This window comes from Arcicella aurantiaca (assembly GCF_003148625.1).
GTDB lineage: Bacteria > Bacteroidota > Bacteroidia > Cytophagales > Spirosomataceae > Arcicella > Arcicella aurantiaca.
In genome coordinates this window covers 1-57,671 of the sequence record NZ_QGGO01000034.1, presented here as the reverse complement: position 1 = coordinate 57,671, position 57,671 = coordinate 1, and the positions used below count along the sequence as shown (strand labels likewise).

45 protein-coding genes (1 of these 45 running past the window's edge) are annotated in these 57,671 nt (G+C 34.5%); 17 read left to right on the top strand and 28 right to left on the bottom strand.

Going from position 1 to position 57,671, the window contains the following annotated elements; all coding sequences use genetic code 11:
* The 7 genes from LV89_RS21575 to LV89_RS21545 form a co-directional block, all read left to right on the top strand.
* On the top strand, nucleotides 1-478 hold the final stretch of the coding sequence (locus tag LV89_RS21575; RefSeq protein ID WP_109745006.1) for a DUF11 domain-containing protein. Its footprint begins 1,214 nt before the window's first position; the window shows 478 of its 1,692 coding nt (coding positions 1,215-1,692); its start codon lies beyond the left edge, outside the window; its stop codon occupies nucleotides 476-478.
* A gap of 70 nt (nucleotides 479-548) precedes the next feature.
* Nucleotides 549-1,388, top strand: coding sequence for a T9SS type A sorting domain-containing protein (locus tag LV89_RS21570; protein ID WP_158279654.1), 840 nt, complete (start codon nucleotides 549-551; stop codon nucleotides 1,386-1,388).
* Nucleotides 1,389-1,428: 40 nt separating this feature from the next.
* Nucleotides 1,429-2,382, top strand: coding sequence for a DUF11 domain-containing protein (locus LV89_RS21565; protein WP_109745004.1), 954 nt, complete (start codon nucleotides 1,429-1,431; stop codon nucleotides 2,380-2,382).
* 27 nt (nucleotides 2,383-2,409) lie between these two features.
* Nucleotides 2,410-4,971: a beta strand repeat-containing protein gene (locus tag LV89_RS21560; protein ID WP_109745003.1), complete on the top strand. Its 2,562-nt coding sequence runs from the start codon at nucleotides 2,410-2,412 to the stop codon at nucleotides 4,969-4,971.
* Nucleotides 4,972-5,070: 99 nt separating this feature from the next.
* Entirely contained in the window at nucleotides 5,071-6,213 is a 1,143-nt protein-coding gene (locus tag LV89_RS21555; RefSeq protein WP_109745002.1) for a DUF11 domain-containing protein, read from the top strand.
* 173 nt (nucleotides 6,214-6,386) lie between these two features.
* The gene (locus tag LV89_RS21550) at nucleotides 6,387-6,941 is read left to right on the top strand and encodes a thioredoxin family protein (protein WP_109745001.1); all 555 of its coding nucleotides are present in this window, start codon (nucleotides 6,387-6,389) and stop codon (nucleotides 6,939-6,941) included.
* Between the two features lie 256 nt (nucleotides 6,942-7,197).
* The gene (locus LV89_RS21545) at nucleotides 7,198-8,052 is read left to right on the top strand and encodes a DUF6089 family protein (protein ID WP_158279653.1); all 855 of its coding nucleotides are present in this window, start codon (nucleotides 7,198-7,200) and stop codon (nucleotides 8,050-8,052) included.
* Between the two features lie 122 nt (nucleotides 8,053-8,174).
* On the opposite strand, the gene LV89_RS21540 is transcribed toward LV89_RS21545, so the two are convergent.
* The 21 genes from LV89_RS21540 to LV89_RS21440 form a co-directional block, all read right to left on the bottom strand.
* Nucleotides 8,175-8,810, bottom strand: a complete 636-nt coding sequence (locus tag LV89_RS21540) for a 4'-phosphopantetheinyl transferase family protein (protein ID WP_109744999.1) — start codon at nucleotides 8,808-8,810, stop codon at nucleotides 8,175-8,177.
* Complete coding sequence (locus LV89_RS21535) at nucleotides 8,807-9,331, bottom strand: DUF2867 domain-containing protein (protein ID WP_109744998.1); 525 nt, start codon at nucleotides 9,329-9,331, stop codon at nucleotides 8,807-8,809. The genes LV89_RS21540 and LV89_RS21535 overlap by 4 nt, the downstream gene beginning before the upstream one ends.
* The gene (locus tag LV89_RS21530) at nucleotides 9,331-10,575 is read right to left on the bottom strand and encodes a hypothetical protein (protein ID WP_109744997.1); all 1,245 of its coding nucleotides are present in this window, start codon (nucleotides 10,573-10,575) and stop codon (nucleotides 9,331-9,333) included. The genes LV89_RS21535 and LV89_RS21530 overlap by 1 nt, the downstream gene beginning before the upstream one ends.
* Nucleotides 10,576-10,620: 45 nt before the next feature.
* Nucleotides 10,621-11,397 (bottom strand): outer membrane lipoprotein-sorting protein, encoded by a 777-nt coding sequence (locus tag LV89_RS21525; RefSeq protein ID WP_158279652.1) that lies wholly within the window; start codon nucleotides 11,395-11,397, stop codon nucleotides 10,621-10,623.
* 25 nt (nucleotides 11,398-11,422) lie between these two features.
* Nucleotides 11,423-13,777: an efflux RND transporter permease subunit gene (locus LV89_RS21520; RefSeq protein WP_109744995.1), complete on the bottom strand. Its 2,355-nt coding sequence runs from the start codon at nucleotides 13,775-13,777 to the stop codon at nucleotides 11,423-11,425.
* Between the two features lie 83 nt (nucleotides 13,778-13,860).
* Complete coding sequence (locus tag LV89_RS21515; protein WP_109744994.1) at nucleotides 13,861-14,352, bottom strand: 3-hydroxyacyl-ACP dehydratase FabZ family protein; 492 nt, start codon at nucleotides 14,350-14,352, stop codon at nucleotides 13,861-13,863.
* Complete coding sequence (locus LV89_RS21510; RefSeq protein ID WP_146199223.1) at nucleotides 14,349-15,437, bottom strand: beta-ketoacyl synthase N-terminal-like domain-containing protein; 1,089 nt, start codon at nucleotides 15,435-15,437, stop codon at nucleotides 14,349-14,351. The genes LV89_RS21515 and LV89_RS21510 overlap by 4 nt, the downstream gene beginning before the upstream one ends.
* 4 nt (nucleotides 15,438-15,441) lie before the next feature.
* Complete coding sequence (locus tag LV89_RS21505) at nucleotides 15,442-16,686, bottom strand: beta-ketoacyl-[acyl-carrier-protein] synthase family protein (protein ID WP_109744992.1); 1,245 nt, start codon at nucleotides 16,684-16,686, stop codon at nucleotides 15,442-15,444.
* A gap of 26 nt (nucleotides 16,687-16,712) precedes the next feature.
* Nucleotides 16,713-17,453, bottom strand: a complete 741-nt coding sequence (fabG, locus tag LV89_RS21500) for a 3-oxoacyl-ACP reductase FabG (RefSeq protein WP_211321252.1) — start codon at nucleotides 17,451-17,453, stop codon at nucleotides 16,713-16,715.
* Between the two features lie 7 nt (nucleotides 17,454-17,460).
* Nucleotides 17,461-18,624: an FAD-dependent monooxygenase gene (locus LV89_RS21495; protein ID WP_109744990.1), complete on the bottom strand. Its 1,164-nt coding sequence runs from the start codon at nucleotides 18,622-18,624 to the stop codon at nucleotides 17,461-17,463.
* Entirely contained in the window at nucleotides 18,608-19,489 is an 882-nt protein-coding gene (locus tag LV89_RS21490) for an MBL fold metallo-hydrolase (protein WP_109744989.1), read from the bottom strand. Before LV89_RS21490 ends, LV89_RS21495 begins: the two co-directional genes overlap by 17 nt.
* A gap of 23 nt (nucleotides 19,490-19,512) precedes the next feature.
* A complete protein-coding gene (locus LV89_RS21485; RefSeq protein ID WP_109744988.1) occupies nucleotides 19,513-20,508 on the bottom strand; it encodes a beta-ketoacyl-ACP synthase 3 in 996 nt (331 codons plus the stop codon).
* Nucleotides 20,509-20,862, bottom strand: coding sequence for an SCP2 sterol-binding domain-containing protein (locus LV89_RS21480; protein ID WP_109744987.1), 354 nt, complete (start codon nucleotides 20,860-20,862; stop codon nucleotides 20,509-20,511).
* Entirely contained in the window at nucleotides 20,855-21,862 is a 1,008-nt protein-coding gene (locus LV89_RS21475; RefSeq protein ID WP_109744986.1) for a diiron oxygenase, read from the bottom strand. The genes LV89_RS21480 and LV89_RS21475 overlap by 8 nt, the downstream gene beginning before the upstream one ends.
* A 54-nt stretch (nucleotides 21,863-21,916) precedes the next feature.
* Nucleotides 21,917-23,410 carry a phytoene desaturase family protein gene (locus LV89_RS21470; protein ID WP_109744985.1) on the bottom strand — a complete coding sequence of 498 codons (1,494 nt, stop codon included), beginning with the start codon at nucleotides 23,408-23,410 and terminating at the stop codon, nucleotides 21,917-21,919.
* A 4-nt stretch (nucleotides 23,411-23,414) separates the two neighbouring features.
* Nucleotides 23,415-23,825 carry a hypothetical protein gene (locus tag LV89_RS21465; RefSeq protein ID WP_109744984.1) on the bottom strand — a complete coding sequence of 137 codons (411 nt, stop codon included), beginning with the start codon at nucleotides 23,823-23,825 and terminating at the stop codon, nucleotides 23,415-23,417.
* Nucleotide 23,826: 1 nt separating this feature from the next.
* Nucleotides 23,827-24,057, bottom strand: coding sequence for a hypothetical protein (locus LV89_RS21460; protein ID WP_109744983.1), 231 nt, complete (start codon nucleotides 24,055-24,057; stop codon nucleotides 23,827-23,829).
* Nucleotides 24,057-24,323 (bottom strand): acyl carrier protein, encoded by a 267-nt coding sequence (locus LV89_RS21455; protein WP_109744982.1) that lies wholly within the window; start codon nucleotides 24,321-24,323, stop codon nucleotides 24,057-24,059. The genes LV89_RS21460 and LV89_RS21455 overlap by 1 nt, the downstream gene beginning before the upstream one ends.
* A 390-nt stretch (nucleotides 24,324-24,713) precedes the next feature.
* Nucleotides 24,714-25,751, bottom strand: a complete 1,038-nt coding sequence (locus LV89_RS21450) for a 3-oxoacyl-ACP synthase III family protein (protein ID WP_109744981.1) — start codon at nucleotides 25,749-25,751, stop codon at nucleotides 24,714-24,716.
* Nucleotides 25,752-25,755: 4 nt separating this feature from the next.
* The gene (locus tag LV89_RS21445; protein WP_109744980.1) at nucleotides 25,756-26,724 is read right to left on the bottom strand and encodes a beta-ketoacyl-[acyl-carrier-protein] synthase family protein; all 969 of its coding nucleotides are present in this window, start codon (nucleotides 26,722-26,724) and stop codon (nucleotides 25,756-25,758) included.
* 20 nt (nucleotides 26,725-26,744) lie between these two features.
* Nucleotides 26,745-28,316: an AMP-binding protein gene (locus LV89_RS21440; RefSeq protein ID WP_109744979.1), complete on the bottom strand. Its 1,572-nt coding sequence runs from the start codon at nucleotides 28,314-28,316 to the stop codon at nucleotides 26,745-26,747.
* 387 nt (nucleotides 28,317-28,703) lie between these two features.
* On the opposite strand from LV89_RS21440, the gene LV89_RS21435 reads away from it, so the two are divergent.
* Nucleotides 28,704-29,297: a Crp/Fnr family transcriptional regulator gene (locus LV89_RS21435; RefSeq protein ID WP_109744978.1), complete on the top strand. Its 594-nt coding sequence runs from the start codon at nucleotides 28,704-28,706 to the stop codon at nucleotides 29,295-29,297.
* A 14-nt stretch (nucleotides 29,298-29,311) separates the two neighbouring features.
* Here LV89_RS21435 and LV89_RS21430 read toward each other — a convergent pair whose 3' ends face one another.
* The 4 genes from LV89_RS21430 to LV89_RS21415 form a co-directional block, all read right to left on the bottom strand.
* Nucleotides 29,312-29,953, bottom strand: coding sequence for a TetR/AcrR family transcriptional regulator (locus LV89_RS21430; RefSeq protein WP_109744977.1), 642 nt, complete (start codon nucleotides 29,951-29,953; stop codon nucleotides 29,312-29,314).
* An 85-nt stretch (nucleotides 29,954-30,038) separates the two neighbouring features.
* Nucleotides 30,039-30,446 (bottom strand): helix-turn-helix domain-containing protein, encoded by a 408-nt coding sequence (locus tag LV89_RS21425; RefSeq protein ID WP_109744976.1) that lies wholly within the window; start codon nucleotides 30,444-30,446, stop codon nucleotides 30,039-30,041.
* 186 nt (nucleotides 30,447-30,632) lie between these two features.
* Nucleotides 30,633-32,993, bottom strand: coding sequence for a TonB-dependent receptor (locus LV89_RS21420; protein WP_109744975.1), 2,361 nt, complete (start codon nucleotides 32,991-32,993; stop codon nucleotides 30,633-30,635).
* Nucleotides 32,994-33,170: 177 nt separating this feature from the next.
* Nucleotides 33,171-34,202: a replication initiation protein gene (locus LV89_RS21415; protein WP_109744974.1), complete on the bottom strand. Its 1,032-nt coding sequence runs from the start codon at nucleotides 34,200-34,202 to the stop codon at nucleotides 33,171-33,173.
* A gap of 619 nt (nucleotides 34,203-34,821) precedes the next feature.
* Between LV89_RS21415 and LV89_RS21410 the strand changes: the two genes are divergently transcribed.
* Nucleotides 34,822-35,796 carry a ParA family protein gene (locus LV89_RS21410; RefSeq protein ID WP_229201573.1) on the top strand — a complete coding sequence of 325 codons (975 nt, stop codon included), beginning with the start codon at nucleotides 34,822-34,824 and terminating at the stop codon, nucleotides 35,794-35,796.
* A gap of 11 nt (nucleotides 35,797-35,807) precedes the next feature.
* Nucleotides 35,808-36,728: a ParB N-terminal domain-containing protein gene (locus LV89_RS21405; RefSeq protein WP_109744973.1), complete on the top strand. Its 921-nt coding sequence runs from the start codon at nucleotides 35,808-35,810 to the stop codon at nucleotides 36,726-36,728.
* 317 nt (nucleotides 36,729-37,045) lie between these two features.
* On the opposite strand, the gene LV89_RS21400 is transcribed toward LV89_RS21405, so the two are convergent.
* On the bottom strand, nucleotides 37,046-38,857 hold the full coding sequence (locus tag LV89_RS21400) for a bifunctional sugar phosphate isomerase/epimerase/4-hydroxyphenylpyruvate dioxygenase family protein (protein ID WP_109744972.1): 1,812 nt from the start codon (nucleotides 38,855-38,857) through the stop codon (nucleotides 37,046-37,048).
* A complete protein-coding gene (locus tag LV89_RS21395) occupies nucleotides 38,854-39,867 on the bottom strand; it encodes a zinc-dependent alcohol dehydrogenase (RefSeq protein ID WP_109744971.1) in 1,014 nt (337 codons plus the stop codon). Before LV89_RS21395 ends, LV89_RS21400 begins: the two co-directional genes overlap by 4 nt.
* 498 nt (nucleotides 39,868-40,365) lie before the next feature.
* Here LV89_RS21395 and LV89_RS21390 point away from each other — a divergent pair, with 498 nt between their 5' ends.
* The 3 genes from LV89_RS21390 (at nucleotide 40,366) to LV89_RS21380 (ending at nucleotide 46,243) form a co-directional block, all read left to right on the top strand.
* The gene (locus LV89_RS21390; protein ID WP_109744970.1) at nucleotides 40,366-43,560 is read left to right on the top strand and encodes a TonB-dependent receptor; all 3,195 of its coding nucleotides are present in this window, start codon (nucleotides 40,366-40,368) and stop codon (nucleotides 43,558-43,560) included.
* A gap of 281 nt (nucleotides 43,561-43,841) precedes the next feature.
* On the top strand, nucleotides 43,842-44,879 hold the full coding sequence (locus tag LV89_RS21385; RefSeq protein WP_109744969.1) for an AraC family transcriptional regulator: 1,038 nt from the start codon (nucleotides 43,842-43,844) through the stop codon (nucleotides 44,877-44,879).
* Between the two features lie 47 nt (nucleotides 44,880-44,926).
* On the top strand, nucleotides 44,927-46,243 hold the full coding sequence (locus tag LV89_RS21380) for an MFS transporter (protein WP_109745008.1): 1,317 nt from the start codon (nucleotides 44,927-44,929) through the stop codon (nucleotides 46,241-46,243).
* Between the two features lie 547 nt (nucleotides 46,244-46,790).
* On the opposite strand, the gene LV89_RS21375 is transcribed toward LV89_RS21380, so the two are convergent.
* Complete coding sequence (locus LV89_RS21375) at nucleotides 46,791-47,972, bottom strand: ATP-binding protein (RefSeq protein WP_109744968.1); 1,182 nt, start codon at nucleotides 47,970-47,972, stop codon at nucleotides 46,791-46,793.
* A gap of 558 nt (nucleotides 47,973-48,530) precedes the next feature.
* Between LV89_RS21375 and LV89_RS21370 the strand changes: the two genes are divergently transcribed.
* From LV89_RS21370 to LV89_RS21355, 4 genes are all read left to right on the top strand, one after another.
* Nucleotides 48,531-49,253, top strand: a complete 723-nt coding sequence (locus LV89_RS21370; RefSeq protein WP_109744967.1) for a LytR/AlgR family response regulator transcription factor — start codon at nucleotides 48,531-48,533, stop codon at nucleotides 49,251-49,253.
* 699 nt (nucleotides 49,254-49,952) lie between these two features.
* A complete protein-coding gene (locus LV89_RS21365; RefSeq protein ID WP_109744966.1) occupies nucleotides 49,953-50,810 on the top strand; it encodes a helix-turn-helix transcriptional regulator in 858 nt (285 codons plus the stop codon).
* 596 nt (nucleotides 50,811-51,406) lie between these two features.
* Nucleotides 51,407-53,530 (top strand): ATP-binding protein, encoded by a 2,124-nt coding sequence (locus LV89_RS21360; protein WP_109744965.1) that lies wholly within the window; start codon nucleotides 51,407-51,409, stop codon nucleotides 53,528-53,530.
* An 866-nt stretch (nucleotides 53,531-54,396) separates the two neighbouring features.
* On the top strand, nucleotides 54,397-57,671 hold a 3,275-nt coding region (locus LV89_RS21355), incomplete at its 3' end, for a DUF8202 domain-containing protein (RefSeq protein ID WP_211321251.1).

The window sequence follows — 57,671 nt, the reverse complement described above, 5'->3', positions numbered from 1 at the left end:
TTTGGCGGGAGGTAATTATTATGTAGCAGTTCGTCATCGTAATCACTTAGGAGTTATGACAGGTACACCCGTTACCATTAACAGTACCCCAATCGTGGTAAATTTTACGACTAATTCAACCACAAATTACAATGTATCAAGCCCTTATGCTCAATATACTTTCACAAGTGGAGCAAGTACAGGCATAAAAACAATGTGGGCTGGCAATGCTTCGGGTGATGGTAATGTTATTTTTCAAGGGCCGGGTAGTGATATTGACTATGTGTTTAGTAATATCTACTTTGCCTCTGGTAATACCGCAGGAGATGCCAATTTTATACGTATCAATTATCTAAAAACGGACTTCAACATGGATGGAAATACCATCTATCAAGGCCCTGATAGTGATACCGACCTTGTGTTTTTTAATGTTTTGTACTATTTCTTAGGAAATTCCGTACAACTTCCCAATGCAATTATTACCCAGCAAATCCCATAAATTATGCGAACACTTCTTCCTAAATCAGGACGAAGTGTTCCTAAAACTTAATACCAAACAAGTAAGTCCCATGAAAAAAACATTTTCAGCTTTCATTGTTTTCTGTTTATGTACTGTTTTAACTTATGCACAAGTGAAATTCAAACTCACTCGCCAAGAAGACCGTCAAACATATATCGTAAGCATGGTTTCAGAAGAAACTTATGAAGGAAATCAAAATATAACAGGTACTGCTCAAGTAACCCTAAAAGTAGAAGGAGCAACAAATTTTCTTATCCGAGAAATAATGTCACTTCAACCAGAAACCAATTGGGTTAATAATGCCAATCTTACAAAACCCGCTTTAGCTCCAGATTATACTTATATTTCATTTGGTATGCAGACAATGGCACACAGCCAATTCAAATATAAAAAGGGAGAAGAAATAAGCCTATTTTCTTTCAAGAATATTGGCGATGTAAAAGCTAAGGTCAGTTTGATAAATAATGACCAAGACATTATGGCTTTATCCACTAATAAAACTCAATACAATCTTAAAAATTACATAAGTATTTTAGGGCATGGCCCCGGAAATGCCTATTTAAGTAATGTTGAACCACTACCAATGTCATCTGAAAATGCAGTAAAGACTTATCTTCAAATAAAGAACTTATATCCAAATCCTGCTTCTAATAAAGTCATAATTACTTGGAATAATCAATTGGATGATGCCGAAGCAATCAAAAAATTAGACATTCTTATTTTTGACAATACAGGTTTAGAAAAAATACGAAAGTCTGTTAATTCCAGTTATGGAGAACAATCTCAGGAGATAGAAGTATCATCTTTAAAATCGGGGGCTTATTTCTTTAAGTTGCAGCGAGATGATAAGTATGGGACAAATACACAGAAACTAATGATAATTCAATAGTCAAAACCCAAAGTATATTAACATTTTAAAAGCATTCCCAATGAAAAAGCTACCAATCATTTTTGGATTATTCTGTGCATTACTTCTTTTAAGTCAAGGAAGTTTTGCTCAAGTAACCTACCGAATTCAAAAATTAACCAATGGCTCTTATAAAGCCTCAATGAAATCAGCAACAGCCTATTCAGGTTCTGCGGCTCAAATATCTAACTCTTTTCAGTTTACCGTATTAATTCCAACGGGGTCTGGTACAATTCAAAACTTAACCAATATGATTCTTTCTGGGGGAAGCGGTGTTACTACTGCTCCTTCATTTGGGTTTAATCGTACCAATGCCCCCTCTGTTAATTCATCAAAAGACTATATCTTTTTTAAATTGAATAATACTCCCCAATTCGATATTGCAGTCAATACAGAAATTGATTTATTTACTTTTGAAATAGCTGGTTCATGTTTGGGTAATTTAGACTTATTTGTCAACGGAACGACACCCACTCCTGTCGGTCTAAACGCAGGCAATAATATCTCCATCGTTGGAGCTGGCCCCGGTAACCAATATACTACTAATTATGGAACTTCTGCTCCATGTGCTGTTGGTAATCCAGATATAACCATTGCTCTTTCAGCACCATCAACTGCCGTAGTTGGCACTAATTTTAATTACGTATATACAGTATCGAACGACGGAGCAATAAGTACAACTGGTACACCCATTACACTAACAAGCACTCTTCCAGCAGGGCTTAGTTTTGTAAGCGGCACAGGAACGGGTTGGGTTTGTAGTGCTACTGGACAAAATGTGACGTGTACAAGTTCAAATGTAATAGCTCCATCAGCTTCAAATACGGTGACTTTTACCGTAACCCCAACCGTTAATGGTACATTCAATACCCTTGGAAGTATTGTTGGTGGTGGCGATACTACCTCAATGAACTCCAATACCGTGAGTACAACTACTGGATGTACAATTAATGCAGGTTCTTTAACCCGTTTGTAATTATTTAATGTCATAAATAAAAAAGATATGAATCATATATATACCTTAGCATACGGGCAAGATATTGTTCCACGTATGGCTAAATCACTCATCTTATTTTTGGTAATGGTTTTGTTTTTCATCCCTACCAAATCTTTAAATGCACAAACGGGTACTTGTAATTTTAAAGCAGGCAATGTTACTTTAGTTCTTTCTGGACAGTCAACAGGCTCTAATATTACCAGTCAATTAGTATTGACTAATGCTACGGGAGTAATTCAATATGTCTCAGCAGCCAATAATACAACTTTAAACAATGTAACTGCTGGTAGTTATTTGGCTTATGGAATCACTTATGATGCTTCTACAAATCCCAATTTGGCAGTTGGAGGAAATGTAAATTCTGTTGGATTTTGTTACAAAACAACATCTATTCCTCTAAATGTATGTGATTGTAATAATGCAAGTGGAATACTGTCGGCTTCGGTGAGTGGTCAAACTTCAATAGCTGGTCAAGTAAATAAATATGTACTAACAGATGGTAAAGGGCAAATTTTAGCTATTGATAACGTTCCAACATTTACAGGTTATGGCAATGGCGTTTATAATATTTACGGAGTAAGTTATGACGGAAATGGAACTGTGAATGGATTGGCTGTCAACAATAATATTAGTGGCGTAAGTGGTTCATGTGTGAGTGTAACGACAGGTACGGGTTATATCGTGTGTTTGCCAGCATTAGTAGTATCAAAAGCTGGACCAACTACTGGTACAGTCGGGTCAAATTATAACTATACTTTAAGTGTAAGTAACAACGGGGTTGCTCCAACCTCTGGAGTTGTCACGGTAACAGATGTACTTCCTTCTGGACTTACATTTGTTTCAGGCTCTGGCAATGGCTGGTCTTGTGCGGCTAATGGTCAAACCGTAACTTGTACCACCAGTAGTTCAATATTACCAGCAAGTTCGGCATCAATAATCAATTTGACAGTTACCCCAACTCAAACAGGTAGCTTCAATAATACAGCTTCAGTTTCAGGAGGTGGAGATAATACTCCAAGTACATCAAACTCGGTAAATACAGTGGTCAGTAATCCAGCTACTCCTAATTTAGTAATTTCAAAGTCGGGTCCAGCGACTGGAACGGTTGGCGTAAATTTTGACTATTCACTCATCGTTAATAACACAGGAACAGCAGCGACTAATGGAGGTTTAGTTACTGTTACTGATATTATCCCAACAGGATTAACATTTGTGTCTGGTACAGGAACAGGCTGGACTTGTTCGGCATCAGGACAAACAGTTACTTGTATTACCAATAATGTGATTTCTGTCAATGGAGGAAGTAATATTACCTTAACCGTCAATCCAACAGCAACTGGAACAGTTAATAATACTGCTAACGTTGTAGGGGGTGGAGATAATACCTCATCCACATCTAACTTAGTGACAACAGTCATCAATGCGGCTCCAATGCCCAATTTAACCTTGATAAAAACTGGACCAAGTACCGCAACCGTAGGAACAAATTTTACCTATACATTAACGGTTAATAACACAGGAACAGCCCCCACTAATGGGCTTGTAAGTGTAACAGATGCTATTCCAGCGGGGCTTTCTTTTGTAAGTGCAACAGGTTCGGGCTGGGTATGTTCAGCAGTTGGTCAAAATATGACTTGTACTACCAATAATCCCATTTTGGTAAATGGTAGTAGTTCTATTGTATTAACGGTCAATCCTTTGAGTTCAGGAGCTGTGGTAAATAATGCTTCAGTAGTAGGTGGTGGCGATTCGACCCCGTCAATTTCCAATGATGTAAATACTACTATTAATGAAGCACCAACACCCAATTTGGTGATTTCAAAATCGGGTCCAGTAACAGGAACAGTTGGCACAAATTACAACTATACCTTAACCATAAATAATACAGGAACAGTAGCAACCACAGGAACTATTACTGTAACTGATGCTCTCCCTGCTGGATTAACTTTTGTGAGTGGCTCAGGAACAGGCTGGTCATGTTCTGGAGTAGGTCAAACCGTTACTTGTACAAGTACAACTGCGATTATTGTCAATGGAACATCAACCATTAATTTGATAGTAACACCTACCCAAACAGGTACTTATGTCAATGTGGCGTCAGTTACAGGTGGTGGAGATAAAACTTCTTCAACTTCAAACAGTGTGACTACACAAATTAATCCAGCCCCAACGCCCAATTTAGCAATGGTAAAGGCAGGGCCAACAACAGCAACAGTAGGTGTAAATTATAATTATACATTGACAGTATCAAATACTGGAACAAGTAATACAAATGGGCAAATTGTGGTATCTGACGTGCTACCAACAGGTTTGAATTTTGTGTCTGGTAATGGTAGTGGTTGGTCATGTTCAGCAGTTGGACAAACCGTAACTTGTATTACGAACAATGCCATTGCAGTAGGTGCAAATAGTGTGATAACGTTGGTCGTAAATCCTGTATTATCAGGAAATTACAATAATACAGCTTCTGTAAATGGTGGTGGTACAACAGGTAATACAAACTCAAATACCGTCAATACCAATGTAGGTTGCCCAACCAATATCAATCCGGGAGTCTTAAAATATTAAACATTTATTTTATAGCCTAACACTCAATTTGTTAGGCTATAAAATTCAGATAGTGTTTAAATACGATGCTTCATGACAAATAAAGCCCCATAAAATACAATGAAAACCATCACAGAAAAAATAAAACCATCGAGGATAAAGCATGACATTGGTTACCTATTTTGGTCTATCATGATGGGGTTTGTTTTAACGATTAGTTCCCCAACTTTTAGCCAAAATCGCTTAGAATGCAACTATAAAGCAGGAACTTTTAATATGACACTCACAGGGCATACTACGGGTATAGGGTTTAGCAGTCGTTTGGTATTGACCGATAACAATGGTACAATTAAGTATGTAACACCTGTAAATAGTACAACCTTTCAAAATGTGTTAGCAGGTAATTATTTAGCTTATGGAATAACTTACGAGAATGCCCTTTATGTTCCTAATTTGGATGTTGGGAAAAATATAAATTTAGTTTCAGCTTGTTATAAAACAGTGGTAGTGCCAACTAATATATGTGATTGTAACAATTCAACAGGGAATTTTACTTCTTTGGCAATAAACATTGCAATAGGAAAGACAGTAAGTTATGCCTTGACTGACGGCAAAGGGAAAATATTATTAATAAAAATGAACCCTACTTTTGAAGGAAATCCAGATGGCGTCTATAACATTATTCCAATAACCTATCAAGAGGGTACATATCCTCTCAATTTTGAAATTGGGAAGGATATTAGCCTCATAACAGGTATTAATATGACGATAGAGAAAGCCACAGGTTTTGTAGCGTGTTTACCTCAAAAGCCGATACTTGACATCACGAAAAATGCACCCAATGCAGCAGTCGTGGAAAATGCTTTTAACTATACTTTAACTATAAAAAATATTGGTAATACAGCTACCCAAGATATAATAACAGTAACAGACACTTTGCAACAAGGACTAACTTTTCAGAAAACAGTGTCATCTGATAGCTGGAATTGTCAATCAAATATTGTGATTGTTAATAATTCAACAAGGACACTCGTCACTTGTCAATCCTCAAATGTGATAATACCTAATGATAGTCAAACTATAATTTTTAGTGTAGTGGCTCAAAAAACAGGTCTTTTTATCAATCAAGCATTTGCAAATGGAGGCGGAAGTATAGGGTACAGTTCTTCAAATAAGGTTCAGACCGTTGTAAAAGACAAAACTGATTGTAAAGAAATTTGTGTGCCATTTACGGTAATAAAAAAAACGAAAAAATCTTTTTGAAATAAGTAAGGGCGACCATCGTACCTACTCATTCTGAATAAATATTAAGGCAGAGGAAGGAATGCCAAAATAGGGCGGTGATACATACAGGGCGTGAAATATTCACGCTTTTGTATTATTTTTTCCTTGATGACACTATTCAAAAATACTGAACAGATTAACCTTTTCTAAAAATGTGTTTATTAAATGTACCAATAAAATATAGTGCCAAGTTTATCTCGCTATTGCTCTGGATTTGTCTTGGCAATCATCACATTTCTTTGGCTCAAAAAAATACTATCGAATGGATAACATTTGAACAGTTGAAAGTAGTACAAGCTAAAACTCCCAAAAAAGTAATCGTTGAAGTATATGCTAAAGATTGCGAATGGTGCCAAAAATTTGAAAAGGAAGTCTTCAATAATCAAATGATTATAGATTATATCAATCAAAATTATTACAGTATAAAAGCCGACGCATTTGATAAAAACTCAATTCGATTCAATGATAAGGAATTAGTATCAACTAATGGTTTTCATCCAATAACCACAATATTTCAAAAAGGACAAAGCCCTTTGAGTTTTCCAACGCTTTTATTTTTTGATGAAAAATTGACAATTCTTAATTTCATTAAAGGCTACAATTCTGCTAAAAACATTGACCTTGCCATAAATTATTTTGGCGGAAATCACTATAAAACACAAAATTGGAATGAGTTTTCAAAAACATTTCAAGGACAGATAAAGTAAGAATGGATTTATTTTAATCATTTTACTTCAGGTATAAAAAGTTTACAATTTTATGGGTTATTTGGATACCTACACCTTTTTGAGGTGTGGGTTATTTTGAGATTAGCCAAATGTTTTTCGCTCTATGATACCAATAAATAAGAGAAATTCTATAATCAGTATCCTTGTTTTGATACTATTTTTCTTGAGGAGTTTTGAAGGTCTGTCCCAAAAGAAATATTCCTCAAAGACGCTTATAAAATACTCGACTTTAAGTTTGGGTATAGGGTCATCTCATTTTTCTGGAGATATAGGGGCTTTAAACAATATCGAGGCAATCAGATGGAATATTAATTGTTCATATACCTACACCCTCAATCCTGCAATACATCTTGGTATAGCGGCTTCATATATACGTTTGTCTGGAGATGATTTTTACGCTAATAATGACCTTGACTTTATCCGAAATTTACATTTCAGAAATGACCTCAAACAAATTTCAACTTTCCTTGAATATCACCCTTTAGATTATACTACTGATTTTCGTAAAAGGCTCAATCTATCGCCTTATCTATTAGTAGGTATTGGCTATTATATTCATAATCCTCAAGCAAAACTGCCTGTTAGTTTTGGAAATCAACAATGGATAAACCTCGAACCTTACCATACAGAAGGACAAGGGGTTAATATTATTTATCCAGAACCATATAAATTATCAGGAATTACCATTCCATCGGGAATTGGATTGAGATACCGATATAATAAAGTAATTGATTGCTCTTTTGAAGTTACATATCATTCCATCTTTACAGACTATCTTGATGATGTATCAAGTATTTATCCCAATACAGGTTTATTTTCTAATCAAATTGGGGTGGCTTTGTCAAATAGAAGCCGTGAACCAATAGCCGCAAATACAGGAATTGACAGAAATACAAACGTTATTAAATATCTCAATGATAACAATTTACCCAATACAAACCCCTTCAATTCCTCACACGTAGCCTTTGGAGCGATAGGAACTAATAGAGGAAGTAAAAATGGAAATGATGCTTATATTACAACTTCTCTTAAAATACAATTTTTAATTCCAAACAAAAAAATAAGATGTCCACAAATAAGTAATGAGTGAAAAGATTAGTTATTTGGACACATCATTACGATTAAAGACCCTATTTATCAATAATTTTGAGGAATAACTTAATAACCCAGTTCAGTTAGGATTTAGGATTTTTTGTTTTTTATATCATTGAATTACGGTATTTTGTATTCTTCTATTTGTATGATAGCATTTGGCTTGTTGGAGGCAATAACGCTTAAATTGTCTTTTAGATGAAAAACGTGTAAGTACCATTTTTGTCCATTCAGCATCGCAAAATCATTCATTATTTCAACCTCACTAATCGGCACTGCAAACCCACAACCACAAGCTTTTAAAACGGCTTCTTTCTGACACCATATTTCTAAAAAAGTTGAAGAAGGAGAAATCGCTATTTGTAGTTTTTTAAGGTCATTATCATTCAAATATGTACAATCGTCCCAACCTTTAACTGTACGAACTTGCTCAATATCAATACCAATTTTATGTTGAAATGAGAATGCCGCAACAACATATTCGTTGGTATGACTTATGTTAAAATCTAATTGAATCGTTTGAAAAGCAGGTTTTACAAAATTTTCAAACTGAATTTCAAACAAAAGAGAAAAGGGCAAACAGTGTTCTGCTAAAAAGTTTTTTACCAAAAATATACCCAGAAGACTCCTTTTTTGGTCATCTGGGCGTTTTTTTTGTAAAATATGTTTTTGTATTTTCGGAGGTAGTATTTCTAAAAAATGCCCTAAAATAATGTCATCAATAGCTGAAAAATGAAGAAATTTTATCCAAATCATTTTATGAGAAGAATTGCCATTTTTTTAATAAAACTTTTTACAACAATTTGATGAAATGGAGCAATAATTTTAAAATAGCCTGTTCCAAATTTATTATGAATCACTACGGCAGTTGACACAATTAATTGCTGTGACAAATTGGAATTTTCATTAATCATTATTGATACTCTGAAATTGAGATGTTTATCATCTGCCCCCATTATTATTTCGCCATCAACATGATTGGTAATTTCAAAAAGTCCATATTTTTCTCCCACTTCAAATTGCACTTTCTTGAAATCTGGTTTTTCAGTCGGGTTTTTATGCGTTTTTAAACCCACTATTCCCACTAATTTATCCCTTAGCTTCATTAAATATATTACCCAGTCGGGCGAACATTCAAAGAAAGTTCGGGTAGCATCACGAGCATTAATTTTTAAAGAATCAGGTAAGTTCACGCTGTAAGAATCAGCATAATCAATTTTGGGAAATACCTTTAAAAGTAATGATTTGTTAGGAATGGAACAGGATGAAATTTTCATTAAAAAAAACGGTTAAGCGAAATAGTTACATTATTAACGTGTTGCATTACGGTTAGCGGCTCGGTTTTGGGAATAGCCTGCCCGATATAAGAAACCCACGAAATCTTAGTTTCCCAATGATTCATCATTCGACGAGAAATTTCTAAATTGACAAAAAGACGATTAAAAGTATTTTCGGTAGGTAAAAGTAACATTTTCATATACAAAGTGGTGCTTTGAATATCTCCAAAATCTACCCGATTTCCCAAAAGGGCTATTTTTGAAAACGGAAAATGATTTTTATCTCGCCAAGCATCATAAAAATATTCTGCAAATAGATTCATTTCTATTGCCGAACCTCCAATATTGGCAAAAGGATACTCAAAACCAACCATTCCACCCCAATATTCTTGGTTATTTTGTCGGCGATATGCGTATTCTCCTTTTACTACCAAACTCTTCCAAACATATTGAGAAGATAATCCTAAATAATTCATTCTCAAATAATTGAGATTGAGAGAGCTAAAATCTGGCGTTGGAATAATATATGGCGTATTGGATAAACCCTCAAAATATATTACTTCGGTTTCTAATTTATCAGCTAAAAATTTATCGGATAATTTTATCGCCCAACTCACATTATTAGATTCAATTTTAGCATTTTGAGTATTAATGGGCAATGGGTAAATATTGAGTCTGCTATCAAAATCAGGCAATTTTTTGACCCTAAAAAAAGGCATTGCCATTGCTCTGAAAGCAAAGTTTTTCTTTAGATAACCAAGATTAATCATGGGTTGCCCTAATGCAACAGGCGACCAAGGGACTTCTAAATCATCGGTTTGATTGATAACATTCATTACCGAAAAACCTTGTGCAAAACCAGATGAAATGTTCTGAAAGCCCATTTTTGCGTCCCAACTTTTGGCAGAATATAACAAATACCCTTCTCGTAAATCAATATGCGAACGACTTTTATCAAAGGCTGTAATCCGTAAATAAGGTTTAATAATAAGTTTTAATCTTTGATTTTTTGTCCAAGCTTGATAATTCAAATTTACCAATAAAGAAACCTGTCCCGATTCTTGCGAAGGGAGAAAAGGAGAATCATAAAAATACGTTGCTTCAAGTCCGATATTTCCTTGTAAATGATGCAGCAATTTAGGAGATTTTGCTTCGGTTGTATCAACTTGTAATGTATCAGTCTGTGCTTTTGCTAAAAAATGAAGGGTAATTCCGACAAATAACAAAACAATTTTGAATTTCATTTTTTCATTTTTAAGGTTGAAGTCAAATAAGTAATCAACAGCTTGTCAATTCATGGTTTCAAAGACATTTGCATTGAAAAATTTTTCATCGATATTGACGTTGAAATTAAAATTTTTCCAAACGATAACGGTTTCTCTACCTGTTTTTTCATTATGAACTTTCATTTTTGAAGGCAAACTAAATTTTCCAAAATCTCTAAGTTCTTCTTCTAAAACCTTAACCAGTTCATTTCTTTTATCAAAATACCTTGAATATATCGGAAGCATTCTTTCTTTATCAATCCAAGATTCTACATGATGATAGCCACTGTATTTACTTACGGGAAACATGAGTAGAATTAAGCATTCACGTCCGTTTCTTATTTTTGTGCCTCCAAATTGGTAAGTAAATTTTGTTAACTTATTGCTTCCCAAATCTTCAAATGCTAATTCACTTCCCATAAAAGGCCCTGATTTGTTTTCATTGGCTATTCTTTTGGTTTTGCTGAGGGCGGGCAAAAAAAGCCATTGGTCATCAACCGTATTTTTTTCATCGGGTTGCGAAAACATTTTTGTACCCTTCACGTCTGCGGGTTCATCAAAAATATTTATCGTTTTTTCACTAAAATTTGGTTGCTCCAAATGGTACGTTTTTACTTTTCGCTGAAACGATTTACCGTTTTCTTTGGTCAAAACCATATCCATTTCTGCATAATATTTTTTATAGCCACTCATATTTTCTTGCGTTTTTTTGGCTATTTCATATCCTTTCTGTGCATCATTTTGTGCGTAAATACCCATAGAAATCAGGCAGAAAAGGCTTATGTAAATTATATTTTTCATCATTTTTAGTTTTAGTAATAAGGTATTATACCAAGTTTGGACTGTACGCTATGTCATTTTCTTCAGCTTCTATCTTTTTAAAAGAACCTCTGTCAAATGCCATTAATAGAGCTGGCGTTAAGAAAAAATCGGAAATTAGGGCGATGAATATAGTCAATGAACACAAAATGCCCATGCTGGCGTTTGACTGAAACGGCGAAAATATTAATACCGAAAAACCAACCGCCAAAATTAACGTTGATACCAACATCGACGAACCTACCGTTTTGAAAGTATAAATAATAGACTGTGCTGGCGAATAGCCTAAAGTCCGCCTTGCTCGTAAGTATTTGACAAAAAAATGAACAGAATCATCAACGACAATTCCAGAAGAAAAAGACGTTACAAAAGCAACAGCCAGTCCAACTTCGCCAACAAAAATTCCCCAAAGTCCAAAGGCAAAAACCGTTGGTAAAATATTAGGAATAAGACTGATTAAGCCAAATTTGATTGATTTAATGGCTAAAATCATCACAATCGCAATAATTGCCAAAGCCGACCCATATCCATAAAGCATATTATCAATATTTTTTTCGGATAAATATCTAAACATAATGGAGGTACTTGTACCATTGGAATACATAGAAACGGGGGCATTTTTCTTCAGCCAATTGTTTGCGGCTTCCTCTATACGTTTGAGGTCGGCGGTGTACAAATTTTTAAAGACAACCCTAAAACGTGTGGCAGATTTGTCGATATTAATCTGATTATTCAAGTCACGTCCATAAGGCAATGACATTTCGTACATCAGTAAATATTGAGACGCCAGAGCTTTATCTTCAGGTATTTTATTATAATTGTCATCATTGTTGTGCATGATTTTATTGAGTCGTCTCATAACAGAAGTAAATGAACTCACATGAACCACTTTGTCTTGTTTTTGAAACCAACGCTCAAACTCTTCCATTTTCTTTAAATACACAGGGTCAGCGATATTATCGGCTCCGTTTGCACCCAAAGAATATTCAATGGAATACAGCCCTGTAAGATTATCCACGACAAATTCGGTGTCTTTTCTGATTTCTAAGTCTTCATCAAAGAAATTTAAGAACATATCATTGATGATATTTTTGTAGATAAAAGGAGCTAAACCAAGCGTAGCCACAATAAAAACTACAATGACTGCTTTGAAATGTTTAACGACAAATTTTCCGAATCCTTCAAAATTATACTCACGTTCCATTTTGAAGTTTTTGATTTTGATGGGCATCATGGCAATGAGTGCGGGCAACCAAATAATTGATAGCATCCAACCCGTAAACATTCCGATAGCTACTAAATTTCCTAATTCACTAAAAGGCGGAGAGTCTGAAAAATTTAAACTCAAATACCCTAAAATATTAGTAACGCCCGTTAATAAAAAAGGCTTGAAATTCATCTGAATACTTCGTTTTATTGCCTCCTGTTTGCTTAGCCCTTCGCTGATTAATTGTGCCACCGTGATAAAAAAGTGAATGCCGTCTGCAATCACGACGGTAATTATCATGGTTGGGGCAGCCGTAGTAACGGGGTTCATCGGAATACCAAAATACCCAAAAACACCCAAAGAAACACCCACAGAAATGAGTGTAATAAATACAGAAGCAATTATACCAACGGTTGAACGAAAGAAAAAAGCTAACATCAGTACCATTATACCATACATGATTGGAATAAGGGTGGTCATGTCTTTTTGTCCTGCTTCTGCAAAGGCATTATCCACGAAAACAGTACCTGTTAAGTATATTTTCAAGTCTGGACTTTCGTATTTTTTCTTTAAATCTCTCAAAAACTTGACAACTTTTGGTCCTTCGCTGATGAAGTCTTTTTTAGGAAATTTAATGGTCAAATAAATACCCGTAGTATGCCCCGAAGGCGAAATGAGTCGATTTACCAAATCGGGGTCAGTCAAGGCAATATTCCTAATCTTTTTGATTTCATTTGGCGTTTTGGTTTTGGCATCTTCAACCAAGTTTTTCACCGTCAAATCATCATGATGAACCTGCGTATGTTGAAAATTGGTAATGCCGTCAACTCTGGAAACAAAAGGCGTTTTCCAAAGTTCGTTGGTCATTTTTTCAAGTACAGAAAGCGTTTGCGACGTAAAAACATTTTTATTAGTCGGGGCAATTGCCACTACCACATTGTCGGTACGTTCATAATCATCATGGATTTTATCTAATGCCAAACGCTGCGGCATATTTTTGCTAAAATACAGAAGCATATCGCCATCAATTGTCATAAATCTTGCCCCTGCCGCCATGACTAACGTTAGTGCTAAAAATCCATAAACAATTGATTTACGCCATTTTATAACCCATTCGGCATAACGGGAGTAAAATTCGTCAAAATTAATTTTCATTTTTAAATGATATTGGAAGTTAATTTAGAGATTGTCTTAATTTTCAGATGAAAGAGGTTTCACAGTCTTTTACAAGTATGTTTTTAACTTGACAAACTTGATTTTGGAGCCATTGCTACTAAAATTGACCCTCTTACGAATATTTTTTTTTCGTTGATAGCATCATAAGCAACTACATTTAGCGATGATGCTGGCCCTTTACTCCAGTCAAGCGTTGCTTTTAGTTTTACAAGAGTACCCGGAAGAACGGGTTTTAACATCTTAACTTTTACGCCACCTAATACGCCTAAAGATTGCTCATCAGAAACATTAAAATCATCGCCAACCTTCCATTGTCGGCGAGTTAGTTCTAATAATAAAGCACAAGTTTGTCCTAATGCTTCAACCAATAAAACCCCCGGCATGATAGGGAAATTAGGGAAATGTCCTCTTAAAGCAGGTTCACCAATACCGATTGCTTTTAAGGCAATTATTTCTTTATTTTCCTCAAATTCAATCACTTGGTCAACCAATTGAATCGGATAACGATGAGGTAATAATTGTTGGATTTGATAATTATTTAATAATGGATTCATGCTTTTTTTAGAAGAGTAACGATACCATAACCTGTGCGGTCGATGGTAGCAATAATTAAATGTTTATAGCTTTCCTTCGGAGTTCCGTCAATGCGTAATGAAGGTAAGTTGTTTTTAATTTTTTGATTGAAAAGTCCAATACCAAACAACATTCCCGCAAAACCTCCTGCATTATCGCCATACCCATGTACTGATTCTGGATAAATAATAGCTAAATCAGGATTGATTTTTTCATTGACTTGTTTTTTGAAAATAACTTCATCAATACAATGACTACCCGCAGATAAAATAAGTCCATCGAGTTGTTCACTTGATAAATCTGTCTGTTTAAGAAGTTGAGAACAAAGTCTGATTAAAAGCCCTTCTGAGGTTTCTTTTCTAAGTTTTTGTCCAGAATGTACTCCTAAAATTGTTCCTAAAATCTCCGTTCCTTGTTTTTGAGCATTTTCTAAGGATTCTATCGAAAAGGCTATTCCCATTTCTGGAGCATCTTGCTCTTGGGCTTCTCCACGAAGTTCCCCTTGACGAACTGCCTGATGATAACGAGAAGTTATTTCGGTAGAACCCACGATTGCACAATCAATCATGTTTTCAGACAAATGTAAAAGTGCAATGTCTAAGGCTTGTAAACTCCCGCAAGCTCCACCACAAACCGTAAAGTTTGGTCCTTTAATAGTTGATTTTATTGCCATCATACTCGACGACGCATTGGCAATCGTATTAGGGGCAGACATAGGACTCACCAGAGCTGGCCCATCCATTTTAGCCGTTAAATCAAAGATAAAACCATCTTCAATATTGGATAAATCTGAACCATCATAAAGCCCAATTTTATCTGCTTCTGCTATTATTTTAGCACCTAAATTTCTATTACTAATACACTGAAAAGCTAAGTTGCAGTACATTAAGGTTGCATTATTCAAAAATCTAATACCTTTTGTTCCCAAAAAGCCTTCGGGGTCGTAGGTTGATATTTTTTTTTCTGACGGTAAAGTATGTACGAGTTCGTAATAGGCATTTTGCCCTGTACCACAAACCGAATTAAAGCCAATAGAAGTAATTGCCCCTTTGAAATTATTAATCATGATTTTAGTTGTTATATTTTCCAAAAATTACGCTACAAATATTTCCACCAAAAGCAAAGGCATTACTAATGACATTTTCCACTGGTCTATCTTCAATGGCTTTTGAGGTAACTACAAAAGCTTGCGAAAAAGTTGGGTCAAGTGAAGCAGTATTCATTGTTGGAGGAATAATTTGGTCTTGAATAGACATGACCGAAGCCACCCCTTCCAAAGCACTGGCAGCCCCCATACAATGCCCCAACATTGACTTTATTCCGCTTACAGGCATATTTTGTAATTGAGTACCAAAAACCTTGTTCATTGCTTTGGCTTCATGAGCGTCATTGGCTTTTGTGCCTGTACCATGTGCCGAGATATAATCGATTTCTTCAACCGATAACTGACTCATATCTAAGGCTTTATTCATGGCTAAAATTGCCCCTGAGCCGTCTGGGTCGGGAGTTGTTGGGTGATAAGCATCACAAGCTAAACCATACCCTTTTACTTCTGCATAAATGTTGGCATTTCGAGCTAAGGCGTGGTCTAATTCCTCCAAAACCAACATGGCTGCCCCTTCGCCTACTACCATACCTGTACGGTTTTCGTCAAAAGGTTGAATATTGGTTTGTGTCATTGCTCCTAAACGATAGAAAATCGTATAACAAGAACGTGTGAAAGGGTCTGCTCCACCTGCTACAATTACGGGCGTTCTTCCTTGTTGAATCATTGAATATGCCGTACCAAAAGCATAATTTCCTGCGGCACAAGCTGTTGGAATAACCATGTTTGTTCCGCCAAAATTACATAAAGAAGCTACTTTTGCACTTAATTCAATCGGGCGAAAATGGGCTAACATTTCGGCAGCATTTGGGTTTAATTCATCATCTCTCGATTCAATTTCAAAGTTATTAATAGTACGTTCAACCATATCTTGATTGCCACTGGTTGTACCAATAATTAACCCGTAATTATTATCTTCTTCGATGTTTTCTGTCAAACCCGCATCAACTAAACTCAGTTTTGTGGCTGCCGTTGCATAATATACGGCTTGGCTATATTCAGACAGTTGGTCAAGACCTTCAAAAGCTAAAGTTTCTGTACCTTTTACTTCTGCCGCAATGGGATTGCCCTTATAATGTTCAGTGCTGAGTTTGGTAAGTCCTTGAATACCGATTTGACCATTTTTAATAGCTGTCCAAAATTCTTGTAAATCAGACCCTAATGGACTCACTACGCCCATTCCTGTAATAACAACTCTTTTCTTTTTCATAATAGATTTATTAGTTTATTCTTATGCTAAGCCATTAGTCCACCATCAATAACTAAGGTATGCCCCGTGATATAATTGGCAGAGGGCGACAATAAAAAAAGTACCGCATCTGCCACTTCCGACGCTCTGCCCATTCTGCGTGCAGGTACCATTTGGCGAATATTCTTCTTGATATTTTCGTCCATTTGTTCGGTCATTTCGGTTTCTATAAATCCCGGAGCAATGGCATTTACTTGGACATTAAAACGGGCAAATTCTACTGCCAAAGTCTTGGTGAAGGCAATCATGGCAGCTTTTGAAGCCGAATAATTGGCTTGCCCAGCACTTCCCCGAAGCCCCGAAACAGATGCCATATTGATAATTTTTGAATTATCTTTTCTAATAAATTTATTGATAACTGCTTTGGATAGATAAAACGTACCGTTCAAATTGGTATTAATTACAGACTGCCACGCCTCCGTTTCCATTTTAAAAAAAGGTTTGTCCATCGTGATTCCTGCATTATTGATAAGTCCGTCCAGTTCTCCAATTTGGTTTTCAATATTTTCAATTAAAGAAATAGACGTATTTTCATCGCTGATGTCTGCTTTAAATGCAAACACTTTGTGATTGAATTGCTCCACGATTTTTTGAGCTTCGGCATCGCTACTTTTGTAAGTAAACGCAACCGTTGCACCTGCATTTGCGAGTCTTTCCACAATGGCTTTCCCGATTCCTCTACTACCACCTGTTACTAAATATTTCTTATTTGTTAAATCAATATTCATCGTATTTTCAAAGTCCAATAGCATTCAAATCATTGATTTGACGACCACTGGTCTGTATTTTTGGGTTTAAACTCAAATAAAAACCATCTTTTGAACCAAAACTATTTGCCAGTTGGTCGGCATAGTTTGCAATGGCTTGACTAATGGGATGACGGGTATTATGAAACTGATTGAGTGCTTCAGAAAGTGCCAATGCTCGTTTATAATAGTTACTAATTTGGCAGAATAATTCCCAAGCATCTTCAATTGCCAAATTCATTCCTTGCCCCGAAATAGGATGCACACTATGAGCCGCATTTCCAATAAAAACAACGTTGTTGAAATTGTATTTTGGCAAATTCATTCTACACAATGGAAAAGTGGTAAAACCATTACTCTGTGTAATTGCTTCGATGGCATCATCACTGCATGAAACAAATTTTCGGAGCCGTTTCTTTAATTCACTGACTTGATTTTCTTGAAAAAGATAGTTGGCTTCGTCCTTCTCAAAACTTAAAACCGTTCTGAATTCTTTGTGATTGATGGGATAAAAATAAGCAAGTGCATTTTTATCATCTACGTAAAGTCTATTCCGTTCCCTCACAGAATTAACGATTGGAAATTTATTGAAATACATTGCTCTTGGATAAAAATACATTTCGGCATTGATACCCAAGAGGTTTCTTAATTTGGAGTTAATGCCATCTGCTCCAATTACAATGTCTGGATATACGTATTCTTTTTCATTCAAAACAACCGTTACAACATTTCCATCATTATCTTGTTCAATTTCAGTCAATTCTGTTTCCATAAGAATATTTATGGAAGGTGTTTTTTTGATGGCTTCCAACACAATCGCTAAAACTTCTTGATAGGGAATCAAGAAAAAATGGTCTGTTGATTGTTGCAAACGATAATCTATGTGAAGAGTAGGCAGTCCATTATGAAAAAATGAAACTTCATGTCTTTTTTGGGCTTCTGCTTTTAATAAATTGGGCAAAAGTCCTAATTCCGACAAAATGCTGATTCCAGAAGGTTTTAGTACATCTGCTCCGTTTGGATTAAGGTACTTTCCTTTTTCACAGATTAGAATTTTTTTGCCTGTTTTTCCTAAAGCCAAAGCCAAAACCAAACCCGCAATTCCTCCCCCACAAATGACGACATCTTGCTTTTTTTCAATAAATTGCTTCATAAGTTAGATTGTTTAGCAGTCGTACCATACTAAAATAATGGAGTTCTTTTGGAACAAAATTGGCACTGTGTGGATACAAAATTCCAGATAAATGCTGAGCGGCTTGTTCGAGACTTAATCCTTGTTTGTGTAGATTTTCAGCCTGATTATAAAATGCTTCTAATCCATCTAAGGCTTGTGTACACGCATTTTTTGCAAAATTCTGGGTTAATACGCCGTTATGTCCCAAAGCAACAATTTGAGCATCATATTGAGCCAATCGTTTAATGGACTGCCTAAAAATCTCAAGACTTTGAAATGCCAATGGAAAAAACTCATAATTATTTCGTAATTCTCCGAGTGCGTCAGACACAAATAATACACCCTTTTTTTGATTCCAGAATGATAAAGAACAAGGGCTATGTCCTGCCGTTTTAATGACTTCTAAAACTTCTTCGCCAAGGCTTACATATTGCCCATTTTCAATAGTTACAAAAGGTATTTCAGTAAGATTTATTTGTGAAATCAAAGCCAAATTTGGAACTACAAATTCATTATATTTTCTGATTTGTCGTAAATATTTTGGATTCTGAAATGCCTCAATTGCTTCAGCAGAAGCATATACTTTTACTGAAGGAAGTTTTGGATAAATGGTTTCTAAAAGTCCACAATGGTCAAAATGACAATGCGTAATTATCCAATGTTTTATGTCTGAAAGGCTGATATTTAGGTTTTTAAGTTGTTCCAAAACAATATCAGTTGTAGAAATTAAACCACCTTCTATCAAAGTCCATTCATGGTTTGCTCCCATCAAATAAATGGGATTTTCGGTAGTTCCGAGCAAGTAAATGCCTTGCCCAATATGACCACCTTCTTGAATAATCATGTTAAATAGTTTAGAGGTTTTACTTAAAATTGATACAAGCAAGCTCCCCAAGTTGCCCCTGAGCCATACCCCAAGAAAAGCCCCAATTTGCCCGATTGTACTAAACCTGATTCTGTCGCCAAACTAAGGGTTACGGGCAACGATGCCGAAGCCATATTCCCAAGCCATTCAACATTTAAAGCGACCTTTTCAATAGGAATATTTAAACCGCCAATCACCGCATCAAGGATTCTCATATTGGGTTGATGCGGAATGATGACGTCAATATCATCAAGGGTTAAATGATGTTTCCTGAGTATTTCTTGAGCAATGGCAATTAAAGACTGCGAAGCGTGTTCAAACATTGGTCGCCCGTTCATTCTAAAATGTGGATTTGAGTTTGTATCTCCCCCAAAAAAATGTTCATTTGACGTCCCTGGCGACTGTGTCCAAAGCAATTGAAAATAATTACCATCAGCTTTCGTGATAATATCAACGATTCCCTTTGATGTACTTTTTTGTCCTGATAAAATGACAGCTCCTGCTCCATCTCCGAGTAAAATTGACAAGTTTCTGCCAGCGTCCGAAGTATCCATTCGTTTTGAAAGCATTTCTCCACAAACAACCAAAATATGCTGATACGTTTGATTTTGGATAAATTGTTGGGCGATGTGCATTCCATAAATCAAACCCGAACATTGAGCCCTAATGTCAAAACTTGGAATATTCCGAAATCCAAGTTTTGACTGTACCAAACAAGCTTCAGAAGGGTCATGAAAGTCTGGACTGAGGGTATTTACAATCAATAAATCAATGTCTTTTGCTGCTAATTGTGCATTTGCCAGAGCATTTGTTACCGCAGGAATAATTAAATCACTGAGTGCTTGATTTTTGAGTGCGTGTCGGCGAGTAAGAACCCCTGTACGTTCGGTAATAAATTGTACATTGGTATTTATCATTTTTACAATTTGCTCATTATCAATAACTTGCTCTGGTAAGTAATGTCCAACTCCTGTAATGACGGTTTTGATATTTGTCATTTAGATAAAAATTCTATTTAGTTTTTGAGCAGTGCTAATACTTCCTCTCACTCTTAATTTTCCAGTAACTACCGCAATGACATCTTTCATTTGCCCATTCACTAATTTTAAATAAACTTCTGTATCTGTTTCTACGGTTACATTCGGAGAAGGATGTTCCCCTTCTGTAATCTGGAACGTTCCACAATCTATGGAAATATAAAAATTACGGTCAGGATTTTTTAATTGCCACTGATAAATTGCTTTTAGATTTGTGCAATTTTCAGGGTGGAAACGGTACTGCATTGAAGCAATCACTTCATCAACGGTTTTGAGTATTTCCGAAGGTTTTTCAATTTCTGTGATTTCAGACATGACTAATTGGAATTTCTAAAAGGTTATCGTTTTCTACAATTTTTCTTCTTTCTTTTTCAAGCACAAATTCAATATCTTCTCCGAATCTGGCTGCCTCCCAAATCTCATGATAATCAGGTGTATAAACCTCTATTTCAATGAAAAAGCGAATCAGTGGTTCCATGATTTTACGGTTGATTTGCTTTCTATTTTCAGAGAATAAAACAGTTTCAAATAATCTTTCATAATCTTGAAAGGCAGGGTGAGTAAAACCAACTCTGTCATAAGTTTCAGGATTACAGGTTGCCATATCCAATAAATTACGCATAAATGGAGCGGTATATTCACGAGCATCATCTAAAAAGTCTGGTACTACTTCAATAAATTCTCGCATCATTAATTTGCCCCATTCAATATGGCGAGCCTCTTCTTTATGATGTTCTACGGCAATAGCACGAGACAAAGGCGACACAAAATCATTGTTGCAGTCGAGCATGGCATTGTTTTCAGCAAACCATTCCATCAAAATAGTTAAGAAAATAGCTTTTAATGGAAACTCAATAATTGAAGCATTGTCTTTATAGAAATCCTTGAGATTGTCGGGTACAGGAAATGGAGGAATATTAAAATGCTTCATCGCTTTTCTGAACACCAAAGCATGCGTAACTTCTTCTCTACAAAAGTGGTGCATATATCTAACTACCTCTGGAAATGCCTTTAAACTTTCATGATTGATAATTTTTAGATAATATTCTGTCACCAAGTTTTCAAATACCACAAAGGTATGCCACCAAGTAGCAGTCTCCATAATGGATAAACGTTGGCGTTCTTCTTCAGTTGCATAGTCGTAAAACTCTGTTCCGTAGATAGATAAGTTTTCTCTTTTTTTCAACCAAATACCTTCATTTGGAGAATGCCAAGGATGGTCGAGTAGCATAGACATTTGTTTTTTGTCTGAAGCATCGTTTAGTTTTTGTAAAAGTTTAGTGAATTTTTCACTAAGTTCTTTTTCCTGTATCATAATTGATTTAGAATAGTTTAACGGTAAAATGTAAGTCTTTGAAATGTCAATTTATTATACAACAAGCTCTTCTACACGCTTTCGTTTTTCCAACATGGCGTGCGTAAAGCCTAAGCACATACTGGTTTCGTAACCCGGGCCTGTACTCCAACCGCCCACAAATTTTAATCCTTGAATGGGCGGATTATATAAGAAACGGGTATTTTCACGAGGTAAAACCTTGTATCCAAAAGCTGAACCTTCAGGCGAATTTGTGTATCTAAAATTGGTTCGGGGCGTTGACGTTTCTTTGAAAACAATATGCCCTTCCATGTCAGGAAATGTGTTTAAAGCTCTTTCAATCAAAAGGTTTTCTATGCGTTTTTTTTCAATCAAATAAGCATCTTTGTCGAGGTCAAACCATTGACCTTTATGGTCAAGAATGGTTAATTGAACCGCAAAACCGCTTTGAGCATCTAATAAGTGATAATTGGTGACACTCAACGTAAATTGCTGATAGCGAGTATCATCATTCAATTGTTTTTCATTGAGGTTATCGCCCAAATGATTAACCAAAAGATATTCTGATTTATCAAGACCCAATAGTTCAGGAGCTTGGTCTAAAATCAAATACACACTGATATGTCCCCAACCAATTTTTAGATTATCTAAGCTTTCTTGAAAAGAATCAGGAATACAGTCTTGGGGTAACATTTTCATTAGGATATGGGGCGAACAAGTAGCCACAATTTTATGCGTTAAAAATGTACATTTTTGTGCATTAACCGCCATAATTCTATCGCCTTTTACATCAATACTCAAAATGGGATTTCTGTAAAATATCTGCCCGCCTCTTTCTTTAAAGGCATTTGCTAAAGTATCCGCCAATACCTGTGAAGTACCTTCAACATATCCAGCTTTAGTTTCAAAAGCCGCATAGAGATAATGCAAAAAATAAAATGCGTTGGCTTCGTGAGCAACTGCTCCTAAATAAATGGCTATCGAACTCATGACCTCAATAATGATTGGGTCATTGAACAAACGATTGAAATACTCACGAGTAGTTATGTTCGATAATTTTCTGCCATCGGTCAATAAGTAGCGATTTATTTCGTACTCACCTAATAACATTCTGGCAAACATATAATTTTGATAACCATGTGTTTGAATATCCTCAAAAAGCTTTTCAATACCTTCTTTTTGACTTGGAAAATACCTCAAAAGTGTTGCTTTGATTCCTGCTGAATCTGCTGGTAAATCAATTTTCTGACCTTTTATGCAAACCGTCGTCAATTCGTCAAAATATCTAAATTGTAGTTTATCCCACAATCCAGCTCTTTGTAAGGCATTTCTGAGATTTCCGTTTTCGCCCAAACCCGTAATTTTGTGTTGGCTACAATCAAAGGCTACGGTGTTTTTGATTCTTCTAAAATTGGTAGCATAACCTCCTGCTTTAAAGTGCATTTCAGCAATTGCCACAGAATAATCATCAGAAATTGAAGTATTACCAAATGTTAGTCCAGCCAAGCCCGCCCCTATTATTAACTCATCAACTTCAACTATTTTCATTGAATCATACGTTTTGAAGTTCTTGAATACTTTTTTCTAATTGTTCAATTCTTTGGGCATTTTGATTATTTCTTTTCATTGAAATTCGCTGACCAATCAGGATACAAATCCAAGCAATTAATGACAATACCAATGAAAGTCCCGAAGCACGCAATATCCAAACTTTATTCACCAAATTTGGGTCGTCGCTGAGGGCATAACCCGGAGGGCCAGCAATACCACAGCACATCAGACCACTGGCAAAAAGGAAGGCATAGCCCAAAAATGTAAAGTTTGAACGTGGTTCTGAGCCTGTTTTTGTTTGTCCTGACTGTAACCAATTCCAAGAAATAAAAGAAAAAATCACCGAACAACTTACTCCTAAAGCTCCCATCATTACCCAGATGAAAACTTGAAAACTTGGGGGAAAAGTCATATTAAAGTATCGTTTTTTTGTTTTTGGAAATAACCCCTGCAAAAAAGATAATCCATAAGGCTACTACTGGCAAAACGCCTTTCAAAAAAGCCCACCAACCTTCTACGGGGTCTAATGGATAAGGCGTTTTGATACCCAATAAAGCCCACAAATAATGTCCTGTTGAATGATAATGAAAGAAAATCATTGCCACCACAAACATAATAGTTGCGATAGTTTTATTACGTTTCATTATGCAACGGCTACTTGTACATGAGGTAATAACATCTCGACCATGATGCGTGGAGTAGTCATTTTTACTAAATCTTCCTCTTTCAATTTTACCTTGTACTTGCGTTCAATCATTACTAAAATTTCTAAGCCCATCAACGAGTTAATGCCCAATTCGTTTGGCAAGTCGCTGTCTATTTTTACATCACTTACAGGGCATTCTGCCACTTCTGAAAGCATTTCTGCTACTTCTGAGAAAATAAGGTCAAATTTTTCTGACGTTTCCATGTTAATTTTGTTTAGATTATTATTGAATTTATTTATATGATTTTTGAACAGTTTTAGGAGTTTAAATACACTGTTTAATAAGTTATTTCAACTTCCCGAAAGTTTAAAACTTTCGGGAAGTTCCCACAATCAAAGATTTTAGGATAAAAATTATTTAGAAAATTTATTAAACACTGTACTTATTAGAAGTAAAATTTAATAATTTGGCTCAACTTCCCGAAAGTTTAACCCCTAACGGAGTTATTTCGGGAAGTTCCAACTCCAAAAAGATATGTCATACTTTACTTAACCCTTCTAAGGGTTCTGATAAGTGGGTATAAATAACCAACCAATTCATTTTTATGGTTTTCCACTACGGCAAACCGTTCTTAAATCGTCACTGTACTTATTTTAGGCTTCTGCCACACAAACATTGCCGATTTGCCACACTTGAGCGCCAAACCCCCAACCTGTGGCTGCTCCTGCGATAACTATTTTATCTCCTGATTTTATTTTATTTTGCTTGATGGATTCTGCCAATGTCACAGGCATTGATACCGACACCATACAACCGTAATCTTCAAGGGTAAGCAAAAATTTGTCTTCGTCGATGTCTAAACCATTTGCCCAAAGATTTACTAATATTTTTGAAGGTTGATGAAATACGAAAAAATCTATATCTGCAACATTCAAATGGGTTTTCTTTAAGGCTTTATTTACAATGGTTGGTACGCCTGTTGGAACGAATTTTTGCATTTCAGCAGGTGCATTACTGTCGAGTGTAAAGTATGACCAATAGTCTTTCGGTTCTGGATTAGCCTTATTTTCTGGGAATTGCCATTTTACGGTTGCCAACTCATAAAAATCAGCATTGCTACTATAAGCAGATGCAAGAAGCGTCCCATTATCTTGTTCATGACTCAAAATTGCCGCCGCTGCTCCGTCGCCAAATGTACTACACGATTTATCCGAGAAGTCCAATACGCCAGAGATATATTCAGCCGAGCATACCAAAACGTTTTTATATTTTCCCGTACTGATATAATTACTGGCAATTTGCATCGCAATCAAAAACGTAATACATTCCTGTTCAATGTCCATTGTGAGTGCTTTTGTACAACCCAAAACTTTACTCATTCTATCTGCCAAGCGTGGAAAAGCTTTGTTTCTTTCTTCACCCCAACCTACAAAACAGGTGCTATTACAAATGATTAAATCTATTTCTTCGGGAGCTAATCCACTATTTTTGATAGCACTATGACAGGCTCTGACTGCCAAAGATTCTGCGGTTTCTCCTGCATCTCGGTTGATTAAATAACGCCCTTTGATTCCCCAAAAACGCCACCAATTGGGGGGTAAATTGGGTAGTAAACTATACGGGGGAACTTCATTACTGACATGATTTTGAGGCATGGCAGTTGATAAACTCTTGATTGAAATGTGTTGCATATTTTTAACAAAAAATAGATTCTGGAGACATGGTTACTAATTCCGAAGTTGCCAAAACGGGAGCTATTCGGAGTATTTGTCCTCCATATCGCATCGTGAAGGGGTTGAGCGTTACCGATAATATTAATTCTTCTGATACGTCACTAATTCCTAAACTTCGGCTCTGTCTGAGTTTTTCTTCGATAAAAGCGGGCAATGTAAATGCTCCTAAATTTTGATAAAGGTGTTTCCAACGATTAAGACTTTCGCCATGTTTGGGCAACCATGACTCAACGATGAGCTCAAAATCTTCTTTTTCAGTAAGCATAAATTTATCTATTAACTGAACCGCTCGCAGATTTAACATTTGAACTAAATTTGGATTATAATTCAAATGAAATGAGCCTTTCAATTTTCCTCTCGACATTTCTTCTGGCGTAAGCATTGTAAAAGTTGCATGACCCATATTTTCATAGGCTAAAGGCAAATATTCAGTATTGATTTTATGGGAAGATTTTTCGATTAAAAGCACTCCTACCCCATCTACAAAATCAAAACCTGATTCTGGGTCTGGTAATACTGATAATGCCGTTACTTCAGTTCTGACAATCAATATCTTTTGATAATCTAATTGTGCTAAAAAACCTTCGGCAATTTCCAAAGCAGAAGTCCAATCTGCATCAATAATATCAAAAACAAAGGCATTGTTTGCTCCTAATTCTCGTTGAAGTGGGTGACACAAACGAGGGGCAGCCATGTCTTTTGTTTTAAATAAATGGTCTGGACTAATGGAGATACTGAGTATCATGTCCAATTCATTCGGAAGGGTGTTCCCTTCTTCCAGAACTCGCTCACATACTGGCAGAGCAATTTCAACCATCAAATCATCATCCGAAGCTTTTGGGCGTTCACAATAATATGGTTTGTCTCTTAAATGTGCATAGGCATTTATTTCCAAACTTGGAAAATAAGTTCCTGCGGCAATAATTTTCATAGACTTAGAGATATTAAATTTTAAGCTGTTTTTTGTTGGTAACTGAGGGCTAATTTTTTCCGTAAAAGCTTCCCATTTTCATTTCTTGGAAACTCACGCTTTTGTATATACGTATAAGGAATTTTATATCTTTCAAAATGATTTACGAGATATTGATTAATTTTTGAGTTGAGGGTATCATCGTCAAAAGCCGTTTGCAAATACATCACTGGTATTTCATTTTCATCTTCATCTTGTACACCAATCAAAGCGGCGTCTTCTATTATCTCAAAGTTTGTCAAGATTGCTTGTTCAATTTCTAAGGGAGCAATCCATCGTCCATTGACTTTAAATAAATCGTCTGCCCTACCAACATAAGAAAAAGAATTATCAATATTTTTCATAAATAAGTCGCCACTCTTGTACCAGCCATTGCAGTATTTTTGTAAAGTTGCCGAATTGTTTTCCCAATATCCTAAAAGTTTATAATTTGGTTTTACCCATAATTCGCCAACTTCTTGATTATTAACGATATTACAATTTTCATCACAGATTTTTACTTCATAACCATTTACAGGAAAACCAGTTTTTCCTTTCAAAGGATTTTCAATGTTATTCGAGATAAAAACATGACCTATTTCGGTAGAGCCAATGCCGTCTAAGATGGGCTTTCCAAAATGTTTTTCCCAACGCTCATTCAAACTTTTGGGTAAATGAGAACCCGCCGAATAAAATAATCTTACAGAATCAAACACTCCTTTACGAAGTGTATCTGCCTTTTTTAGAATCAAACTATAAACCTTCGGAACTGCAAAAAGTACGGTTGGTGCATGGAAATCAATGTTTTCAATCAATTCTTCAACATCAAACCAACCTGCTTCTAAGATAACTGTACTACCCGTTAAAAGTGGGAAAAACAAACTATTGCCTAAACCGTATCCAAAGAACATTTTTGGGACAGACAAAATAATGTCTTTAGAATTGATATGAAGTGTGTTTTTAGCGAACTGTTCCGTATTGTGCAACATCACTTCTTGTGTGTGCATGACTGCTTTAGGAAAACCCGTTGTGCCAGAAGTATATTGCCAAAATGCTACACTTTCGGGTTTCTTGTGATAATAGTTAAATTTATCAGAAAGGTTTTTAGTTTCCCAATGTGGTAATAGAGAATTGTAAGAATGTTCTATTTTTTGGCTCGAAAATTTATCTTGAACAAAGATATTTTCCTTAAAAATTTCCAAATTAGAAACTTGAATTAAACGTTTCAATTCGCATTCTTCAACAAAAATTCCTCTTGGTCGTGAGTCTTGCAAAATGGCGTCTAAAGATTCAACTGAGATTTTTGGGTTAATTGGTACTGGAATTGCCCCCACACTAATTACAGCTAAAAAAGCAACAACAAAAAAGGGCGTGTCATTCAACAACAGAATAACTCTGTCATCGGGCGTAATGTACTTACTTTCTAAATAAGCCCCTAACTTTTCGGTTGCATTTCTAATTTGCCTTCGAGTATAAATATCTTCTTCAAAAATTACTGAGGGCGAATCATCAGACATTCTATCTGATTTACGAAGTAAAATCTCCGCTAAATTTAGCGTTGCACTTTTTAACATAGCTTTATTATTAATATGATTTAGAAGGTATTTCTCCTTTTGGGGAGAGCAAAAAACTTTACGAAGTATGAAAATAACATGATAACATTCATCAATATTATTCACACTTAAAGTTTAAAATTATTAATAACAGTCTGTGGTTCGTAAGTGAAAGTAATTCGATTCTTGATTTACAATTAGGAGAAACTACTGGGAAAATATTATAAACAGGTCTTAAAATTTATTCGAGGTAAGTTTCAACTTTTTATTATATACTAAAAGTTGTTCCTTTATCTTTGACACAAAAATAAAGCTCTAAAATTTCAGAACCTATATTATTTTGGAGAATAATATTATTAAAAATAATATTATTAGTAATATCAATTTTTTTACCTCAAAAACTTAAAAATGAAAGAATTAGCCTTCGAAAAATTAGTGAACATTCTAAATTATGTTGTGAAAATGGATAATGAAGAATGTCAGATTTTAAAAAAAACGTTGACTTTCAAAACTTTTCAAAAAGGAGATTTTTTATTAAAAAATGGGCAACCTTGTCAGAATATTATTTTTGTAAACAAAGGAATTATCCGATATTTTTATTTAGTCGATGGTGAAGAACGAATTGGTAATTTTTTCTTTAATAATGATTTTGCCTCAGACTATAAAAGTTTTCTTACCCAAAGTCCTGCATTATTAAATATTGATGCCCTCACAGAAGTGGAAGCCGTTTTGATTAATTATCAAGATTTACAGGCGATTTATGAGAACTCAAAAACTTTCGAACGATTAGGACGCAAAATTACGGAAGGCATTTACATTGCCCTTATTCAACGTACAGAGTCTTTACTCTTTGAATCTGCTGAAGAACGATACATAAGTTTATTAAAAAAAATGCCTGAACTTCATAATTTTGTTCCTCAATATATGATTGCCTCCTACTTAAATATCAAACCCGAAACATTAAGCAGAATCAGGAAAAAAATGCAAGAGAAAGGAATTTAAGTAGGTGTTGAGATTTAATTATTATGAAAGTTTTTTTGAAAGTATCTTTGATTTAAAAGCTCAAAAAAGGAAGCAATTATTTTTTTGTCCGTGTTTTCAAACTGAATAATATTTTCAGGCTCACACATTCTATTTTTTATTCTAAGGCACGAATAACCATGTAAAAAGGCGTGCCAATTCGATATAATTATTTCTATTTGGCTATGCTCAATGATTTTCTGTTGCACAGATTCTTCTAATAACTGATATAACAAATCATTGTATTCTTGTTTATAATTTTTCCCACTTAAAAAATCAATTTGCTCGTTATAAACCTCTTCAAGAAACATTAATTCATAGATTTGAGGATTCTCTAAGGCAAAATCAACATATTCATTGCCCTGTAAGTATAGTTTCTCTAAGGTATTTTTTGCTGTATTTATTCTGGATTTTGTCTTCAATAGTAGCATCCAAAATCCTCGTTGACTTACGGCAGATAATATCTCGTTTTTATTTTTGAAATATAGATAAATGGTTGCAGGGCTATAATTTATTTTATTTGCGAGAGTCCTTACCGAAATATCTTTAATATTTTCATCTTTAAAAACATCTAAAATAGTATTGACAATCAAGAGCTTCATATCTTTCTTGATTTGTCGTTGTTTTGAAATATACATTCGTTTTAAAATTGAAAACTCAGTCAAGAAAACACCTCGACTGAGCAAAAAAAGTTAGTAAGTAGAGACAACCGCCCCCCACTTACTAACACTTAGGGTTTTGTTGATTTTTGTACATTGTTAGTAAATATTCTTTTTCCCGTATCAACTCCTTAATTTTATTTTCTTGAACTTGTATAATTAAATTTTTACTGTCCAAGATTTGCTGATGGATTACAAAGTCAATTCCGCTCATATTATTAGAAGAGATATTATTGGTAAAATTCTCGATATTAATGGCAGAATCTCCCACTAAATTTTCCATAGAAATACTAAATATTTCTGCAATCTTTTTTAGCTGTTGAAGGTTAGGTTTTACCTTATTATTTTCTATATGAGAATAATTAGGCTGTTTCATTTCCAATTTTGCCGCCATGTACTCTTGTTTTAAATTTTGTTCTTTTCTAATTTGTTTCAAACGTTCACCAAAAGTAAGTTTTGAATGATTTTTCATGCTAATTGTATTAAAGGTTCAGTAAATAATGTCTATTTAAAATAATTTACTGATGAAGGTAATTTTTTGATGCCGATAGCAAAACTCTTAAAATTGTTTCTGGCATAGAATTACAAAACCTTTACATGAAGTAGAACCATTCAGAGCCAATCTGTAATGGCGTTTTAAAGGGAATAAAAAAGAAAATTAAAAAGTATAACGAATCATTGGTACAGGGAAGAAAAACTGTTGGTATTCATTGGTAATACTATTGGTTCTTCTATTAAAACTTTGCTGAAAAATATTTTTATGATTGGTGAGATTCTGTAAATCTAAAGAAAATTCTAAAGAACTTTTATGATATTCTTTCCGATAAGACGCTTTAAGGTCTATTCTAAAATAACCACCCTGTTGTTCAGAAAATGCTTTTGTCTCATCAAAAACAGCTTCATGTTTAATTTTTGAAGTATTCAAATCAAGTGGTGTAAGATATTTTCCTCCTGAAGTTGTAAATTTTATATTCAAATTGAGAGCGTTCGTTTTTTTACGTCCTAACAAAAACTCTTTTCCAGCTAAAGCATTCACGACATAATGTGTATTAAATGCTGTGTTTCGTTCAATACCATCACTCCCTTTGTACTTAGCATCATAAAGTGAAGTGGTGAATAAAAAATAGTAGTTTTTATCAAAGAAACGTTCAAGGGTAAATTCTAAACCGTAATTTCTTCCGACGCCATTATTTACCAAACTATCATTATCAGTCGGAGCAAAACTTGCCCCTGAGTTTAATGCTGAGTATGAAGATGCTCTCATTTCAACGGGAACATTCATGATTTTTTGGTAGTAAGTTTCTATCTTCAACCTCAAATGTTCAGAGATATTGTATTCATAGCCCAAAACAATGTGATGACTTTTTGTAAAATCTAAATCCTTATTGGTGTATTTAACGCCCGACGAAGTTGGTGTTTGCACAAAATAAGCATAAATATTTTGCATTTGGCTGTGTAATCCGTATCCTAAGGACAAGGCATGGTTTGGCAAAAATTGATAATTTATCGCCAAACGTGGTTCAATGGCATTTTTATTATTCAACAATAATTTTTGAAAATGTAAACCTCCAACCACAGAAAAAGCATTGGTAAATCGATGTTTAAATTGCGTAAATCCCTGAATCAGATTGGTATTATCGTTTGTGTTGACATACACTTTATCCTGATTTCCATGATAAATACGTTTGTTGAAAAGGTTAAAATTTATAAAATCAGACGTTAAGCCTAATGCTAAAGTATTTTGAGCATTGATTTTATAATCTGTTCTCCAATTTAAAGAATACTTTTGTGTTTCAAATAATGACTCTCCATTGGGGAATGCCTGACGTGTATCCATACTAATGGAATCTCCTTGATAGGTTTGATAAGTTTTACTAATGCCAAAAGTTAATTTAGTAAAAACCTTCGTTGAAATCTTGTAATGATAACTTAATCCTCCTATCAAAGTTTGATATTTCACACGTGTATTTACATTTTCATTTCCGTATAAATCTTGCTTAGTGGTATCAATATCATTTCCTAATAAATCAATACTGCTTGAGCCACCAACTCCAAAGAAAGTTAGCGTAGATTTTTTTGATAAAATGGCATTTATTTTAAAATTCAAATCTTGAAAAATGGGTGTACTTGAGCCTGTTCCAATATTTAATCCTAATTGTTTGAAAACCCCAAGAGTTGAATAACGATAATTGACCAAATACGAAACTTTTTTACTCAAAGGACCTTCCAACCCAAATTCAAAACCATTGAAACCCATTTGAGCTAAAAATTCTCGTTTTTCATCATTTCCATTTCTGAGTCGTAAATCAAAAACACTCGAAGTGGCATTGCCATATTCGGCAGGAAATGCTCCTGTCAAGAAATCTGACTTATCCAAAAGGTTATTGTTTAACATACTTACTGGTCCTCCTGTACTCACTAATGCTCCAAAATGGTTGGGGTTGGCAATATTTAAACCTTCCAGCATCCAAAGACTACCTAAAGGCGAATTTCCACGCACTACAATATCATTTCTTGAATCGTTTGCTCCTACAACACCCGCAAAATTGGCTACCATTCTCGAAGGGTCGCCTAAAGCACCTGCATATTTTTTGGTGTCATCAATGTTAAAAGACCTCGCCGAAATCAAAGCCATTTCGTTACGTGTGGTGCTTTTTTCTTTCTGTCTATCAAATTTTACATTTACTTCATTTAGTTCTCTTACTTGTTCAATCAAACTAATATTTAAAATAACTTCTTTACCAGCCGTCACCACTAATTGATTTAATTGTCTTGGTAAAAAACCCACAGACGAAATTTTGATGTTATGCCGACCTATGGGAACATCGGTAATTTTAAAATTTCCATCAATATCCGAGCTACTGCCTTTATTAGTTCCTTCAATAATAATATTTGCCCCTATAATGGCTGTGTGCGTAACATCGTCTTCAATTCTCCCTCTAATGGTTTGAGAATTTTGTGCAGTAACTCCAAAAAATAGTAACAACAATTGGAGCGTTAATAAGGTAAGCGTTTTCATGAGTTTAATTTTTATTTTGCCCTGCAAAAGTATCTCTAAACCCAAATAGCTCCATTGACCTAAATCAATTTCAATTATTCTGCAAATAAATATCTTTTTATTCTTACATAAACTACCTTTTACTAAATAACCCTTTTGTTCCGATTTTGACTAATCTTTGAATTTGCCAATTACCCCTTAAATTTTACTCTTTTTCTTCACCAAGTTTAAACAAGTCAAAATCCAAGCAGTTCTATTTTTTACTTTTGGATGAACACCATTGTTTAGTTCTATGTCTAATGTTACGAATTTTGTTAAAAGTTCACCATCCAAAAGTATTTTACTCATTAAATGATTGGTCATATTATAATCTCTTGCCAGAATTACAGAAGCAGCTCTTGATAAATAATCTGGGTCGGCAATTTTTTTTAAGGCATCTGTTAATTCTTCTTTTTCTCTATGGCTGATGGTTACGGCATCTAAAATGGTGAATGTCAGATGGGTAACATTTCTGATTTTTTTTCCTGTACTTTCATATTCAAAATTTATACACTCGTATGGGCTGTCTGCTAATTCTTTTTTAGCTGGCTCAATGACGTATTTTTTGAAGTCCTTTAAGTTTGTATATTTATCTGCATCTACGCCCAAAATCTTTCGGATTTCTTCAATGCTATAAACAAACATATTGCGGTTTTGCCCTATGTGCATTCGTAATAAACGATACATAGGAGTTGTGTAGATTGATTTAAAACTTAAAACATTCTCAAATTTATATTTGGCGTACTGTTTTTCAAGGAAAAATAGATACGGTGAAATTTGTGGATTGGTATAAAATTCTAAAAATCCTTTGTCTGGATTGTATTCAATTTTAATGAAAGGGAAAATGTGCGTAAATTTCTCTTTTTTTGTTTCGACGGATATTTCCTCGATTGTGATGGGTTTGGCTCCCAGCGTGGCGGAATGGGTCTTTAAATCAGCATATTTGATATGTTTCGAGATATATTTAAGTGGGATTTTGATGATGAGCCCCGTTGTTGATGAAATATCTCTGGATTTTTCAAAATCTATTTGGTTAATAAAGAACTCGAATATCTTTTGTTCTATTCGTCCATACTTTGCGTGACTTACAACTAAATTATTAGGTAAGTAATTGTTTGCCCTTTTCTCAATGAAAGCTTGTTCTTCAAAGTTGTACTCTTGTACTTGAGATATTCCTTGTTCATTTTCCATGTTTTGTAGTAGATTCGTATTTTTTTAAAGCTTAGGTTAACTGATGTTAAAGTTATCCACAATCGTTGATATTAGCAATATTTTGAGTGTCTAAAAACTCCCCTTACGGTGTCTAAAAACTCCCCTTAAATGCTTTTTGAGTGTCTAAAAACTCCCCTTAAAGCGTCTAAAAACTCCCCTTATCGCTTGTATCTCATTGATAATCAATACGTTACAAAGCCCTAAATCAATCAAATAATATATGATAAATATATAAATCAAGAAAAAATTACTAAAAATAAAAGTATTTGCCTCTCTTTTTGCTAAAATTTAGCTTTAAATAAAGGCATTTTTATTCTTTCAGTCTAAAAACTCCCCTAAAAACACTTTTGATTAAAATAAAAGATAAAATAATCTTTCCGAAGTGTCTAAAAACTCCCCTTATTGAGTTTATGTGATTAAAAAATGACATAAAAAGATACTCAAAAGCCTTTAAAAACACGTTTTTAGTGACATTTTTATAATTTGAATGATACTTTTCCGAAGTGTCCAAAAACTCCCCTTATCGTAAAATGAAGCATTTTTTATTTAAAAAGTAACTAATTTGTAATAATGTTATTACAAATATAATTAGATTTGTATGAATATTATTACAAGATTTATGATTACACAAACAAATGCGTTAAAATTTTTAAGACACCGACCTGCTATATCAGTTTCGGCAGTAGAAAAACAAGCTTCAATTCCCGCAGGGACATTACAACAGGCACTTTCTCAGGGTCGGCAATTAGCAGAAAAACATTTAGTGGCACTTGACAAAATTTTACGAGACTATGGTTACTCTGATGAGTTGTATCAAAAAGCGAGAGTGGTGTCTGTGATAAATCATAAAGGTGGTGTTGGTAAAACAACAACGGTTTGTTCACTTGGAGAAGCCTTAGCTAATAAAGGCTTTAAAGTATTGATGGTGGACCTTGACCCACAAGGGAATTTAAGTCAAATATTAGGTATTGAACAGCCTGAGATTCAAGTAGCAGATGCTTTGATTGGGGATATTGAATTTCCTGTAATATCACTCGACTCAAATTTGGATATATCGCCAAGCGATATAGATTTGGGAAATGCTGAGTATCAATTGATTTTGATGCCTGGTGGAGATTTACGTTTAAAAAATAGAATTGTACCCTTATTGAGTAGATATGATTACGTATTGATAGATTGCCCCCCATCCTTGGGAAAATTGACTGTTTCAGCACTTTATGCCTCAGACTCGTGTTTGATTACAATGCAACCCGAAATGGCTGCAATGAAAGGGGTAAATTCTTTATTAGAGAAAATCCATGACATTAAAAAGAACTTAAACCCAATGCTGACGATTGATGGGTTGGTGTTTACGATGGTAAAAAAGAATAGTGTTCATGAAGGAATCAAAGAGGCAATTCGACAAAATCTACCTTTACGCATTTTCGACACTGAAATAAAACATTTAGTAGATTTTCAGAAAGCTCAAGTAGCAGGAAATACGATTTCTAAATTTTCTAATTCTTCTGAAGCCGCTGGGCTATACAGTGCTTTTTGTGCAGAATACATTGATTATCTCCAATTTTTAAAGTAAAATATAACAAGATGGCTAAAATGAACATTGGGGCGATGATTGCCAGCAAAACCAAAGAAACCTTTGCAGGTAATAAACTCATTAGCAATGAAAATGTAAAAAATAATATTGTTGTTATTGACGAATTACGGGATTTAATTCCGCCCTTGGGCCAAGACGAATATGGTCAATTGGAGACTAATATTTTGAAAAATGGTTGTCGTGACGCTTTATCACTTTGGGAAACATCTAAAGGGAGTATCACAGAAAATAGTGAAAGTCCAGATGAACCTATTTACGTTTTAATTGATGGACATAATCGTTTTGATATATGTAAAAAAAATAATATTTCCTTTAATGTACAGCTTTTAAACTTTTCGGGGCTACAAGAAGTAAAGGACTATATGATTGATTTACAGCTTGGTAGGAGGAATCTTAGACCAGAACAAATCTCCTATTTTAGGGGTTTAAGATTCTTGAATGAAAAGAACGAAAAAGGAAAATATGACCGAGAAAACCATAAGGTCCAAAGTGAACCTTATGGTCAAAACTCAGGAATTGATACTGCTGAAAAGTTGGCAGGAGAATATAATGTAGGTCGTTCTACCATCAAACGAGATGCAGAATATGCCAAAGGAATATCAAAATTTGAGAAGACTTTTAGAGATGAAGTTCTTACAGGGAAACAAAAAGTGCCTAAAAGTTTAATACAAACAATTGCTAAAAAAGAGACGATAGAGAAACCCATTGAGAGTATCGAAGAATTGTTATCAATGGTAGAAGATTCATTACCCGAATCGATAATTAGGTCTGTTGAACCAAAGGTAGAATCTTTTGAAAGTGATGCAACAATGCTCATGCAAACCGCAAAAAAACTCTATAAATTTAAAGATAGAGTGTATTTAGATGAACTACAAGCTATTATAGCTAAAATGGCTACGTACATTTCCTAATTTGACTCATGGAATGTATCTTAGAATAGATACAAGGGAAGTAAATACCAAGCCATACTTACTTAAATACACAGGACTCTGAAATTACGATGTAGGCTTTTATTATATTTCCTACGCAAGTGTTTTATGACTTCAAACACTTGCGTAGGAAATATAAAATGTATCTGTAAAGAATCAGTGCTTTACTAATGCTTGGTTGTGTTGTAATGTTTTGATTAATAGTAGTTTATGTAAGTGGTGAAATTCCCTTGAATCATTGTCAAGCGATGGTCTTGATATAAACCCGTTAAATAAAACCTATCATTTAATACTCAAAATTATTGTCTTTCACGTTCTTGAGCTGCAAGGCGTACTTGCGAATTTACTTCTCCGTAACGGTTGTATAATCCCTTTCTTTGAACAATTTCTATAAATAAACCATTTATTTCGGTACAATAAAAATGAAAAAACTCTCCTGATTCCTGACGGTCATAGAGTATATTAAATTGTTTCATTTTTTGAATTATTTCTTCTGAAAGTTGCGTTTTAGCTCTTAAATCGTCATAATAATTTGAAGGAATTGAAAGTATTAAATCATGGTTTTTAATACTTTGGGCAGTCAAAAAAATATCTTGTGTTTGTAAAGCTATTTGTTGGATTCCTGCACCTGTTTGTGCCACAAATTTATCAATGGAAGTGCCTTGGCTTCGGGTAGAACTCAACGAAATTCTAATATTTTCATTTGTATTTTTTGCCACTCTACTATAAACAATTCCTCTTGGGTCTAATATTTCAAGAGATTCCTCAATATCAAGCCCCAATAATGCCCGATAAAATAAGGTATTTGATAAATAAAAGTCGGCACTAACAGAATGCCCGATATGGTCAAAAACGGTAATACCATTATCAATTTTAGTAGTGGCTATATTATTAAACTCTATGCGATAAAATTCTTTTTCGAGGTCTTTTTCATCAATAAAATAATATAAAATATTGCCAATTCCTTTTGCAGCAGGAATATCCAATTCATAGATACTGGCTTTGCTTTTTTCCCAGCAATAGCCTAATTTATGAGTCCAATTTTCTATTTTTTGTTTATTTTCGGTAGCAAATCCAACCGCACAAACTGTATTTTGCTGTACATTTTGTACTTCACTTTGCCGATTAAGTACAATATTGACGCCTCCCAATTGATATATGCTTACATTTTTAATTTTGTGGCGAAACGTTTCTACAAAACCTAAATTAACTAACATTTTCACCAAATCATTTTGACAAAAATCATTGGTTGCAAATTCAAGAAATTCAATGGATTTTAGATTAATTTGACTTTCTTTTTTATGCTTACTGATAGACTCTAACCAAATCAAAGAGCGTTTTCCATCAAGTGCCACAGGGTCAATTTGTGAAGAACGGAATTCGTCACTAAAAATCTCGTGAGATAAATATCCATCATAACCAGTAGCCTGAACAGCTTTGATAAATTCTACAACTGGAAATGAGCCTTGCCCCGGAAAAGAACGATAATGCCGCCCTAAGTGCATGGCTCCCATATCAAAATTTGGGGCATCTGCCACTTGTACAATCGTAAATTTGTCTTTTGGAATAGTATAAATATCCTCGAAAGTAGATTTGAGTGCAGATATATGAAAATTATCTAAAATATTTCCCAGATTAGCGTGATTTGCTCTTTTGACAATCTCAACAGATTGGTGATAGGTATTCACGAAACGCCCCCATGAAAGTGCTTCATAACCAATCTCAAAATCATGTTGTTTGGCAATCTCGGCAATATCAAAAAGGTCTTCAGCGGCTTTATCAAGACTGTTGATAGTATGAATAGAGGTATTACTACAAATAAACAGTTTTTTAGTACCCAAAGCGTGCATTAAATCAAATTTATGTTTTGCTCGCTCCAAACTTCGTGATTTGTAAGGTTCTGGCATCGCTTCATAGTCCCTAAAAGGCTGTAAACCAACTATTTCAAGTCCCAAGTCAGTCGTAATTTTATTGACTTCAAGGGGGCTAATATTCGCAACTAAGAGGTCATTTTCAAATAACTCTATTCCATCATAACCCGCCTTTGCGACAGCCTTTATTTTTTCGATGAGAGTTCCAGAGAGCGAAACAGAAGCGATAGAGTGTTTCATATTTCTACAATTATTTTACTTTCATCACCTTTTGCGGCTAAATCTAAAGCATTTTGCAAATTGTCTAATTTAGAATAACTCGAAATGATAAAACTTGGTTTAATGACTTTTGAATCAATTAGTTGCAAAGTTCTTTTAAAGTCGAACGGGTGGTCATAAATAATACTTGGAACGATGGTGATTCCTTCTCTGGCAATTTTTAAGGGTTTGAATGTAGCCAAATTTGATGAAAGACCAACCAACACAATTTCAGAACCTCTTGGAGCCGCCGCAGTTGCCAAAGATGCCGTATGAGCAGCTCCAGCACATTCAAAAATTGCCATTACTGTATTACTTTCCCATGTATTTGACAAAATTTCTATCTGAGCCTCTAAATCTCCTGTTGGGGTTAAGGCAATTGCTCCCAATTGGGTAGCCATTTTAATCTTACTTTCGTTAATTTCAGTTACAAAAACTTTATAACCCAATGCCAACGCCAATTGGGTTACTAATAATCCGATTGCTCCTAAACCTATTACAGCGATGGAGTCTCCCGGTTTAACTTTTGCCGAGAATAAAGCATGAACTGCCACGGCAGTAGGTTCAATACAAACAGCATCATCGTCGGAGATAGCACTTGGTACTTTCCACGCAAAATCAGCAGGAATTATCATATATTCTGCAAAAGCACCGTTCTCATTTAAGCCAATAACCCGCTTATTTGTACAAATATTACCATGCCCACTCATACAGTAATGACATTTTCTACATGGAATATTAGGTTCAATAACAATGCGTTCACCTATTTCTCGGTTGGTTACGCCTTCACCTATTTTGTCAATATACCCTAACCCTTCATGCCCTATAATGGTTGGTTTGTCTAAAGTTCTATGTCCTAAGTAAAGATGTACATCCGAGCCACAAATACCAATTTTTGAAAGCCTAATTCTAACTTCTCCATAAGCTGGCTCAGGAATATTTACCTCTTTCAATGATATTTTATTTGGTTTTTCTAAAAAAGCTCCTAACATAATCCTATTATTTAATGGTTTTTTACCAATATATATTTTTGACAAAGATGGGTCTAAAAACCATTAGTTAGCATAATAATGGTTAAAAAGTACCACATAATTTCTTGAAAATACCATAATGTTATTTGCTGATTTTTTTTGAAAATTCAAAAAGTGATTTTTTACACATGGATAAATAAATTAAAATTTTGAGATTTTTTTTTCAAAATAATAGAGCATTAATACTTCAAAGTGTAAAGGCGGTACGGCATGGTACTTTTGGTGAAAAGTATGGTACAATACAGCCAATATGACTTTCATTAGGATTTACTTATTTTAAATTTGTATTGAAAAAAATAAATAAAAAATTGTACGATATAAAGATGGCAATAATTTATCACCTTGATTAAACACTATCATTTCAAACACAGACTAAAGTAAAAATTACCAAATCACTAAATGTAAATCCCTTTTTTTAACTGTAATAACCATTTCTAAAAATTAATCTGTCAAGAAAGAATGAAAAAATTTACTTCTCAATTGTGGTTTCTTGGATTAATATTATTGGCAACCAATAGTATTTTTGGACAAGGAACAAATGCCAGAATTTCTGGAAAAATCTTAGGTAGCGATGGCCCTTTAGCTGGGGCAAACATCATGCTTATTAATACTTCAACGGGTTTTAAAACTGGGGTTGCTGCCAGTGAAAATGGAACTTACGATTTTAGGGAACTGCCTTTAGGAGGACCTTATAAGATAACGGTAACTTTCATAGGTTATCAAGGGCAACAACAAGAGGGTATTAACCTTAATTTAAGTGACCATATCACGCTTGATTTTAAGCTTAAAGAAGGAAAGGAATTAGCAGAGGTTGTTATTTTAGCCAATAGCATGAAAGCAAGAACAGATAGGTTGGGAAGTGCTTTAGCTATTACAGGTAAAACAATTTCGGTTATTCCAACGCCGACTCGAAATTTCGAGCAATTAGCTTTCTTATCGGGGCAATCTTACACGCCAGAAGTTGGTCAACGAAATTTAGGAGGATTTACCTTAGCGGGTGGAAAAGGTGGAACTGGAGGGTTTACAGTTGATGGTGCAAACACACGTAGAATGATGTTTGGTTCTACGCTCGATGGAGCTGCTTTTACTATTTCGCAGGAGGCAATCCGTGAATTTGAAGTTGAAACCAACGATTACAGTGTTAAAAATGGTAGAAATAGCGGTGGCGTAGTAAAGGCAGTAACGAAGTCTGGTACAAATGTGCTGCATGGTGGTGCTTGGTATTATGCTGGAGGTGGTGCATTATCTCAAGATAAAAGTGCCGTTGGAGCTCCGCTTTCTTCAGTACCAACTCAAGGACAATATGGAATTAGTTTGAGTGGACCAATCATTAAAGATAAATTGTTTTTCTTTGGGGTATTTGACCAGTACAAAACGTCTCCTTTAACAGACCCACGTTCTCAATTATTCCTTGACTATAACAATAGTACATTTGCAGGTGGTACTTCTGAAGCTAATACATTTTATGGTTATAATGAAGCAGACGCCAAAGCTGTGATTAGTGCAGCTAAAGCAAAAGGATATAATGTAGGAGATGGCGTTGGCAACTTAGTAAAAGATGCTACAACAACGAACTTTTTTGGAAGATTGGATTGGAATATTAACAGTAAAAATACATTCGCTATTCGTTATAATTATTTGAGATACGATTTAACAAATGAAGGAAACTCGGGTAATGCTCTTAGTTTGAGTACGCCAGTTTTACCTTCAAATAGAGTATGGGGAACAAACTCAGGCAACTATTCTTTCTTGAATTTGGAACATAGAATTACCGCTGATTTACGTACTACGGTAAGTAATAGTGTATTAAATAAATTAATTGTTCAATATATTACCTCCGACCGTGCCAATAATCCAAAAGGCGTTACGCAAGAACCACGTGTGTATGTGGGTATTCCTGGTGCTAATGGCTTAACGGGGGGAACTATCGCATTTGGGCAATTGACATGGGTTCCAGAATTGATGCGTACTAATAACTTCCAAATTATTGATGATGTAACTTATAATGCAGATAATGGTGTTACTTGGACTTTTGGTACTAATAATCAAATCTATTTCCAACAAGAGCGTTTGGCACACTGGACAGCTCCAGTAGTAGTTTATAATAATATTGCTGATTTGAATAATGACAAACCATCGTTTTATCGTCAGTTGGTGTCTAACTCTCTTAATTTGAAAGAATTACAAAGCTGGAATTTAGCAGAATTAGGCGTTTATGCAGAAGCAGCTTTTAATATTGGTGAAAATGTAAAAGTTGAAGCTGGTTTACGTTGGGATTTATGGAAACAATTTGGTGGTACTCCAACTCAAAATACAACTTTGTTGAATTCGGGCTTGTTATGGCACGGAAACAAATTAGATAATACAGCAGGGTTAAATTCAAGTGTAATTCAACCACGTTTTAACTTGACATGGGACATCACAGGAGATAAAACGAATATCTTTAAAATAGGTGGTGGCTTGTTTGCTTCTCCAATTTCTACTCAGCCCGTTACCCAAACATATTATAACGATGGCGTAACTACTAAGCGTGTAGATTATACTAATAATGCTGATATTATGGCTAATGTTGGTGCGGGCAATTTTGCTGACCCTAAAACTTGGCTTTCAGCACGTATAAATCCAACAGGAGAGAAAGTACCAAACTCTGCTGCGAATATTATTATGCTTGACCCTAATTTTAAAATGCCAACTGCTTTAAGATTTAACACAAGTTATACTCGTTTCTTCGGCGACCGTTTCAAGGCAACTATTACAGGTTTTTATAATGTTGGTTTCAACGATACTTATTGGGTAAATGCTAATAAGAAAATTACGGGTACTAATCCTGTTGATGGTAGAGAAGTAATGGGAGTAGCCAATACTGCTTTAGCTGATGTAATTGTGCATACGAATGCAGACTGGAATTCTTCTTATGCAGCTTTGCAATTAGACCTTGCTGCTAAAATTGGAAAAGATGGTTTAATTAATTTCTCATATACTACTGCTCGTGGAAGTGGTGCAACTACCTATCACGCTGGGGGTACATTTGACGATGCTGAATATGTTGGTGCTAATTATTATGACCGTTATAAAGGTTCTTATAACAATTCATACCAAAATGGGGTAGGGGATAAAATTGTGTTAGTAGTGGCTTCTCCACAAATTAAAGGTTTTAGCTTAGGTTTCAACTTTACAGCAGCTCATCAAAGAAGATTTAACATCGTAGCAACTGGAAATCCAAACAATGCTACTGACAGAGACTTGGCTTATATTCCTACTCAAACACAAGAATATCAAACAGCATTGGCTAACGTTGCTCAAGAAGTAAGAGACGTAATCAATCAAAGTCAGGGACAAATATCTGGTGTTTATCAAGGAGTTTATCCTTGGATGTACCAAACAAGTGCAAGTTTATCGAAAAGAATCAATGTTGGAAAATATGGTCTTACTGTAAGAGCTGATATGTTCAATATCCTAAATATGTTTAGCTACACAGCAGGATATTATCAAAACATTAACTCGTCTGGAGATGATTATTCAGCAGGACGTTTTATCAACTTGTTTTCTTGGGACGCAGCCAATAGCAAATATAATGTAGATAAAACACAAGGTGGATATATCCGTGGGGGGTCTCCATACAGTATCCAATTGGGTTTAAAACTTGATTTCTAATTTCTTGCTAAAACCTAATGTACACTCCGACTTAATCCATCGGAGAATGGCTGATTTAATTTTCGCATTCTTTAAATCAGCCACATTAGTGTTTTAAACAGTTTCATACAAAGCAATTCGAGGAAAGACATACTCCGTATATTTCATTCTTTGAGTCATTAAGTAATAAAATTAGTACAACTTGAATAGATGGTTATTATTGGGTAGTTCAATGAACTGCCCAATTTTTTACCTAAAAAACGCTCTGATTTTACTCATTACATAAACTAAGAATTTGTATAATGAGAGGTTTAGGATTTAGTTGTTGGGCAGACAGATGCTTCGGGTTAGTGCTGGCTCTCGCTATTAATCAAGCTCATGATAATACTAAGCCTTTAACCTTAAATCTTAATCCCTACTTAGATAGAATGAAATTTGAAATCAAAAACTTTGGATTATATGGCAGAGAACAATCAACAGTTTCTGCTGATTTCCTTAATTTAGTGGCAATAGATTACAGTTGTAGAAAATATAATTGGGAAATAAAACCTCATTTCCATAGTAATCTTTATCAGTTTTTCTTTATAGAATCAGGCTCAGGAACTTTAATTATTAATGAAAAATCAAAGAAGTTTTCAGGACAAAATCTGATAATTATGCCCGAAAATAATCTTCACGGATTCCAATTCAGTGATGATATTAAGGGCTTTACGCTTTCGGTTTCTTCTGCCATTATTGATAAAATTACGGGTCAGGACAAAGAATTGCTCTTTGAAATTAATCGAGTTCGGTTACTTAATATGAACAATAATTTTGAAGAATTTAACGACGCCATGGATTCTATCAGAAGAATGAATAAAGAACTATCCTTACAAGCCGAAAAAGAAGCCTTGTTTTTGGATACTCTTTTATTATTACTTTTAATTAAAATTTTCAGAATGACCATCGAGTCCGAAAAAGAATATATTGCTTCTACTCGTGAACTGGCGTATTACAAGGATTTCATGAAAATGATTAAAAAGACTGTGCCTACCAACAAAAATATTGATGACTTTACAAAAGATTTAGGTATCAGTAAAACACATCTCAATAGAGTTTGTCAAACCATTGCAGGAGAGTCAACGAAACAGGTCATCTGTAACTATTTAATTAATGAAGCAATGATACTGATGACGCATACAGATATGACCATTTCTGAAATTGCTTATCAATTAGAATTTAAAGATGTAAGCTATTTTTGCCGATTTTATAAAAAACAAACTGGTATTTCTCCTACAAAATTTAGAGAAAAAAATTACCTTTTAGAACAACCTCAACACTTGGTTGCTCTTAATTATTAATGAGCATTTTGTTTAAAACAGGCTTGTGTCTGAAAAACTTTAAAAGCATGACATACGAATCTTTACAAGTACAATTTAAAAATCTCATTGACAATAGCCCAATGAGTACCTTTCAGATAATCATTGTAGCAATATGTTTTATTCTAAATATGAATGATGGCATAGATGTTTTGGTGGTATCGTTTTCTGGAACAGAAATTTCAAAGGAATGGGGGCTTTCAAAAACAGAATTAGGCTATATTTTTAGTGCAGGTTTAATAGGCATGACTTTAGGAGCTTTCTTTTTAGCTCCGTTAGGCGATAAAATCGGAAGACGAAAAGTTTTTATTATAGCTCTCACCCTTATCACCTCTGGAATGCTATTGGTGTTTTTTTGCCATAGTTATGGCTTATTACTTTTATTAAGATTACTTACGGGTTTAGGAATTGGGGGAATTTTACCAACAATGGCAGCAACAGCCTCGGAGTTTTCAAATAATAAAAATAGAGATTTTAATGTAGGGTTAGTGCAAGCAGGTTGGCCTGTTGGGGCTATCTTCACAGGTTTTTTCTGTGCCTATGCAATTCCAGCTTTTGGATGGAGATTTGCCTTCCTTTTTGCAGGAGGAGTTTCTTTTTTAATGCTTGTTGGAGTAATTATTTATATGACAGATTCTTTAGCGTTTTTGGCAAAGCAACAACCTGAAAATGCCCAAAATGATATTAATATATTATTGGATAAAATGGGACAAACAGGTATTAACTCGCTGCCTCCAAAGCCTGTATCGGTTAGTAATACCCCCGTGTCTGTTCTTTTTTCGCCTGCATACAAAGACTCTACTTTTAAACTTTGGATTGCTATTTTCTTCGGTTTTCTTACACTTTATACCCTTATGAGTTGGGTGCCAAATATTGCAAAAGATGCAGGATTACCTTTTGAAATGGCAACCTACGTGGGTATAGCTCTTAATGCAGGAGCTGCCATTGGTACGGCTTCATTAGGTTTGGTAGCTAATAAATTGGGTTTGAAAAAAACAGTATTGGGTTTTATGTTGTGTGCATTTGTGGTAATGCTTATTTACGGCAATATTTCGTTAACAACTACCTTAATTTTTATAATGATTTTCTTTATCGGCATCTTTGTACAGGGAGGTTTCAATGGAATGTATCCAACAATGTCGAGAGTTTATGATACTGAAATAAGAACAACGGGTGTTGGCTTTTCGGTTGGCGTTGGGCGTTTTGGGGCAATATTAGGACCAACTTTATTTGGAATTCTATCAGATGTCGGCATTAGTACCGCTACATTATTTAGTTTATTTTCAATTCCTCTTTTGGTGACAGGTTTATGTGTTTTTAGTTTAAAATCAAAAAATGTCAATTAGGCATTGAGATAGTTAAACAGCTTCTGAGTTAATGAGGCTGTCCAAAAAGTTTAAAATCATCATAAAGCTATTTCATTTCATGCCGAGAGGGGTTGCTCAACAGATAGAAGTGAAGATGGAAGCGTCTGACGCTCAGTTAAAGCAAAATTTTATTTGATGAAAAATACTTTTAGACAGCTTCAATACCAAAACCGAGAAAAAGCTAATTTTCAGATAGTACTTATAAATTCCTCAGTCCAATCAAACGCACGTTTAATTGGACACCCAAAGTGGTTTTGAGATTTGGTAAAATAAATAAAATAAAAGGATTAAAAGTATAATACTGTTGTTTGCTAATCAAAGTATAAATAATCAATCTCTAATTTAGATAATTATATACTGAAGCTGTTTAAACTTAGGGTATCTTTTGAAAATTTGTTTATTTTTAAAGAGGTCGAAGCGAATGTTTGACATATAGCAGAGCTACGGTTGAAAAATTTTCGCTATTTGTAGCCGAAAAGCTGTTGTTTTACGACTTAAAACACTTTCGCAGGAAGTCTAATGGTTTTCATTCTTTTAAAACTTTCAACGGTCTTAAATATTCCCACAAAGCGTCTAAACTACATACTTGCCAATGTAGATTGGCTTTATAACTTTTGGATGAAGGCGTTACAATAAAATTATGCTCCGTCTTCAAATCCTGAATAGCCTCTGTATTACCTTTACTTGACGATGGATTATTGGATAATTTAATCTCAAAAGAAGCAATCATTTCATTTCCTCTTAAAAGGCACAAATCTATTTCTGCTCCATTTTGAGTACGGTAATAATAGGGTTGAATATTACCCGATAAACGTCCAATAATTTGCTCTATCACATAGCCCTCCCAAGAATGCCCCGCAATGACATTTGAAATGAGCGAATCATAATCGCTTAGATTAACTAAATAATGTAACATTCCCGAATCTCTAAAATAGAGTTTTGGGCTTTTAACTAACCTTTTTCCCACGTTTACGAAATAAGGAGCAAGTCGTCTTACTACAAAAGAATGTTCCAAATAATCAATATAACCTTGTAATGTATTACCAGAAATCCCCATTGAATTACCCAAATTAGCATAATTCAGAGTCGAACCTTGTACTGTGGTAAGCATTCTCAATAATTTTTGTAAAACAATCGGAGAAGCCTTCAAACCCAACAATCGTAAATCACTTTCTACATACGTTTTCATAAAAGCCTCTTGCCAGTCGTACCAAAGTGTTTCGTCTGGGGCTAATAATGCTTTAGGAAATCCACCTCGAAACCAATGAGATTCTAAGCCAATCTGTGCCGTTTGGGCTTCGTCTCTTCTAATGGGAGTGAGTTCTCTATACACAATTCGCCCTGCCAACGTCTCCGAACTTTGAGCAAGCAAAGCAGGTGAAGCCGAACCTAATAAAATAAATCTTCCTCCCTCTGGATTTTGGTCAATCAAAGACCTCAACAATGGAAATAATGATAGCATTCTTTGTACTTCATCAATTACCACAATTTTATCAGAATGTTGTTCCAAAAACCATTGCGGGTCATTTTCCAAAAGCGTATAATCATTTAGATTTTCCAAATCTAAATACAAAATGGGCTTCGTGAATTGCTCAGAAAGCGACTTTACCAAAGTGGTTTTCCCCACTTGTCTTGGCCCAACTAAACCCAATGCAGGAAAGTATGATAATAGTCTTGGAATTTCAGAAATCAACGCTCTTTGTATCATTATTCAAGTAAATGTTAAATTTTAATTCAAATATACTTGAATAATTGTATTTTTTTTCTTCGTCAATCTAATAAAATATACTTATTATCGCCAATAAATTACCGCTAAGAACTGCTTAATTCTATTTGGAACGATACACTATTTGACGGACATCCGCTGTCAGGGGGTAGTTGAGGACTATTCCGCCCAATTCTACATAATTCCGAAAAATAAAGATGGGCTTTGGATATTTACCGTCTAACGTCCCCAAACAATTCCATTTTGGGTTTCCCTTTTAGGAACTTTCCAAAAGTTTAAACCGCTTCTTATTTAATGTGTCAAAGTAGAATTCAATAATTATAGCTTAATTTGTGTTTTTAATGGACTGCTTAAAACACTTTCGCAGGAAGTCTATTGTTAAACAGTTTTGCTGTATTATAAGTAGGATTGTAATTTAGTACCACCATAAACATGATTATCAATGATTGGTAATCAAATATATGGTAATCGTAAATTGTAATCGCTACGGCGAAGCGTTCTTAAATCGTAATTCTTAAATCGTCACTGTTTTACTTAGTTATGAATGAAATAAATATTGTGATATTAGAAGATGATCCTATTGATCGTATCAAAATAGAGATTATGATATCAGAGTTTTCTTCCAATAAATATAATTTTAAACTCATTGGAATGTTTGAAGAATTAGATTTGCTATTGGAGTTTGTCCAAAAGAATACGATAGATTTAATTATATCAGATATTTTCAATAATAAAACTGCCGTTGGTATTGAATTGCTGAAAAAATTAGGCAATAGTAATATTCCTGTGATATTGATTACACAATCGCCTGACTCTGAGGTATATCAACAAGCTAAAATGCACGGAGATGTTCATTATCTAATTAAGCCTTTTCACAAATTGACACTACAATCTACCATAGAAAATGTCATTAATGATTTTAGTAAAGAACAGGCAAGTTTGCTACTCAACAAAAAGCACTTATTTCTAAAAGGTAATACCAATAGTATTGAAAAATTAGCTTTTGATGAAATAATGTATTTAGAAGCTGATGGTAATTATTGTTTTATTCATTCAATTAACCGAAAGTACATTCAAAAAAAATCAATGACCAAAATTTTAGAAGATATTAATGACGATTCTTTCGTGAGGATACATCATAAATTTGCGATAAACATAAAATATATTGAGTCGCTTTCTTCTACTTTTTTGATGCTCAACAGGGGAATTACATTACCTATTGGCAAAAGTTTCAAGAAAAATTTAACAACAATAATTACCTAATACCTATTTGGTAGGGGTTGGGATTTAGGATTTACATGAGCTTGAATATCAATGGCTTATGGTAAACCTAAATGTTACACGATTAAGTAATAAGGCAAGATAAAGTGCTGCCTTAAAACCATTGATAGTCAAATTTGTCGTATTACTAAATCCTAATCTCCAAATCCCAACCTCTATTTATTGATTTTGTGGTAAAATTGAATTTTAAGCCAGTTACCCCCCTTTATGAGTAGTTTATGTACGTTAATGATAAAATCAAAATATAATTTTAAGCAGCTATTGTAGCTTTGGACTATTATTTTAGAAACAAAAAAAATAGTTTTTTTCTCCTATTTAGAAATTATGTTTATAATTTAATTTTCAATGCAGGCGGCTTGAATTTTAAGTTCTAAATATTTTAGCCACCCTTCTAATGTCATGACTTAGCAGGGTGGCTTTTTCTATGTAAATAGTTGTAGAAATGAGTTGAAACTCGCTATTAATCAAGCTGACGTAAGCTATTCAAATACAAACTAATTTTTAACAAATTAGCTCATTTGCAAAGTTGATTAACCTTCAAAAAAAACTAAAAACACTTCTTTATCACCCAAAATAAGACTGATATGTACCAATATGGCTTTTGTGCAAAGAAGAAAACTTAAATATTTTAAATATTTGCTCTCAGTTATTAAGCTTATCAATAGAGCTAATTATTAAAATATGACAAGTAATCTTAAAATAGTACCCGTTAATTATAGATGTCAAGTATTGCAGGGTAATGCAAGTAAAGACTCTATTGACATTAATCTTATTATCCATGCAGACTCCAGAATTTATGATTTTGGGAGTAATGCCTCTCATTTTTGTATTTTGTCAGAGGATTTATCACAACTCAAATTACTAAGTAACTATATTTTAAATTATATACATGGTAGTTATTTGTTTGTAGAACTTTATACCAACAACTCCATCTGTATATGTGTCGTAATAAGTATCAGTTATTTAAAATCATGTATTCCATTATTACAAGAATTTGACGATAAGAATATAGAAGAATTACTCAAGAAAATGAGAAATGAATTCTCTGCTGACTTCGGAACATTTTCATCTAAGTTTTTATCATTTGAACGAGAATATTCAAATTCAACTTTTAAGCAACAATTTTTACAGTCGTATTATACCTTATTTATCTATGATTTGTTAAAATATTTTGGCGTTATTTTGGGTGAAAACGATACTTTCAAATCGCAATCATTAGAAATAAGAAAAATAAAAAATGTAATGCGAAAAGTAGAAGCTGAACTTTATAAAACTTGCCCAACAGTGCAATCAATGGCAATTATGACAGGTATGAGTGTAAGTAAATTCAAGCTATTATTTCAAAAAGAATTTAATGAAAGCCCTCATCAATATATTTTAGGAAGAAAATTAATTCTTGCCAGAGAATTGCTACAAGCAGGAGAACTTTCAATATCTCAGGTATCTTATAAAATTGGATTTAATCATCCTTCTGGATTTACCAGATTATTTAAACATAAATTTCAATATCCTCCAAGTGAATTTTTCTCTAAAAATTAGAATACTTAAAGCAGTGGCTACCCCAAGGAATGAAGAAGTAAAATATCCTATGCAAAACGTCTAAAAATAGAACATTATTTATTCAAAATCATTAACTTAAAAAAGGTTTCTTGTTTATGGTTTTGTATTATATATATCTAATTTTCAATTGATTGTAAAAAAATAAAATAGTAAACTTGTTTAAATTTATACGATTGCTTTACCTAACCATTTTTATTTCTTCTATAATGTTCCGCAAGCGAAAGCATTATGTTGCTTTTAATAATCAGCATAATCAAACATTGTAGGTAATCATTTAGTGGGTTTGTGTAATAATTGGGCTGACTTAATTTTTTACACAAACCCCTATCTGATTATTAGACTTCCTGCGAAAGTGTTTTATGGAATCAGGAGTATTATATTTTGAAGCTGTTTAAACTTTCGGTATCTTTTGAAAATTTGTTTATTTTTAAAGAGGTCGAAGCGAATTTTTGACATATAGCAGAGCTACGTTGAAAAATAATGAAGACATCTTTAAATAATAGGCAATTGGTAGCGAAAGTTTAAACAGCTTCATCGTATAACATAAACTAATTCAGAAATTTACTTTAATATTAATGAGCTATTTTACCGCCAAAAATAGAGCTATTAATCAAAATATATTAGCTCTTTTTCTTCTACTTATTTCTTGTCAAGGGTATGCACAGAAATACACCTTTAAAGATATGCACGCAGAAGACAACGTAGATAGTTTAGAAAAATGGTTGGTTGTTAATCCAACAATCAACGAGGTAAGGCTTAAAAATCTGGTCAAAGCTGAAATGTCATATCTATGGAAAGCAAGCAATGAAAGTTTTAGACATTTACAAGAAATAGAATTTGTAAGTAAAAAATTAAACCATCGTTTAGGAATAACTTTTGGTAAATTTCAAAGAGGTTTATATCTGAACTCCCTCTCAAAAAATGATGAAGCTCTCACGTATTTATCGGAAGCATTCAGAGAAAGTGAAATCTTGAATGATTTATCTGCTCAGGTGAGTATTCTTTGTTATCAAAGTTTAATTTCTTTAAACTTCTCCGTTATTGAGAAAAAAGAATTGGCAAAGTATTATCTGTCTAAAGCTCAAAAACTTATCGCAAAAACTCAAGACCCACACGATAATATATTGTATTTAGTGACTACTCTGAGTAATGAACAAATCGCTTTACAAACGAAGGGCAACTCTGTCTATCTTTATAAATTAGTGTCAGACATCTTGAAAACCTTTAATAGCAATCCAGAATTATCTTATGCCTTTAATTGGGTTAAGTTTATGGAAGGTAGGTTTTTTACGACGATAAACAACCATAAAAAATCGGTTGAGATAAATAACAAAATATTACGCAAAACACCAGAGAACAATTATTTCATGCTTTCAAAAATTCATTTTCAGTTAGGTTTCAATTACTTGAATATGAATCAGTTTGATTTAGCCAACAAAGAATTTAACCTCGCCAAAGTGGCTTTTAGAAAAATTCCAGATAATTTTTATTTTCCTGCTTTTACAGAAACAAAGTATTTCCGTTTAATTGAAATTCTAAATTGTCAACGGCAATTAGCATTACGCCTAAATGATACCAAAATGGGTAATACTTTAGTAGATAGTATTTTTTATTATCAACGTCTTGATGCAGAAGAATCAAGCAGAAAGGCTTTATTGCAAATACAGTATAGATATAATTATGAAAAATTTGAGATTGAAGCTCAAAACCTTGCCAATGAGAAGAAATTAGCAACGCTTAATCAAAGAGAACTCCAACACGACCTAAAAATTAAAGAGCGAGATATTGAAGTGTTGAAATATAAAAATGATTTAAAGTTAAGTCAAGATAAACTCAAGGTAAGTAAATTAAATAATGAGAAACGAATTGCCACGGCAAAGTCTGAAGCGATGTTTGAGCAAAACAAAACACTGACTTTGTATATCGTATTCGGTACGCTTTTATTGGCATTGACCTTTATATTATTATTTATATTGAGACGACAATTTATCAATGAAAAAAGAAGAAACTCTTTCCGAAATCAATTTTACACAATTTTAACTCATGACCTTCGTGGCTCTATCAACTCGCTCAATGATATAGGAAAAGTGCTTGGGTATTTGATAAAGAATAATAGATTGAACGACTTAAATAAAGTTGCCAATCAGATTGAGTGGATTAGTTGTCATACCGCTATTTTATTAGACAACACCATTGATTGGGGAACGTCAAATTCATTTGAAATGGACTTAGCCCCACAACAAGTGGATATTTCGTTATTAGTAAATGAATTAATTTTATTGTACAAGGCTGCTATTGAAACCAAAAATATTACTATATCAATAGAGATTCAAGATGATGTTCAATTATATACCAGTTCAAAGTCTATAATTATTATCATTAGAAATATGATAGACAATGCCAAAACAAATACTCCTGCAAATGGTAAAATTGGTATTGAAGTAAAAAAACTACAAGTCAATAATCAAGTTGTGATACGTGTAACCAACTCTGGAGACCTCATTCCTGCTCAAAAGGTTAATTTTATTCAAGAAGTATTTGATGAAAAACAAAAACCAGAAGTAGGGGTAAACGGATTAGGTTTAGGCATAATTTTGATGAGCCAATTCGCAAAAAAAAATAACTCTTCTCTTTTCGTAACAAGCGACAACACGCAAGGAACTATTTTTAATCTTTTAATTAATCCTTATCGTAAATGACCTCATAAGTAGGTGTTGAGATTTAGGGGTTAGTATTATCATGAGCTTGATTATCAATGACTCATGATGATACTAACCCCTAATAGCATTAAGTTATTCTTCAAGATTATTACGATTGATTTAGATGGGTGCGTAACCTTGACGAATTGGTCTTTAATCGTAATTATGGATACACTCAGCTAACCTATTCAGCTAACCCCAACCCCTTAAACTACATATCATAAGCCATTGATAATTCGCTCATGATAATCCTAAATCCTATCTAAAGCCCAGACCGAACTACGGTCGTCCCTACTTAAACTAAAATGGTAAGTGAAAGACCATTTTGTACAAAGACTTTTCTCTTTATACCATGTCTTAAAATTAGCAATGCAAAGGGTTAATGATAGCTGATTATACTGCTATGGGGTTTTAGAAAAAAATAAAATAATCAATCTTCAGTAAGACCAAATTGATAAGGGAAAAACCTTTTGGAAAAACAAAATGGCATTATAAATGCAATCAGAGCGAGCGTTCAAATTCAGTGTCCAAAATGGCTTGATTTTGTGCCAAAACAACCTGTTTTTCTTTGGCATACCAGCCCATAATAAGTCAATTAACCCAAATAAAACTAAAATGATAAGTACTGCACCTTTTTATAAAATATAGAGGATTGAAACTTGCTATTTTATTACCAATAAGTAGAGAAGACCGTCGTTCAGTTTGGATTTAAGTATTAGGTCGATAGAGGTAATTCCCACTTATATAATCCACTTTGAAAAGTAATTAAGGTATTGATTAATAAACAGTGTAATTAATAATTATTTTTTAAAAAGATTTTTGACAAGGTATTACAAAGAAATTGACCAATAATAAATAAACAATAAATGAAAACACATTTTCAAAAACAAACAAGTCTAATAGCACGTTGGTTGCAAACCGTGTTTATACTGGTGGCTATGATAGTAGTAGGACAACAAGCAAATGCCCAAGCCCCCGGTGGGGTTACAACAGGGCTGAGGCTTTGGTTGAAAGCCAATGATGGTACTAATACCACAACCCAAGGTGGGTCAATATCAAGTTGGCAAGACAAAAGTGGTCTCGGCTTTCATGTAGTTCAAACCAATGCTAATTGGCAACCTTTCTATCATGAAAATGCAAGGAACTTTAACCCAGTTGTTAGGTTTACTGGTTCAGAATCTATTGGTAATACGAAGGCAAACTTAATTATACCTGCAACAACAAACCCAATGACGCTCATCAATGCGTTCCAATGTACAAGAACAACTGCGTTATATCACACACTTGTTTCGTTTGGAGGGGGAGCGGATTATCCCAGTGACCACATTAATGGGGATAAATACCTGTCGTATGTTGAAGCAACATCTCATGTTGCAACTTATCACCCTACTTTATTAGAGGGGAAATTTACAGTTGGGTATAGTACACATGCTAATCTGGCAGGTACTGCTGGTGTGCGTCAGATTGGTTTTAATGGCTTGCAAAATATGTACCTACCACCTATCACCGATGGAACTTTTCCTGCAGGAGGGTTTACGGGGAATTTTTCAGTCGGTGCTCAAAAACCCGATGGCATTGCGGAGCCTTTTGTAGGAGATATACCTGAAGTAATTGTATATAACAGAGTGCTAACCAATGTAGAGTTACAGAAAGCACAGTCTTATATTGCTCTTAAATATGGTATAACGATGGATAAAGCAACGAACTATCTCAATAGTTCGGGGTCAATTATGTGGCCAGCCACACAAGATTATGGTAGCAATGTTTTTGGTATTGCCAGAGACGATGCGTCAGCCTTAAACCAAAAGGTAAGCCAAAGCACAGATGCAGGTGGCGTATTGAAAATGGCTTTACAAAATGATTTTGTATCCAGCAATCAAGATGCTTCTCGTACAGTATCATTGGTAGATGGGCAATCATTGATGGTAGGTGATAACGGGCAACCCTTGTCTTTATACACAACCTTTGCTTTATCATGCGGAAGCATTGCCAACTCAGTAAAATTAAGCACCGTATGGAAAGTAGCCAATATCAATTCAGTAGGTGGTGTAATTCTAAAAATGGATTTCGCAGCTTCTGGTATCAACGACCAGCCATATATTATAATTGGTAGTTCGCCAACTTTCGGAGCAGGCACATACCGTAAGATTGATGGTACTATGAATGATGACGGTACTACCGCTACATTTACAGTTAAATTAAAGAACGGAGAGTATTTTACGTTTGGTGGTGTGAGAGGTGCAGGTGTTTGTCCTAAATGTGCGTATAGTTCTACTACATTAGAATGGGACAAAGCACCATTTTGGCCAATTCCAACGGCATCGAATACAGCTGTAACGAGAACACTCGGAACAGGTCAAAACCTAAGCATGATTTTCAATGACCCACAAGGAGTTGAGTTTGCAAAAGGTGTTCGCCCGATAAGATATGGAAAAACGCTTTTGTTAGATAGGTGGGATAATCTTACACCAACAGGTACACCCAATGGTGGAGCATATACCGGGGTATTTACGATGGATAAAGCATCAAAGGTGAAGTTCGATATTAATGCCATAGACCGCTGGGCGGTTGACTGTAAAGATATAGTAGAGATTAAAGGGTATTGCGGCACTACGCTCATTATGCCAATTCTTACAGCTGTTGATGAGGCACACAAAACATTTACTATTTCGGGTAATGTGGCAACAGGTAACAGCAAGTGGTCTGGCTATTTCGATAAGCGAGGCAAACTAAACGTTTATTTTGACAGAGCCGTAAATAAAATAGAAATCATTTGGAAATCAACCAAAGGCGGAACCGGCAATCGTTTCCAAAGAATAGGCATAGGTAATGTTCAATTTATTTGCCCTGAAGTAGACGACGTTTGTGCAATGAACGATGACGATGTTATATTCAAAAGACTGATAGCAGATGGCGTAACAGCAAAGAAAACGTGTGAAAATCTTCGTTTTGAGTATAAACTTAAAAATCTAAGTTGCGTCGTAGCCAAAGTAGTTAATCTAACCGATGTATTGCCAGCAGGCATGGCTTGGATAACTGATGGCTATGAAGCAGGTACTTATGGTGGTACAACAAATGCGTATGCAGGAACAACCAATTTATCGGTAACAAGCATTACAATTCCACCAGGAATGGAAATAAGTGTATTTGCAAGTGCCAAATTTACGAATACAGGAAGTGCAGGTTATGCTAATAAAGCATCAATTACTGTAAATGGTGGTACCGTAGGAGCTATTCAAAGTAACTGTGGTAATAATAACACATGGTCAAGTACTTCGGCTCAACCAGCCCCAGTACCAACTATCTCGCATACAGTAGATAAAACATGCTACAAACAAAACGAGGTATTGACCTTTACGGTTACAGTAAATAATACAACAGGTGCTGCAATTACAGGTGTCGAGTTTAAGACAGCCTTAGAAGGTAAATTTACGATGGTAGGTAGTAGCGTAAGTACAACTTTAGGTGGTACAATAGCATTGCCAGACGGTCAATCAAGCTATGACGGATTAGAGTTTTTAGAAATTACGGGTATGTCTATTCCAACGGGTACATCAACGTTTGCTTATCAGGTACGTACAAATACATCAGACAGTACATTTGTAATGAAATCGACTATTTCGGCAGACCCTAACTCTGATTGTGCAGAAGAGGCCTCACAAAAAACCAACGAAATTACACTGGCACCTTGCCCGCCTTGTACAGCAGGTACAGCCGTACCAGTAATTACACAGACAACTGCAACAAATACATGCCCAGCTATAACTGTGAATCTTGCTACAATGACCAACACAGGTACAAAACCAGCAGGCACAAATTTAGTTTGGAGCACAAGAAAAACACCAAACTCTCCAACAGATACTTTAAGTAATCTGAATGTAGGGGCGGGCAAATATTATGCTTTGTATAGAGATAAAGTAAGTGGATGTTTCGGCACAGGTGGAGCAGATTCAGTAATGGTAACAATAAGTTTATGTGTCAGTACACCGTCTCCAAGAATACCAAGTGCGGGCGGTAATGATAGTGGAAATGCTGGAACAGAGTTGAACCCTATCGGTGGAACACAACCTTATAATTATACGAATGGTTCTGGAGATGCAGGTTGCGTAGCACCAACAGGTTCACCAGCGTATCAGTATTT

Excerpts from the sequence above, each read along its gene's own strand:
- LV89_RS21570 (WP_158279654.1), top strand. The coding sequence starts at position 549 with ATGAAAAAAACATTTTCAGCTTTCATTGTTTTCTGTTTATGTACTGTT.
- LV89_RS21565 (WP_109745004.1), top strand. The coding sequence starts at position 1,429 with ATGAAAAAGCTACCAATCATTTTTGGATTATTCTGTGCATTACTTCTT.
- LV89_RS21560 (WP_109745003.1), top strand. The coding sequence starts at position 2,410 with ATGAATCATATATATACCTTAGCATACGGGCAAGATATTGTTCCACGT.
- LV89_RS21555 (WP_109745002.1), top strand. The coding sequence starts at position 5,071 with ATGAAAACCATCACAGAAAAAATAAAACCATCGAGGATAAAGCATGAC.
- LV89_RS21550 (WP_109745001.1), top strand. The coding sequence starts at position 6,387 with ATGTGTTTATTAAATGTACCAATAAAATATAGTGCCAAGTTTATCTCG.
- LV89_RS21540 (WP_109744999.1), bottom strand. The coding sequence starts at position 8,810 with ATGATTTGGATAAAATTTCTTCATTTTTCAGCTATTGATGACATTATT.
- LV89_RS21535 (WP_109744998.1), bottom strand. The coding sequence starts at position 9,331 with ATGAAAATTTCATCCTGTTCCATTCCTAACAAATCATTACTTTTAAAG.
- LV89_RS21530 (WP_109744997.1), bottom strand. The coding sequence starts at position 10,575 with ATGAAATTCAAAATTGTTTTGTTATTTGTCGGAATTACCCTTCATTTT.
- LV89_RS21525 (WP_158279652.1), bottom strand. The coding sequence starts at position 11,397 with ATGAAAAATATAATTTACATAAGCCTTTTCTGCCTGATTTCTATGGGT.
- LV89_RS21520 (WP_109744995.1), bottom strand. The coding sequence starts at position 13,777 with ATGAAAATTAATTTTGACGAATTTTACTCCCGTTATGCCGAATGGGTT.
- LV89_RS21515 (WP_109744994.1), bottom strand. The coding sequence starts at position 14,352 with ATGAATCCATTATTAAATAATTATCAAATCCAACAATTATTACCTCAT.
- LV89_RS21510 (WP_146199223.1), bottom strand. The coding sequence starts at position 15,437 with ATGATTAATAATTTCAAAGGGGCAATTACTTCTATTGGCTTTAATTCG.
- LV89_RS21505 (WP_109744992.1), bottom strand. The coding sequence starts at position 16,686 with ATGAAAAAGAAAAGAGTTGTTATTACAGGAATGGGCGTAGTGAGTCCA.
- fabG (WP_211321252.1), bottom strand. The coding sequence starts at position 17,453 with ATGAATATTGATTTAACAAATAAGAAATATTTAGTAACAGGTGGTAGT.
- LV89_RS21495 (WP_109744990.1), bottom strand. The coding sequence starts at position 18,624 with ATGAAGCAATTTATTGAAAAAAAGCAAGATGTCGTCATTTGTGGGGGA.
- LV89_RS21490 (WP_109744989.1), bottom strand. The coding sequence starts at position 19,489 with ATGATTATTCAAGAAGGTGGTCATATTGGGCAAGGCATTTACTTGCTC.
- LV89_RS21485 (WP_109744988.1), bottom strand. The coding sequence starts at position 20,508 with ATGACAAATATCAAAACCGTCATTACAGGAGTTGGACATTACTTACCA.
- LV89_RS21480 (WP_109744987.1), bottom strand. The coding sequence starts at position 20,862 with ATGTCTGAAATCACAGAAATTGAAAAACCTTCGGAAATACTCAAAACC.
- LV89_RS21475 (WP_109744986.1), bottom strand. The coding sequence starts at position 21,862 with ATGATACAGGAAAAAGAACTTAGTGAAAAATTCACTAAACTTTTACAA.
- LV89_RS21470 (WP_109744985.1), bottom strand. The coding sequence starts at position 23,410 with ATGAAAATAGTTGAAGTTGATGAGTTAATAATAGGGGCGGGCTTGGCT.
- LV89_RS21465 (WP_109744984.1), bottom strand. The coding sequence starts at position 23,825 with ATGACTTTTCCCCCAAGTTTTCAAGTTTTCATCTGGGTAATGATGGGA.
- LV89_RS21460 (WP_109744983.1), bottom strand. The coding sequence starts at position 24,057 with ATGAAACGTAATAAAACTATCGCAACTATTATGTTTGTGGTGGCAATG.
- LV89_RS21455 (WP_109744982.1), bottom strand. The coding sequence starts at position 24,323 with ATGGAAACGTCAGAAAAATTTGACCTTATTTTCTCAGAAGTAGCAGAA.
- LV89_RS21450 (WP_109744981.1), bottom strand. The coding sequence starts at position 25,751 with ATGCAACACATTTCAATCAAGAGTTTATCAACTGCCATGCCTCAAAAT.
- LV89_RS21445 (WP_109744980.1), bottom strand. The coding sequence starts at position 26,724 with ATGAAAATTATTGCCGCAGGAACTTATTTTCCAAGTTTGGAAATAAAT.
- LV89_RS21440 (WP_109744979.1), bottom strand. The coding sequence starts at position 28,316 with ATGTTAAAAAGTGCAACGCTAAATTTAGCGGAGATTTTACTTCGTAAA.
- LV89_RS21435 (WP_109744978.1), top strand. The coding sequence starts at position 28,704 with ATGAAAGAATTAGCCTTCGAAAAATTAGTGAACATTCTAAATTATGTT.
- LV89_RS21430 (WP_109744977.1), bottom strand. The coding sequence starts at position 29,953 with ATGTATATTTCAAAACAACGACAAATCAAGAAAGATATGAAGCTCTTG.
- LV89_RS21425 (WP_109744976.1), bottom strand. The coding sequence starts at position 30,446 with ATGAAAAATCATTCAAAACTTACTTTTGGTGAACGTTTGAAACAAATT.
- LV89_RS21420 (WP_109744975.1), bottom strand. The coding sequence starts at position 32,993 with ATGAAAACGCTTACCTTATTAACGCTCCAATTGTTGTTACTATTTTTT.
- LV89_RS21415 (WP_109744974.1), bottom strand. The coding sequence starts at position 34,202 with ATGGAAAATGAACAAGGAATATCTCAAGTACAAGAGTACAACTTTGAA.
- LV89_RS21410 (WP_229201573.1), top strand. The coding sequence starts at position 34,822 with ATGAATATTATTACAAGATTTATGATTACACAAACAAATGCGTTAAAA.
- LV89_RS21405 (WP_109744973.1), top strand. The coding sequence starts at position 35,808 with ATGGCTAAAATGAACATTGGGGCGATGATTGCCAGCAAAACCAAAGAA.
- LV89_RS21400 (WP_109744972.1), bottom strand. The coding sequence starts at position 38,857 with ATGAAACACTCTATCGCTTCTGTTTCGCTCTCTGGAACTCTCATCGAA.
- LV89_RS21395 (WP_109744971.1), bottom strand. The coding sequence starts at position 39,867 with ATGTTAGGAGCTTTTTTAGAAAAACCAAATAAAATATCATTGAAAGAG.
- LV89_RS21390 (WP_109744970.1), top strand. The coding sequence starts at position 40,366 with ATGAAAAAATTTACTTCTCAATTGTGGTTTCTTGGATTAATATTATTG.
- LV89_RS21385 (WP_109744969.1), top strand. The coding sequence starts at position 43,842 with ATGAGAGGTTTAGGATTTAGTTGTTGGGCAGACAGATGCTTCGGGTTA.
- LV89_RS21380 (WP_109745008.1), top strand. The coding sequence starts at position 44,927 with ATGACATACGAATCTTTACAAGTACAATTTAAAAATCTCATTGACAAT.
- LV89_RS21375 (WP_109744968.1), bottom strand. The coding sequence starts at position 47,972 with ATGATACAAAGAGCGTTGATTTCTGAAATTCCAAGACTATTATCATAC.
- LV89_RS21370 (WP_109744967.1), top strand. The coding sequence starts at position 48,531 with ATGAATGAAATAAATATTGTGATATTAGAAGATGATCCTATTGATCGT.
- LV89_RS21365 (WP_109744966.1), top strand. The coding sequence starts at position 49,953 with ATGACAAGTAATCTTAAAATAGTACCCGTTAATTATAGATGTCAAGTA.
- LV89_RS21360 (WP_109744965.1), top strand. The coding sequence starts at position 51,407 with ATGAGCTATTTTACCGCCAAAAATAGAGCTATTAATCAAAATATATTA.